This window comes from Serratia sp. BNK-10, from assembly GCF_047456065.1.
GTDB classification, from domain to species: Bacteria; Pseudomonadota; Gammaproteobacteria; order Enterobacterales; family Enterobacteriaceae; genus Serratia; species Serratia ureilytica.
In genome coordinates, this window is record NZ_CP179894.1 from 230,687 (window position 1) to 286,028 (window position 55,342).

58 protein-coding genes and 1 pseudogene (2 of these 59 cut by a window edge) are annotated in these 55,342 nt (G+C 54.6%); 30 read left to right on the forward strand and 29 right to left on the reverse strand.

Features of this window, described 5'->3' with window-relative positions; genetic code table 11:
* The 3 genes and pseudogenes from ACMGG9_RS01065 to ACMGG9_RS01075 all read left to right on the forward strand — a co-directional run.
* Positions 1 to 1,047: the final stretch of a type I restriction endonuclease subunit R gene (locus ACMGG9_RS01065; RefSeq protein ID WP_414161841.1), read on the forward strand. 1,869 nt of this gene lie to the left of the window's left edge; the window shows 1,047 of its 2,916 coding nt (coding positions 1,870-2,916); its start codon lies off the left edge, out of view; its stop codon occupies positions 1,045 to 1,047.
* A gap of 144 nt (positions 1,048 to 1,191) precedes the next feature.
* Positions 1,192 to 1,344: pseudogene (locus ACMGG9_RS01070) on the forward strand (YgjP-like metallopeptidase domain-containing protein); the annotation flags it as partial.
* Between the two features lie 165 nt (positions 1,345 to 1,509).
* A complete protein-coding gene (locus tag ACMGG9_RS01075) occupies positions 1,510 to 2,424 on the forward strand; it encodes a restriction endonuclease (protein WP_414161842.1) in 915 nt (304 codons plus the stop codon).
* A gap of 119 nt (positions 2,425 to 2,543) precedes the next feature.
* Here the strand turns inward: ACMGG9_RS01075 and ACMGG9_RS01080 are convergent, their stop codons facing one another.
* Together ACMGG9_RS01080 and ACMGG9_RS01085 are read right to left on the reverse strand one after the other, a co-directional pair.
* Positions 2,544 to 2,771, reverse strand: a complete 228-nt coding sequence (locus tag ACMGG9_RS01080; RefSeq protein ID WP_057068579.1) for a helix-turn-helix transcriptional regulator — start codon at positions 2,769 to 2,771, stop codon at positions 2,544 to 2,546.
* A gap of 155 nt (positions 2,772 to 2,926) precedes the next feature.
* Positions 2,927 to 3,496: an inovirus Gp2 family protein gene (locus ACMGG9_RS01085; RefSeq protein WP_323093964.1), complete on the reverse strand. Its 570-nt coding sequence runs from the start codon at positions 3,494 to 3,496 to the stop codon at positions 2,927 to 2,929.
* 494 nt (positions 3,497 to 3,990) lie between these two features.
* Here ACMGG9_RS01085 and ACMGG9_RS01090 point away from each other — a divergent pair, with 494 nt between their 5' ends.
* From ACMGG9_RS01090 to ACMGG9_RS01150, 13 genes are all read left to right on the forward strand, one after another.
* Positions 3,991 to 4,977 (forward strand): hypothetical protein, encoded by a 987-nt coding sequence (locus ACMGG9_RS01090; RefSeq protein WP_323093966.1) that lies wholly within the window; start codon positions 3,991 to 3,993, stop codon positions 4,975 to 4,977.
* 210 nt (positions 4,978 to 5,187) lie between these two features.
* Positions 5,188 to 5,916 (forward strand): DUF3944 domain-containing protein, encoded by a 729-nt coding sequence (locus tag ACMGG9_RS01095; RefSeq protein ID WP_323093967.1) that lies wholly within the window; start codon positions 5,188 to 5,190, stop codon positions 5,914 to 5,916.
* Positions 5,917 to 5,975: 59 nt separating this feature from the next.
* Positions 5,976 to 6,653 (forward strand): helix-turn-helix transcriptional regulator, encoded by a 678-nt coding sequence (locus tag ACMGG9_RS01100; RefSeq protein ID WP_414161843.1) that lies wholly within the window; start codon positions 5,976 to 5,978, stop codon positions 6,651 to 6,653.
* Positions 6,654 to 6,707: 54 nt separating this feature from the next.
* Positions 6,708 to 7,172, forward strand: a complete 465-nt coding sequence (locus tag ACMGG9_RS01105; protein ID WP_414161844.1) for a hypothetical protein — start codon at positions 6,708 to 6,710, stop codon at positions 7,170 to 7,172.
* Between the two features lie 86 nt (positions 7,173 to 7,258).
* Complete coding sequence (locus tag ACMGG9_RS01110) at positions 7,259 to 7,618, forward strand: hypothetical protein (RefSeq protein WP_057068555.1); 360 nt, start codon at positions 7,259 to 7,261, stop codon at positions 7,616 to 7,618.
* Between the two features lie 81 nt (positions 7,619 to 7,699).
* Complete coding sequence (locus ACMGG9_RS01115; RefSeq protein ID WP_100781458.1) at positions 7,700 to 7,912, forward strand: hypothetical protein; 213 nt, start codon at positions 7,700 to 7,702, stop codon at positions 7,910 to 7,912.
* A gap of 98 nt (positions 7,913 to 8,010) precedes the next feature.
* On the forward strand, positions 8,011 to 8,832 hold the full coding sequence (locus ACMGG9_RS01120) for a DUF932 domain-containing protein (RefSeq protein WP_165787423.1): 822 nt from the start codon (positions 8,011 to 8,013) through the stop codon (positions 8,830 to 8,832).
* Positions 8,833 to 8,902: 70 nt separating this feature from the next.
* Positions 8,903 to 9,373: a RadC family protein gene (gene radC / locus ACMGG9_RS01125; RefSeq protein ID WP_057068553.1), complete on the forward strand. Its 471-nt coding sequence runs from the start codon at positions 8,903 to 8,905 to the stop codon at positions 9,371 to 9,373.
* A 12-nt stretch (positions 9,374 to 9,385) separates the two neighbouring features.
* Complete coding sequence (locus ACMGG9_RS01130; protein ID WP_414161845.1) at positions 9,386 to 9,709, forward strand: type IV toxin-antitoxin system YeeU family antitoxin; 324 nt, start codon at positions 9,386 to 9,388, stop codon at positions 9,707 to 9,709.
* Between the two features lie 36 nt (positions 9,710 to 9,745).
* Positions 9,746 to 10,066 carry a TA system toxin CbtA family protein gene (locus ACMGG9_RS01135; RefSeq protein WP_100781461.1) on the forward strand — a complete coding sequence of 107 codons (321 nt, stop codon included), beginning with the start codon at positions 9,746 to 9,748 and terminating at the stop codon, positions 10,064 to 10,066.
* A 113-nt stretch (positions 10,067 to 10,179) separates the two neighbouring features.
* On the forward strand, positions 10,180 to 11,016 hold the full coding sequence (locus ACMGG9_RS01140; protein WP_348856138.1) for a DUF4942 domain-containing protein: 837 nt from the start codon (positions 10,180 to 10,182) through the stop codon (positions 11,014 to 11,016).
* Positions 11,017 to 11,430: 414 nt separating this feature from the next.
* Positions 11,431 to 11,952, forward strand: coding sequence for a type IV secretion protein Rhs (locus ACMGG9_RS01145; protein ID WP_414161846.1), 522 nt, complete (start codon positions 11,431 to 11,433; stop codon positions 11,950 to 11,952).
* On the forward strand, positions 11,949 to 12,329 hold the full coding sequence (locus ACMGG9_RS01150; RefSeq protein ID WP_414161847.1) for a putative T6SS immunity periplasmic lipoprotein: 381 nt from the start codon (positions 11,949 to 11,951) through the stop codon (positions 12,327 to 12,329). The genes ACMGG9_RS01145 and ACMGG9_RS01150 overlap by 4 nt, the downstream gene beginning before the upstream one ends.
* A 77-nt stretch (positions 12,330 to 12,406) precedes the next feature.
* Here the strand turns inward: ACMGG9_RS01150 and ACMGG9_RS01155 are convergent, their stop codons facing one another.
* The 7 genes from ACMGG9_RS01155 to ACMGG9_RS01185 all read right to left on the reverse strand — a co-directional run bounded on the left by ACMGG9_RS01155 (position 12,407) and on the right by ACMGG9_RS01185 (position 22,673).
* Positions 12,407 to 15,541: a type I restriction endonuclease subunit R gene (locus ACMGG9_RS01155; protein WP_414161848.1), complete on the reverse strand. Its 3,135-nt coding sequence runs from the start codon at positions 15,539 to 15,541 to the stop codon at positions 12,407 to 12,409.
* Positions 15,541 to 16,728 carry a DUF4268 domain-containing protein gene (locus ACMGG9_RS01160; protein WP_414161849.1) on the reverse strand — a complete coding sequence of 396 codons (1,188 nt, stop codon included), beginning with the start codon at positions 16,726 to 16,728 and terminating at the stop codon, positions 15,541 to 15,543. The genes ACMGG9_RS01155 and ACMGG9_RS01160 overlap by 1 nt, the downstream gene beginning before the upstream one ends.
* A complete protein-coding gene (locus ACMGG9_RS01165) occupies positions 16,721 to 18,124 on the reverse strand; it encodes a restriction endonuclease subunit S (RefSeq protein ID WP_414161850.1) in 1,404 nt (467 codons plus the stop codon). The genes ACMGG9_RS01160 and ACMGG9_RS01165 overlap by 8 nt, the downstream gene beginning before the upstream one ends.
* Positions 18,114 to 19,823 (reverse strand): type I restriction-modification system subunit M, encoded by a 1,710-nt coding sequence (locus ACMGG9_RS01170; protein WP_414161851.1) that lies wholly within the window; start codon positions 19,821 to 19,823, stop codon positions 18,114 to 18,116. Before ACMGG9_RS01170 ends, ACMGG9_RS01165 begins: the two co-directional genes overlap by 11 nt.
* 184 nt (positions 19,824 to 20,007) lie before the next feature.
* Complete coding sequence (locus ACMGG9_RS01175; RefSeq protein WP_049294769.1) at positions 20,008 to 20,925, reverse strand: restriction endonuclease; 918 nt, start codon at positions 20,923 to 20,925, stop codon at positions 20,008 to 20,010.
* Positions 20,926 to 21,016: 91 nt separating this feature from the next.
* The gene (locus ACMGG9_RS01180) at positions 21,017 to 22,135 is read right to left on the reverse strand and encodes an HNH endonuclease (RefSeq protein WP_414161852.1); all 1,119 of its coding nucleotides are present in this window, start codon (positions 22,133 to 22,135) and stop codon (positions 21,017 to 21,019) included.
* 229 nt (positions 22,136 to 22,364) lie between these two features.
* A complete protein-coding gene (locus tag ACMGG9_RS01185; protein WP_414161853.1) occupies positions 22,365 to 22,673 on the reverse strand; it encodes a hypothetical protein in 309 nt (102 codons plus the stop codon).
* A gap of 513 nt (positions 22,674 to 23,186) precedes the next feature.
* Here ACMGG9_RS01185 and ACMGG9_RS01190 point away from each other — a divergent pair.
* From ACMGG9_RS01190 to ACMGG9_RS01205, 4 genes are read left to right on the forward strand one after another with little or no spacing between them, the layout of a single operon-like run.
* Positions 23,187 to 23,330: a hypothetical protein gene (locus ACMGG9_RS01190; RefSeq protein ID WP_414161854.1), complete on the forward strand. Its 144-nt coding sequence runs from the start codon at positions 23,187 to 23,189 to the stop codon at positions 23,328 to 23,330.
* Positions 23,314 to 23,934 (forward strand): RNase A-like domain-containing protein, encoded by a 621-nt coding sequence (locus ACMGG9_RS01195; protein ID WP_414161855.1) that lies wholly within the window; start codon positions 23,314 to 23,316, stop codon positions 23,932 to 23,934. Before ACMGG9_RS01190 ends, ACMGG9_RS01195 begins: the two co-directional genes overlap by 17 nt.
* Before the next feature lie 4 nt (positions 23,935 to 23,938).
* On the forward strand, positions 23,939 to 24,226 hold the full coding sequence (locus ACMGG9_RS01200; RefSeq protein WP_197787438.1) for a contact-dependent growth inhibition system immunity protein: 288 nt from the start codon (positions 23,939 to 23,941) through the stop codon (positions 24,224 to 24,226).
* Positions 24,223 to 24,555 (forward strand): contact-dependent growth inhibition system immunity protein, encoded by a 333-nt coding sequence (locus ACMGG9_RS01205; RefSeq protein WP_060434059.1) that lies wholly within the window; start codon positions 24,223 to 24,225, stop codon positions 24,553 to 24,555. Before ACMGG9_RS01200 ends, ACMGG9_RS01205 begins: the two co-directional genes overlap by 4 nt.
* Before the next feature lie 24 nt (positions 24,556 to 24,579).
* Here ACMGG9_RS01205 and ACMGG9_RS01210 read toward each other — a convergent pair whose 3' ends face one another.
* Together ACMGG9_RS01210 and ascF are read right to left on the reverse strand one after the other, a co-directional pair.
* Complete coding sequence (locus ACMGG9_RS01210) at positions 24,580 to 26,010, reverse strand: 6-phospho-beta-glucosidase (RefSeq protein ID WP_414161856.1); 1,431 nt, start codon at positions 26,008 to 26,010, stop codon at positions 24,580 to 24,582.
* A gap of 16 nt (positions 26,011 to 26,026) precedes the next feature.
* On the reverse strand, positions 26,027 to 27,469 hold the full coding sequence (gene ascF, locus ACMGG9_RS01215) for a PTS cellobiose/arbutin/salicin transporter subunit IIBC (protein ID WP_414161857.1): 1,443 nt from the start codon (positions 27,467 to 27,469) through the stop codon (positions 26,027 to 26,029).
* A 284-nt stretch (positions 27,470 to 27,753) separates the two neighbouring features.
* Between ascF and ACMGG9_RS01220 the strand changes: the two genes are divergently transcribed.
* From ACMGG9_RS01220 to ACMGG9_RS01245, 6 genes are all read left to right on the forward strand, one after another.
* Positions 27,754 to 28,773: a LacI family DNA-binding transcriptional regulator gene (locus tag ACMGG9_RS01220; protein WP_139276893.1), complete on the forward strand. Its 1,020-nt coding sequence runs from the start codon at positions 27,754 to 27,756 to the stop codon at positions 28,771 to 28,773.
* A 642-nt stretch (positions 28,774 to 29,415) separates the two neighbouring features.
* A complete protein-coding gene (gene rffG, locus ACMGG9_RS01225; protein ID WP_042783600.1) occupies positions 29,416 to 30,480 on the forward strand; it encodes a dTDP-glucose 4,6-dehydratase in 1,065 nt (354 codons plus the stop codon).
* Between the two features lie 20 nt (positions 30,481 to 30,500).
* Complete coding sequence (gene rfbA, locus ACMGG9_RS01230; protein ID WP_033651411.1) at positions 30,501 to 31,370, forward strand: glucose-1-phosphate thymidylyltransferase RfbA; 870 nt, start codon at positions 30,501 to 30,503, stop codon at positions 31,368 to 31,370.
* Between the two features lie 75 nt (positions 31,371 to 31,445).
* Positions 31,446 to 32,495: a TDP-N-acetylfucosamine:lipid II N-acetylfucosaminyltransferase gene (locus ACMGG9_RS01235; RefSeq protein WP_414161858.1), complete on the forward strand. Its 1,050-nt coding sequence runs from the start codon at positions 31,446 to 31,448 to the stop codon at positions 32,493 to 32,495.
* 54 nt (positions 32,496 to 32,549) lie between these two features.
* Positions 32,550 to 33,680 carry a dTDP-4-amino-4,6-dideoxygalactose transaminase gene (rffA, locus tag ACMGG9_RS01240; protein WP_033651409.1) on the forward strand — a complete coding sequence of 377 codons (1,131 nt, stop codon included), beginning with the start codon at positions 32,550 to 32,552 and terminating at the stop codon, positions 33,678 to 33,680.
* Positions 33,677 to 35,074: a lipopolysaccharide biosynthesis protein gene (locus ACMGG9_RS01245; protein ID WP_072626652.1), complete on the forward strand. Its 1,398-nt coding sequence runs from the start codon at positions 33,677 to 33,679 to the stop codon at positions 35,072 to 35,074. Before rffA ends, ACMGG9_RS01245 begins: the two co-directional genes overlap by 4 nt.
* Before the next feature lie 87 nt (positions 35,075 to 35,161).
* Here ACMGG9_RS01245 and yjiA read toward each other — a convergent pair whose 3' ends face one another.
* From yjiA to ACMGG9_RS01260, 3 genes are all read right to left on the reverse strand, one after another.
* Positions 35,162 to 36,115, reverse strand: coding sequence for a GTPase (yjiA, locus tag ACMGG9_RS01250; RefSeq protein ID WP_414161859.1), 954 nt, complete (start codon positions 36,113 to 36,115; stop codon positions 35,162 to 35,164).
* Between the two features lie 21 nt (positions 36,116 to 36,136).
* Positions 36,137 to 36,340 (reverse strand): YbdD/YjiX family protein, encoded by a 204-nt coding sequence (locus ACMGG9_RS01255; protein WP_004953088.1) that lies wholly within the window; start codon positions 36,338 to 36,340, stop codon positions 36,137 to 36,139.
* 218 nt (positions 36,341 to 36,558) lie between these two features.
* Complete coding sequence (locus ACMGG9_RS01260; RefSeq protein ID WP_197780771.1) at positions 36,559 to 38,739, reverse strand: carbon starvation CstA family protein; 2,181 nt, start codon at positions 38,737 to 38,739, stop codon at positions 36,559 to 36,561.
* Positions 38,740 to 39,175: 436 nt separating this feature from the next.
* Here ACMGG9_RS01260 and sfnG point away from each other — a divergent pair, with 436 nt between their 5' ends.
* Positions 39,176 to 40,270 (forward strand): dimethylsulfone monooxygenase SfnG, encoded by a 1,095-nt coding sequence (gene sfnG, locus ACMGG9_RS01265; protein ID WP_025305137.1) that lies wholly within the window; start codon positions 39,176 to 39,178, stop codon positions 40,268 to 40,270.
* A 4-nt stretch (positions 40,271 to 40,274) separates the two neighbouring features.
* On the opposite strand, the gene ACMGG9_RS01270 is transcribed toward sfnG, so the two are convergent.
* The 9 genes from ACMGG9_RS01270 to ACMGG9_RS01310 all read right to left on the reverse strand — a co-directional run bounded on the left by ACMGG9_RS01270 (position 40,275) and on the right by ACMGG9_RS01310 (position 50,002).
* The gene (locus ACMGG9_RS01270) at positions 40,275 to 41,159 is read right to left on the reverse strand and encodes a LysR family transcriptional regulator (protein WP_033641720.1); all 885 of its coding nucleotides are present in this window, start codon (positions 41,157 to 41,159) and stop codon (positions 40,275 to 40,277) included.
* Positions 41,160 to 41,186: 27 nt separating this feature from the next.
* Positions 41,187 to 41,879 (reverse strand): MgtC/SapB family protein, encoded by a 693-nt coding sequence (locus tag ACMGG9_RS01275; RefSeq protein WP_019453282.1) that lies wholly within the window; start codon positions 41,877 to 41,879, stop codon positions 41,187 to 41,189.
* A 116-nt stretch (positions 41,880 to 41,995) separates the two neighbouring features.
* Positions 41,996 to 42,775, reverse strand: coding sequence for an ABC transporter ATP-binding protein (locus ACMGG9_RS01280; protein WP_414161860.1), 780 nt, complete (start codon positions 42,773 to 42,775; stop codon positions 41,996 to 41,998).
* Between the two features lie 585 nt (positions 42,776 to 43,360).
* Positions 43,361 to 44,443: a porin gene (locus ACMGG9_RS01285; protein WP_094142342.1), complete on the reverse strand. Its 1,083-nt coding sequence runs from the start codon at positions 44,441 to 44,443 to the stop codon at positions 43,361 to 43,363.
* A 31-nt stretch (positions 44,444 to 44,474) separates the two neighbouring features.
* Positions 44,475 to 45,266: an ABC transporter ATP-binding protein gene (locus ACMGG9_RS01290; protein WP_414161861.1), complete on the reverse strand. Its 792-nt coding sequence runs from the start codon at positions 45,264 to 45,266 to the stop codon at positions 44,475 to 44,477.
* Between the two features lie 15 nt (positions 45,267 to 45,281).
* Positions 45,282 to 47,003, reverse strand: a complete 1,722-nt coding sequence (locus tag ACMGG9_RS01295; protein ID WP_033641724.1) for an ABC transporter permease — start codon at positions 47,001 to 47,003, stop codon at positions 45,282 to 45,284.
* 482 nt (positions 47,004 to 47,485) lie between these two features.
* Complete coding sequence (locus tag ACMGG9_RS01300) at positions 47,486 to 48,175, reverse strand: trehalose-6-phosphate synthase (protein WP_414161862.1); 690 nt, start codon at positions 48,173 to 48,175, stop codon at positions 47,486 to 47,488.
* Between the two features lie 13 nt (positions 48,176 to 48,188).
* Positions 48,189 to 48,599, reverse strand: a complete 411-nt coding sequence (locus tag ACMGG9_RS01305; protein WP_042783609.1) for a GNAT family N-acetyltransferase — start codon at positions 48,597 to 48,599, stop codon at positions 48,189 to 48,191.
* Between the two features lie 32 nt (positions 48,600 to 48,631).
* Positions 48,632 to 50,002 (reverse strand): glutamine synthetase family protein, encoded by a 1,371-nt coding sequence (locus tag ACMGG9_RS01310; protein WP_033641727.1) that lies wholly within the window; start codon positions 50,000 to 50,002, stop codon positions 48,632 to 48,634.
* A gap of 236 nt (positions 50,003 to 50,238) precedes the next feature.
* Here ACMGG9_RS01310 and ACMGG9_RS01315 point away from each other — a divergent pair, with 236 nt between their 5' ends.
* Positions 50,239 to 50,556, forward strand: coding sequence for a hypothetical protein (locus ACMGG9_RS01315; RefSeq protein WP_033638833.1), 318 nt, complete (start codon positions 50,239 to 50,241; stop codon positions 50,554 to 50,556).
* On the opposite strand, the gene ACMGG9_RS01320 is transcribed toward ACMGG9_RS01315, so the two are convergent.
* From ACMGG9_RS01320 to ACMGG9_RS01345, 6 genes are all read right to left on the reverse strand, one after another.
* Positions 50,547 to 50,942 (reverse strand): hypothetical protein, encoded by a 396-nt coding sequence (locus ACMGG9_RS01320; RefSeq protein ID WP_072626663.1) that lies wholly within the window; start codon positions 50,940 to 50,942, stop codon positions 50,547 to 50,549. The genes ACMGG9_RS01315 and ACMGG9_RS01320 overlap by 10 nt on opposite strands.
* A gap of 13 nt (positions 50,943 to 50,955) precedes the next feature.
* A complete protein-coding gene (locus tag ACMGG9_RS01325) occupies positions 50,956 to 51,120 on the reverse strand; it encodes a hypothetical protein (protein WP_241517435.1) in 165 nt (54 codons plus the stop codon).
* A gap of 254 nt (positions 51,121 to 51,374) precedes the next feature.
* Positions 51,375 to 51,764, reverse strand: coding sequence for a hypothetical protein (locus ACMGG9_RS01330; RefSeq protein WP_072626664.1), 390 nt, complete (start codon positions 51,762 to 51,764; stop codon positions 51,375 to 51,377).
* Complete coding sequence (locus ACMGG9_RS01335) at positions 51,764 to 52,768, reverse strand: hypothetical protein (protein ID WP_072626665.1); 1,005 nt, start codon at positions 52,766 to 52,768, stop codon at positions 51,764 to 51,766. Before ACMGG9_RS01335 ends, ACMGG9_RS01330 begins: the two co-directional genes overlap by 1 nt.
* 111 nt (positions 52,769 to 52,879) lie before the next feature.
* The gene (locus ACMGG9_RS01340) at positions 52,880 to 53,341 is read right to left on the reverse strand and encodes a putative T6SS immunity periplasmic lipoprotein (protein ID WP_414161863.1); all 462 of its coding nucleotides are present in this window, start codon (positions 53,339 to 53,341) and stop codon (positions 52,880 to 52,882) included.
* A gap of 100 nt (positions 53,342 to 53,441) precedes the next feature.
* A complete protein-coding gene (locus ACMGG9_RS01345; protein ID WP_047572821.1) occupies positions 53,442 to 54,359 on the reverse strand; it encodes a LysR family transcriptional regulator in 918 nt (305 codons plus the stop codon).
* Between the two features lie 168 nt (positions 54,360 to 54,527).
* Here ACMGG9_RS01345 and ACMGG9_RS01350 point away from each other — a divergent pair, with 168 nt between their 5' ends.
* Positions 54,528 to 55,226: a CoA transferase subunit A gene (locus ACMGG9_RS01350; RefSeq protein WP_004933280.1), complete on the forward strand. Its 699-nt coding sequence runs from the start codon at positions 54,528 to 54,530 to the stop codon at positions 55,224 to 55,226.
* Positions 55,227 to 55,237: 11 nt separating this feature from the next.
* A protein-coding gene (locus tag ACMGG9_RS01355) for a CoA transferase subunit B (RefSeq protein ID WP_046688166.1) crosses the window boundary here: on the forward strand, positions 55,238 to 55,342 show its 5' portion. It continues 549 nt past the right edge of the window; the window shows 105 of its 654 coding nt (coding positions 1-105); the start codon lies at positions 55,238 to 55,240; the stop codon falls past the right edge of the window.

The following is a 55,342-nucleotide window of genomic DNA, read 5'->3' on the forward strand; positions in this document are numbered from 1 at the left end:
CAGCGCACCAAGGAGAAAGGCATCGATATTCTTCTGGTGGTGAATATGTTCCTCACCGGCTTCGACAGCCCGGCGCTGAACACGCTGTACGTTGATAAAAACCTGCGTTTTCACGGCCTGGTGCAGGCGTTTTCCCGTACCAACCGTATCCTCAACGAGAAGAAAAGCCACGGCAATATCGTCTGCTTCCGTAATCTGAAGAAATCCACCGACGATGCGATTGCCTTGTTCTCGAATAAAGATGCCTCTTCTAAGGTGCTGGTCAAACCTTTTGACGAGTACTTCGGGGATTATCAGGATGCCGTCGATCGCTTATTAATGCTGACTTCAACGGTAGAAAGCGTGGACGATTTACCGGACGAAGAAGCCCAACTGGCGTTTGTCACGGCATTCCGCGATGTGATGCGTTTAAAAAACATTCTCGAAAGCTTTGCCGATTTTGACGATGCGGCTAAACCGCTGTCGGACCAGACGCTGGCGGATTTTACCAGTAAGTACCTCGATATCCACGACAAGGTGAAAAAACACTCCAGCAAGGAGAAAGTCTCGATTCTTGAAGACGTAGATTTTGAAGTCTCGCTGATTCATCGCGACGAAATTAACGTCGGCTACATTTTGCGCCTGCTAGCGGGCATACAGGCGATGCCGCCAAAAGAGCAGCAGGAGCAGAAGAAAAAAATCATGGATATTGTCGATAGTGACGTCACACTGCGTAGCAAACGTGAGCTTATCGATAACTTTATTGAAAAAAGCCTGCTGCATGCCACGCATGACGAAGATATCACTCAGGTGTTTGAAGCCTATGTCGAACAGGAAAAAGGTAAGGCGCTGGTTGCTTTGTGCAGCGAAGAGCGACTCGATTTCATCAAACTGACCGGCTTACTGGATAACTACCTCTTTACCGACGTGATGCCCCGCGAGGATGAAGTGGCGGAAACGCTGACCTGGACGCCAAAGATTCTGGAACGCAAAAGCGTGCGAGCTCGGGTCTATGACCGTGTGCGCGATGTGATTGAAACGTTTATCAATGGGATGCGCGGATTTTAATATGCAAGGGCCAACTCACCTATGGCCCTTTAGTTCATGTTTTCTATATAAAAAATCATTGTGTTCATGGCTATGTTCGTCATTGATCTCGGATCAATGAGGGTCATGTTAACTTGATGGAGATCGGACAATTAATCACCGCGTGAGTGTATTGATAACGTGATCCTGCATGAGCTGTGTCATATTGCCGGGCATAACCATAGCGAGCGTTTTTACCGTCTGATGGGACAAGTTATGCCGGAATGGAAAGTTGTCAAAACGCGGTTAGATGAGATGGCTGGGGGTGATATTTTCTGATTTATGACGTGGAGATGAGACTTTATCTTGGTGAGCAAAATCAGTGAGATATATGTTCATACTCTCGCCAGTTGGAAGTACACTCAATTGCTAAGTAACGAACCAGACTTCAGCTGATTGGTTTAACGTAACCGATCTAATAGAACCATCATCAGGGATGTTTATATGGCAGTTCCTACCTACGATAAATTTATTGAACCAGTTCTCCGTTTTCTGGCAGGTAAACTTGAGGGCGTACCTGCTCGTGATGCACATGAAGCTGCGGCAGATGCTCTTAATCTTGATGATAATCAGCGAGCAGAAGTGATAGCCAGTGGTCAGTTGGTTTATAAAAACCGGGCAGGCTGGGCACATGACCGTCTGAAGCGAGCTGGATTATCGCAAAGTTTATCCAGAGGAAAATGGTGCTTAACACCAGAAGGGATTAAATGGGTACAGGCCCATACCCTGCCACTTACCGAAAAAGAAGTGAACCACTTGGCTTTTGATTTCATGAACGTGAAGTTAAAACAGCAGCCAGATGCTGTCGATCTTGATCCAAGACCAGCTGCACTGAACCAGGAAGAGCTGGCAAAAAGCAGTCCTGACGATCGTCTTGATCAAGCGTTAAAAGAGCTGCGGGATGCTGTTGCTGATGAGTTACTGGAAAACTTGTTGCAGGTATCTCCGGCGCGCTTTGAGGTTATCGTACTGGATGTACTTCATCGTCTGGGATATGGCGGACATCGGGATGATCTTCAGCGCGTAGGCGGTACTGGAGATGGTGGCATCGACGGCATTATTTCGCTCGATAAATTGGGGCTGGAAAAAGTTTACGTGCAGGCTAAGCGCTGGCAGAACACAGTTGGTCGCCCTGAACTTCAGGCGTTCTATGGTGCGCTGGCCGGACAAAAGGCCAAACGTGGGGTATTTATTACCACCTCCGGCTTTACCTCTCAGGCGCGAGATTTTGCCCATTCCGTTGAGGGAATGGTGCTGGTTGATGGCGAACGCTTAGTCCATTTGATGATTGAAAACGAGGTTGGCGTTTCCTCTCGTTTGGTTAAAGTGCCCAAACTGGACATGGATTATTTTGAGTAATGAGTGAATTCTAGCCGGAGGGACAGCTCCGGTGATTTGTCCGAAGTGTTTTCTCTCTAAGGGCTGGTTTTCGTGTTTCTGAGTTATCAGTGACATACATTTCGCTGTGTACTGTCTTTTCATCGCAGACAGTTCCCCCGTGAATCCTCAATACGTTGCTGCATCCAGCTCTCTACTTCGCTTTTAAACCAACGTGAACTACGTCCCAGTTTGATGGGTTTCGGAAATTCGCCATCCTGAATAAGTTTATAAAACCATTTGTCGGTCATGCCGGTATATGTAGTGATAAAAGTCATGTCTATAAGCGGGTCTTCAGCACTAAGAATGGGGTTATTGATAGTAGCCATGGAATCTCTCCCTCTGAAAATTAATGATGGGAGGAGTCCGGTATAGTTGAGTTCTATTGCACACCAGTACTCCTTCAGAGAATAGGGATTGCCAGTAAAAAAATACCTGAGCGCCTTATCGGCACCGATAGGCTGGGGCGAATCTTGAGGGGATATCAGCGCTGGCTGCATCCAAAATTACGCTCGCCATCACCAGTAACCTTGGTATGGTCCTTTGCAAGATATGAAGCCCGTAATAATGCCTCCTGTAGTTGCTCGTTATTCCCTCGGTCAATCCAGTACACCGGGCTTTCCGGAAAGTGTGCCAGCGTTGCATACTCCTGTGTACCCACCCGTAAGGCGCTACACCACGCCTGTTTGATTAATCCTGCCAGTGAAGCCGGATCGTTATAGTTGCCTGCGGAACACCAGACTTCGCGATTAAGCAACAACACCACGTGATAGTGCTTTTTACCGTTGCGTTCTCCATATTCCTTTGCCCAGATATAACGCAGGTCGGTCATGCGTTTTCGGTTGCCATCGCGGTGTTTACGAAGCAGATACGCTGCAATCTTTACTTTCAGAGAGTCTATAAATCGGGAGATGACAGCAGCATCTGTAGCTGCTGGTACATTGGGTAGGCGTAGATCAACTCTCAGCATTAATACTCGCGGATAAGCCTTAAGGGCGTTCAGTAAGGTGTCGGTAATACGTTGTTGCCAGAAAGAATTAGAGGTGTAATTCATTATGGAATCTCCAGTGGTTTGTTTTTCACATCAATGACTGGAGCTGTAAAAAAATACTCTTAAAAATAATTCTTCAGGTAATTAAAGCTGAGGTTTGATGTTTCAACCTATCTTGATTAAATCATTTCTGATTACAAAAGGGTTATGAAGGTAACCCATAGCTTTAAGCGTAACAGAGAGAAAGGATGTATCAGGTATATATTACCAATCCGACAGTTTGTGCTATGTAAAGTGTGTACATCCGGTGGCCATGCACCATCAATCTGCTCCTGGCTGGTCCTTCAGTCACTCTGGAGTTAACGTTGTATGGGGGAGTTGATTGACTATGCTATTAAAGTGCCATCAGTCCCAGTATTTAAAGGAGTTTCGTGATATGAATGGAACGTTTTTTCCTTGTTTTTTCCTCTATCAGGCATCATTTTTAACACGAAAAATCTTCATTAACACCTTGGCTTAAGTTACCCTAAAAGGAGGATTGAGAGAAGGAACTGGACATGAGTGATGAGCGTATAAAAAGGATGAGAATCAAATCTGCGCAGGAATTGTCAGGAGATGAACCAATGCTGATAAGGGAATATCTTTCAACCTTTCCATTGTCTATGCTCGGGCGCATATTAATATCGCTAAATATAACGATAGCAAACTCAAATTTCTCTCAGATAGCTAATAATGCCCCGGAATTAATAGGTTTTATTTGTTCTGATGTCGTTTCTGATAAAATAAAATCTCCTTTTGATAAGATAAATAAACTTGTAAAAGATGTAGAAAGTGACGCTTTCTCCGATGGTTGTATTGTATGGCTAAAAAATGATATCGAGGCATGCCACTATTTCTGGTGGAAACTGATGCAGCTCGAATGGAAAGGTGTGTTTAAACTGCTCAGAGCGGATAATATACATCTCTACAGTGATGTGGGGAGTAAGCAGCAAACTCAATGCGTTTCTGATACATTTTGTTTGCCCAGAGTCGTAGGCGGACATAAAGAACGCTATAAATCCATTTTTACCTTATTAAGTTTGTTGCCATTCAAAAATACTGAAATAAATCTTCTGATTTCACATTTATCCTGTAACTACAAGAGAGATAAAGAGATATGCAGGCATGAGGTCAATGTCACCTCTTTGATGAAAAGCAAAGAGTCGGTTTCTTTTTCAGTTTGTTACTTAAAGAAAAAAAATATGTTCCTGGCTGATTTAGAACCTCTCACGGAGAGTGATAGTAAATACGCATTAATCACACAGCTTTATATGCTTACAAGAGAAGATAATTTCAAAGAGTTAGTCACCTCGTTGACTAAAGCTTGGTCACAAAAGAAGGTACGTGAAAAAAGAAAAGAGACAGATAAAAAACGGACTGCCGAACTTCTCGGCTTGAGCAAAGAAAGCATCAGGATGCTTAAGGAATTATCAAAAAAACACAGTATGGGCCAATCAGAACTGATGGATCTGGCTATACAGTCTTTGTTCGAACAAATGCAATAATTCATCATAAAATCAGACATATATCATCATAATGGATGACGGTAGCTTTCGATCTCAGTGTGTATGTTTTAGTCGTAGTTGTCACGGGACTATGACACTAAGTGTCGCATTCAACTCCATCCGCGTAAAAACTCACCATTTCAGAAGACATATCCGTGCCACAGCCCCCCTTAAAGTGTGAACTCTCACCACACTGACTGAGGAAGATTAATGGCTGTCTACCGTAACGACCCCGATTTAAACCTGCTGGGCCAGTGCAGCAATGAAGAGCTGCAACTACTGGTTTCTATTCTGACCACTGACCCTCGTGACGGCGACATCCGCTGGACAGAGAGCCTGACCAGCACCCCGGAATACCGTCTGCTGGCACCGGAACACCGCCGCTACTGGCAACTGATAGCGGCTGAACTTCAGCGTTACGGGGCCAATACGCTGGTAAGTTTGATTAGGCTGGGGCAGGGCGTGACCTATCGAGAAATCCTTGGTGATGTTTGCGACAAACTTGATGTGAACTTCAACCTGAAAAGCACCACCGAGACCATTGAGTTGTGTCTGCTGATGAAGGTGCTGGAGAAAAGCCTGGACCAGATGACACCCGAAGAACTGGCTACCTTTTCCCGCAATATGCAACTCGACCTAACCAACCCCACCCCTCAGCTCATTTTGATGGCAGTACAGGCAGCCATACGTACCTCCTCGCTGGCTGCACTGGAGCTTGCCACCGTACTGTCTGCAAGCGTCATTACCTCACTAGGAGGCGTCGCCACTTGGGGCACGGTGGTGGTGGCATCCAGAGCACTGACCGTTATTGCCGGTCCCGTCGCCATTGCGCTCACTTCGGCGTGGATGATTTCCGACATTGCGGGTCCGGCTTACCGGGTCACCATACCGGCCTGCATCATCGTAGCCTGGCTCCGGCAGCAACGTCTTTCCCGCTAATCCATTTTTCACTGCCAGCAGATGACTGGTACCAATATTTTCTGCTGGGAGCACATAACATGTCTGAACAGGGACACCGCTATGATCGGTTGGCCAGCCGTCTCGCCATCCTGGTCAGTCGCCTCTTTATGGGCGAATCACTTGGCGTCAGACAATTGGCTCAGGAGTTTGGCGTTTCTGAGCGCACCGTTCAGCGCGACTTGCGTGAGCGTCTGCGTTATCTCGACATCGAATATTCCCGTGGAAGCTTCCGGCTCCTGGACGCCCGGGGTCCCTTTCGCACCAACAGCGACATTCTCCGCTTTGCCCGGATAACCAGCGTGGCGCATTACTTTCCTACTCTGGATCCCAGGCTGCTGTCGGTGTTGCTCGACAGTGGTCAGGATTCCCCCTGCATTATCTGGAATGCCCCGCCACGTCAGGCACCTGCGTTGTTTGGTGGTTTCCAAGCTATCGTTCAGGCCATCATTCGTAATCGCCGTGTTCACTTTCTGCATCAGGGTCATCAGCAGTCTGCAGTGGCCCCTTACCGGCTTATCTGTCTGGACGGGGAGTGGTACTTGGTGGCTGTATCGAAAGATCGCATTCAGGTGTTCACCCTTTCATCCATCACTGATGTGGTGATGACTCTCAGCGGTTTTGTGCGAAACAGCCATATCACTCGCATTTTTCAGGACCCGAGATTCATCCAGGCTCTGCCGCATTATCAGTATATCAGCGGGCTCATCAGAGAATGAGCCTGCATTCCCGTCCGTCAGGGCAATTTGCTTTACTCACAAAAGGATACATTCATGAACATTTCATCACTCAGCGCGTTGGTGCTGGTCTATGGCCTGGTTCCGGTCATGGCGCAGGCTTTCGGAAATAAGGACACTTGGTCCAGCGGTTGGGGCCAAGGCGTATCAGAGTTTGTTATCAAGGGGAAAGGTCAGTCGCAGTTATATCTGTCCTGTGCGGATTACGGCTCACAGCCAGCCACGGTCATATTTACGGACGCTAACGGGCATGAAGTCAGTATGGATGAGGATAAAAACCTCCAGGTCAGCATTGACGGTGGAGAGGCCATTGATATCAGTGAGTCTGGCAGTCGTCTCGGCAGCAATAACCTGGTGCTGGCCTGGACACAGTTGCGTAACGGCAAACAAGTCTCGGTATCCGGCGAAGGTGTTAAGCCAGCTACCTTCACACTAGCTGGGGCGGCGAAGGTGCTGCCAGAGTTTGGCACACACGGCTGTGTGGCAAAGGCCTCACTCTGATTTGTACCTGTTTTTACCTTCTGTTGCTGGTAATGAATGATGATATTCGTGTTCCGGCGATACGTTACTCTTAAAAGGAATACGCTGTGAAAATCAAACAATGGTTGATACCCGCACTGCTTTTATTGTCTGCTTCGGCGCTGGCCGAGCCAGCTTCTCCAATAAAAGTGGAGACCAGTGATTATGTTCATCCTGCCGGAACACGCTACGCCACTGTAGTGGTCACCTCGCTGGATGACAGTGTGAGAGTTGAAAACATTGACGTTAATCGGGGCAACTGCCGCATCGACAACAAAAAGTTTATGTCCTCCGTTAACAAGGAAACCATTCTGCCGATCACTCTGCACTACGGGCAGTCCGTCAAAGTGAATTTTTATAATGAGTGCGTGGCTTCGGAAGTGGTAGTCACCACCGACAGAGGGGCGTGGCGCTACACCTATAACTGAGTAGTCTCTCTGTTTCATCTCCCTCCATAAAAGACGTCACATCACCAACGGACTGCCGTCAGGCAGTCCGGAGCAAACCCTATGATTTTTCTGAAAATGCTGGTGACCGCTTTGGGTCACGTTCTGACCTGGTACGGCGGTCAGCAAGCCCGACAATTTATTGAAATCCGCTTTCGTCAGGCCGGTCGCGATGACGACAGCATAGATGCAGCCAGAGAAGCAGCCACGCTGCTGGTGACCGCGCTGATAACTGCCCTGATGGCGCAGATATTACGGATCCTGGACAACTTCTGAGCCGCCTTCTGCTGCAACGATCACTGAACCTGCATATCGCCCCTGCCTCCTTACGGAGCAGGGGCTTTTGTTTTTATGCCCCAAAACCTAAGGAAATTATCATGAAATTAGCCAGTCGCTTTGGTGCGGTCAACCTGGTTCGCCGCGACCGTCCTCTAACCCATGATGAACTGGCGCATTACGTTCCGAGTGTCTTTAGTGAAGAAAAGCATGAATCACGTAGTGACCGATACACCTACATCCCGACCATAACCCTTCTCGATAACCTGCAGCGAGAAGGCTTCCAGCCGTTCTTCGCCTGCCAGACTCGTGTGCGGGATCAGAGCAAGCGTGAACACACTAAACATATGCTGCGCCTGCGCCGCGAAGGCCAAATCACTGGCAAGCAAGTGCCGGAAATTATTCTGCTTAATAGCCATGACGGTTCCAGCTCATACCAGATGCTGCCGGGGCTATTTAGATCGGTTTGCCAAAATGGGCTGATTTGCGGTGAGAGTTTTGGTGAAGTGCGTGTTCCCCATAAGGGTAACGTGGTGGAGAAAGTCATTGAAGGGGCTTACGAGGTACTGGGGATATTTGATCGGGTGGAGGAGAAGCGCAATGCAATGCAGACGCTTTTGTTACCGCCGCCAGCACAACAGGCGATGGCGAAAGCAGCATTAACCTATCGCTTTGGTGAAGAGCATCAGCCGGTGACGGAATCCCAAATCCTATCCCCACGCCGCTGGCAGGATGAAAGTAATGACCTGTGGACCACTTATCAGCGCATTCAGGAAAACCTGATCAAAGGCGGTCTGTCTGGACGAACCACTAAAGGTAAACGAGCCCATACACGCGCTGTTAAAGGTATCGACGGTGATGTAAAGCTCAACCGTGCTCTGTGGGTGATGGCTGAGAATATGCTGCAGCTTGTTTCATGAACCTTTTTATTATCCCTTCCCCTAGGCCTTGCCAATAAACCGGCGAGGCTTTTTGTTTTAAGGAGCAAATATGTCTGTATTCAATTTATCCCCGGTATTTCCTGCAAACGAGCAACGCATCATTCGTCGGGCGTTACGACTGCTGGAGAAATATCAGCGTCAACCGAGTGAGCCATTTACTTCCACCAGCTTCACTAAAACCTGGCTGCAATTACAGATGGCTCATCAGGAGCGTGAAGTTTTTATCGTGATGTATCTCGACAATCAGCACTGCCTGCTGGGATGCGAAACACTGTTTACCGGCACACTCAGCCATACCGAAGTGCATCCCCGCGAAGTGGTTAAATTGGCTCTGAAACACAATGCCGCTGCGGTAATTCTGGCTCATAACCATCCGTCAGGTACGACAGAAATCAGTCAGCAGGATAAACACATCACTCAGCGGATAGTGAAAGCCTTGGCACTGGTAGAAGTGCGAGTGCTGGATCATTTGGTGGTTGGAAACGAGGTGGTCTCCTTTGCCGAGCAGGGTTTGCTTTAAACGGAGATATCCATGTCATTAAAACCATCCCATGAATGGGGGCTACAAAGCGATATCACCCCACGATTTGGCGCAAGATTAGTTCAGGAAGGCAACCGGCTGCGTTACCTGGCTGACAGGGCTGGATTGACGGGGAGTTTTAGCCCAATGCACCTGCAGCAATTAGATCTGGCTTTCCCGCTGTTTGTAGAACAACTGGAAGATATGCTGCGTGCTGGCGAACTAAATCCACATCAGCAACGTCAGGTAAACATTCAACTTGCGAGTTTAACCTGTATAGCTGATACCCGTGGTAGCTGCGGTTACGTTTACATTTCTATTTATCCCACCCTGTAACACCTTCTCTCTTCTTCTTTTTTCAGGATTCTACCCATGCACATTTCAACTGTACTGGCCAAGGTGCCGGTTTCGTCACATCTGTCGCCCGTGCAGGTCTGGCAGCAACTTTTAACGTATCTGCTGGATCACCATTACGGCCTGACGCTTAACGACACGCCATTCCATGACGAGGCGGTCATCCAAGAGCATATTGAAGCTGGTATTACACTTGCTGATGCAGTGAATTTCCTGGTGGAACGCTATGAACTGGTGCGCCTTGACCGCAAAGGATTTACATGGCAGGAGCAGACACCATTCCTAACCGCTACCGATATTCTCCGAGCCAGGCGAGCTACCGGATTAATAAATACCTGAATACTTCGAGCCTCATTCCTGATTTTTACCTCTGAACTTCCCACCTTTTGTATTCATCGCATAATGCGCCAGCCACTCCCGGCAGGCGTGTTTGCTTTAATGGACGATTAACGATGCAAACAGAACCCGATGTATTAACGGAGCACAATGAACTCATCCTTTCGACTAGTATCGAGCGCGTTGTCACAGGCCGAGATACCGCCCTGAAACAGATCGAACAGCTCATTCAGCAGCTTGATGCCATTTCAGGGTTAACCTCAGAAATTGGCGGTGGTACAGCGCAAGACTGGGCGATGAAGCCAGGGCACCGCTACGATAGTTGGCTGACTGAGAAGGCAGATAAAGCGATGCCTGCCGTCACCCGCAATATCGACAGTAGTATCTGGCGCGATTTGATGCTGAAGTCCGGCATGATGGCCTTAATGGATGCACAGGCTCGCGACCAGTGGCACAAGAACCTGGAGGAGGGCGATCTTCCTGCTATCAGTGAGGCGAACATTCTCAGTACTTTTGAACAGTTACATCTGAACAAAATGGAAGTATTTGAGCGCGGGATCATTAACGTCTTCAAAGGCCTGTCATGGGATTATAAAACCAATAGCCCCTGCAGCTTTGGTAAGAAGATAATCATTAACCATTTGGTAACTCATAACCGCTGGGGCTTTAGCCTTAACTGGGGTTGGCGGAGGGATCAGTTGGCTGACCTTGAGCGGATGCTGTTTTTACTTGATGGCAAACCAATACCTGACAGCCGTGGTGATATATCTTTTCGATTGATGGAACATATTCGGGATAACCCGGCTAAGAATGCTTACGAGGATGAATACTTCAGCATCCGCTACTTTCAGAAGGGAACAGCCCATCTGACATTCAAGCGTTTGGAGCTGATAGAAATGATGAATGACATTATTGCGAAACACTATCCTGGGGTATTAGCTAAGACCAACTGAAGTAGAGAGTTTCAGTTGGTCCCTGCTGACGAATTTGTCTAAAAATGGGATTACATGCATTTTTTAACTAATTGATTTTAAATGATTGCTAACTAAAATTGATTGAGTATACAAGTGAGTATATAGACTAAGGTTGGATATTTTTATATTTAATTAATTCAGTTGATTAGTTTGATTTGGCGAGTCCGGCCTTCGCACCATTAAGTACCGCGCGAACAAGAAGCCACCGAAAGGTGGTTTTTTTGTGCCTGGAATCTGCCCGCCACCACTACCTGCCTATTTTCACTCTGTATTGACGTATTTCCCATTTCAGTAAAAACCGGATCTTCCTGATGCTTTCCTAAGGCCTATCTGATTGACCTTAAAGGTTAAAATGACGTTTCATTGAACTCTTTCGGATCAAGGAGTTCCAGGATGGAGCCACAACAGGAAGGGATCACGCGGGCGTTAACACCGGGCGAAATCAATCTGGCGCGTTCGGTGTTTGGCAGCACCATTTTCTATCAGAGCGTGTTGGTTCACTGCGACAGCTATCTGCCGTTTGGGCTGCAGAATCAGTACACGGCGATGAGCCCGAATGGGGAGTTGTATTTTCGCAGGGCTTTATACCGACCTGATTTTACGGTGCATCATTTGGCACAGCACCTGTTTGTCCACGAGATGGCACATGTTTGGCAGCATCAAAGAGGCATGTGGGTGCGTACCCGTGGGCTTCTCAGTTGGGCGGTGAGCTATCAATATCGGCTCGATCGTTTGCTGTTGCGTGAGTATAGTATGGAACAGCAAGCATCGATAATTGCAGACTATTTCTATCTCAAGAAATTTGGCGTTAGCGATTTTATCGGTTTATACGGTAGGAATTACTCAGGGATAGTAGACAGAAGTACATTGTCAAAATTTCAACCCATAATCAGAAGCGCAGGGCTGCCACTATGAAAAAACTCCTCTTACTCTTTATTCCTCTTTTTATCTCTGGTTGCCCTATGGGGGATAAAGTCAATTTACGCCCGGCAAAAGCAACGACTGTCGGTAGCAAGATCTGCGTTTTTGTCGATAAGAATGACATGGAAAGAGAGGAGTCCATTCTCAGGGTAGCCATATGGAAGTATGGCAATGATAATTATGTCTATGAAAAATCATATGCAAACACGCCTGTTGCATTGGAACCTGGGAAGTGCGTGCCCGGCATCGGTGAGTATGATTTTATCCCTGGTGAAGGATACAGTGTTATTGTCAGTACGCCTTTGCATCCTTATGAGGCCGGGTTTATTGTGTGGAAGCGAGGTGAAGAGGTTATGTTGGAGCCGTATTAGGTTTTAATATGATAATATGAGTGGTTTATTTATGAATTTCATAAAGGGAAGTTTCATCTTCCCTTTATGAGTGAAATTTAAATCGTCCAACTATTCGAAACAACCTCGGCTTGTTTCAAAATAAGCTCAACGGCGCCTGCGGTTTTATCCGGAGGATATTTATATTTACGCAGTGTTTGTCTTACCAAAATACGCAGTCTGGCACGCACACTTTCTCGTACTTGCCAGTCTACCGTAGTGGACTGCCGCAGTTTCAAGGTAACTTCAATTGCCAGTTTTTTGAGCGTTTCGTCACCTAGTTCACGCACAGCACTTTCGTTTTCTGCTAATGCATCGTAGAACGCGATCTCATCCGGATTGAGACCTAGAGCATCGTCGCGTGCCATGGCTTCTTGGAACTCTTTAGCCATCTGTATAAGCTCTTCAATTACCTGTGCAGTTTCTATTGCGCGGTTATTGTACTTAAGCAATACGGCCCTAAGGCGATCTGAATACTTTTTCTCCTGTACTACGTTATTTTTTGTACGAGCATGAATGCCGTCGTTCAACAACTTCTCTAGCAATTCAACGGCCAGATTACGCTGAGGCATTTCACGCACTTCTTCTAAAAACTCTTCTGAAAGTAAGCCGATATTGGGTTTTCCCAACCCCGCCAGTGCAAACACATCATCCACCCCGGTCGCAATAATAGCGTTATCAAGGATTTTACCGAGCAGCGTGTTTTTCTCTGACTGGCTGAATTTCTTGTCGGTTGTCGTCAGCTTGATAATCGCCACTTTCACCGCTGACAGAAACGCTATCTCTTTTTGCAATGGTTTGGCTTCATCCAGCGTACTGCACAGTGACCAGGCTTTGTTCATTGCCAGTACGACATCAAAAAAGCGTTTTTTACCATCATCGAGGCCCAGTACGTAATCTGCAGCTTTGAGTAAAAACCGTTGGGGTACTTCTTCAAAACCAGTGTAATCAAACCCGGCAGCGGTTGGTGTTTTGGCAAACATGCCGTGAATCACATCCAGCTTTTCAAGCAGAATAGCGAAAGCTTCATGAGCATCGATAGTGGTCTGCCCCTTACCTTTTGAATCGGTATAGGTTTTCAAAGCTTGCTTCAGCTCGTTAGCAATCCCGATGTAATCGACCACCAACCCGCCAGGTTTGTCTTTAAAGACTCGGTTAACGCGTGCAATGGCCTGCATTAGGTTATGTCCGCGCATTGGCTTGTCGATATACATGGTATGGCAGCAGGGGGCATCAAACCCGGTAAGCCACATATCGCGCACAATCACCAGTTTTAGCGGATCGTTGAGATCTTTAAAGCGCGCTTCAAGGCGTTTTTTGGTCTGCTTATTGTAGATGTGCGGCTGCAGGAATTTATTATCGGAGGCTGAGCCGGTCATGATGATTTTGATTTCACCCTTCTCAACATCATCGCTGTGCCATTCCGGACGTAAGGTGACCAATGAATTATACAGTTTCACGCAGATTTCACGGCTCATGGCAACAATCATCGCTTTGCCATTCATTGTGGCATTACGGGCCTCAAGATGCTGAACCAGATCGGCAGCCACCTGATTGATACGCGGTTCAGAACCTACAAGTTTTTCCAGGCGGCTCCAGTCGCCTTTAGTTTTCTCTTTCTGATCGGTCTCTTCGTCTTCGACCAGTTCATCAACTTGCTCAGAGAGCGTTTCCAGCTCTTCGTGGTTAAGGTCGAGTTTTGCCAGACGAGATTCATAGTAGATAGGCACGGTTGCGCCATCTTCCACGGCATCCTGAATATCGTAGATTGAGACGTAATCACCAAATACCGCGCGAGTATCTTTATCTTCGGAAGATACAGGTGTTCCGGTAAAGCCCATAAACGATGCATTGGGTAACGCGTCGCGCATATGTTTGGCGTAACCATACTTATAAGCGCCTGTTTCGCGATCCAGCGTGGCGTTAAGGCCATATTGACTGCGGTGGGCCTCATCGGAAATGACGACGATATTGCTGCGTAGATTGAGCGCAGGGTGAGTTTGTTCGCCGTCCAGCGGGGCAAATTTTTGTACGGTGGTAAAAATAATTCCGCCTGATTCACGGGCATTGAGCATCTCGCGGAGCTGGTCGCGGTCGTTCGCCTGCAACGGTTCCTGCTTAAGCAAATCTTGCGCCTGGCAGAACGTGGCATAAAGTTGTCCGTCGAGATCGTTACGGTCGGTCACTACCACGATGGTCGGGTTGTTCATTTCTGCCTGTTGCAGCAGCTTCCCGGCATAGCAGCACATTGAAATACTCTTCCCAGAACCTTGAGTATGCCAAACTACGCCCGCTTTTTTACTGCCTGGCGTGATGTTGCTGCGTAGCGGCAAGTGTTTACCGGTAGAGGCCACAATTGTCGCTGCCACCGCTTCTCGCACGGCATGGAATTGATGATAAGCGGCAATCTTTTTAATCAGTCGTTTGCCGTCGTTTTCAAACAGGATGAAGTAGCGAATATAGTCGAGCAGCAATTCACGGTTAAAGAATCCTTTAACTACCGTTTCAAGTTGCCACTCAAACAGCGGCTTGTCGTCTTCGTTAGACAGCGTTTTCCACGGAAGAAAACGCTCTTCGTTCGCGGTAAGGGAACCAATGCGGGCGTTATAGCCGTCACTGACTACCAGTGCTTCGTTGCAGATAAACAAATCGCTGAGTTCGTTTTTATAGGTCTGTAGCTGATTAAATGCAGCCCAGATATCGGCATTGGCATCGATTGGGCTTTTCAGTTCAATCACTGCCACCGGCAACCCGTTGATATAGCAGATGACATCCGGACGACGCACCTGCTTCGTTCCCTGGATGGCTACCTGATTTACCACCGTAAAACGGTTATGGTTCGGGTGGTAAAAATCCATCAACAGTGCTTTATCGTGGATAACGTTATCGTCCTGCTTGTACTGTACCGGCACGCCGTCGAGCAGCAGGTGATGGAAGGCTTTGTTACTGACGATTAGGTCTGGGCTTTGTGCATGGGCGATACGCAATATCACCTCATCCAGAATGGCAACCGGGAGATGCGGATTAATTTTTTGCAGCTGTTCCAGCAATAACGGGCGCAAAAACACATCGTGGAACGAAGCACGCAGCGGATTATCACCGTCGGGCGCGATATCCGGGCCATGTAACACCTCCCAACCCAGTTCAGCAAACCACTGCAGGCTTTGCTGTTCTAAATCGTCTTCACTCAGCATCAGGCTTCCTCTGTCTCGGTTTCTTCCATTTCTTCCGGCGCGTTTGAAATCTCTTTGAGCGCCATATTCAGTGGGGCAATAAAAGGAGCGAGCGCTTTTTCAAACTCCGTCAGGTTTACTAACAGCCAATCGATCATCTCGGGCCAGTTAGCTTCATCAAGGCTGATGGCCGGGCTGGCATAGGAAATTCGACAGGATTTCTTACCTGGCAGAGGCTCCCACTTAAGCGCATGACCAAACGCGTTTTCAATTGCCTCTTTGCGCTCATGCAGCCAGTTAAAAGCAAAGGTATTACTTTCAGCGGAGGCTTTGGCAATCCACAGCTCAACCCGAATCTCTTTTTTACTGAAAATCAGGTTATACGACACGGCGCTAATGCCAGAACCTGCACTAAGCCAGTGGTCAGTGGACGGGCTGATATTGTTATACAACGTGCAAGAGCTAGTTTTTAGACGCTCTAGTGCCTTGGTCCAAAAAGATTTACGGGTCATCAGAGTTGTTTTAACACCACTACTGGTGGACAGCTCTTCAGCTTCTTTCTGGGCCATGCCGATCATGAAGGATTCCGCTTCCGGCGTAGGGATAACCTGCCGAATATCAACGAATATATCGTCGTTGAATTTATAGGGTTTAACCTTAAAACACTGAACCCGCAGGCCAAATTGCATCAGCCATAGTGCTGTATTGGTGACTTCCTTACGGAAGCTGGCGGCTACCATCATCACCCGCTGAGTACGGCTCTGATTGATTTGTATTTCATCCAGGCTTTCGCATTCCAGAAACTCTGCCATGACTTCCGCCGCTGGACGGGTTTCTTCCTGTTCGTATTTGTCGAGATAACGCTGGAAGATATCGAGAATTTGCTCTTTACGCAGATTGGCGCAGTAACCGGCGTACTTCAGTGCCTGCCAGACAACATCACGCCCGGAATCATCGAGTTTGTTTTCTATAATCACTAGATTGTGCTGTTTATCAATTGCTAGCAGGTCGAGGCGCTCTTTGGTATCGTCAAACCCGGCGAACTCTTTCTGGATAATCAGCAGTTCGTCGTCATTATCACGGGTCAGCGCCTGTGGGTTTTTTGCCAGCCATTCCTGCAGATCACCGCGCTCAGTAAAACCGAGACTGCTAAATGAGACTTCCTGTAAGGAGTCCAGGCTTTTGTTGTTTCTGTCGACTTTATACATTTTCTGCCTCCCTTGCCCCTTGCTCAGTGTCCGGCAGGGTAATTTCGCCTGAGAGGAGTTTGGGGAGAAGGGTGTCGCGGAGTTGAGCTAGCGACTTATTCTCAGTGTTTCGAACCCGATTACCATTAAGGATCAAATCACTAGAAGTGCCGAATTTTTGGAGTACTTCATCGGGAGGAACAATCCAAACATGCTGTTCAAGCACCGATGCATCAGCACGTTGTCTCCCACTAGTTCCTTGCATACTTTGTATTGCAATAGTTCTGAAAGAATCTAATCTTGCAAAAAAATAGCTGATCGATAATGGCAGAATTTTCTTAGATCTCATGACTATGAATTCTGTAGATCCCCACCCAACGATTTCATCAGTTGGTAAGAAATCTACGTATGCAGTTTTTCCATTTTCAAGACAGGGAGTAATGCGAGCGAGTAGCGTATCGCCATTTTTGAATTTGCTTCCGCTGCTAAACTCTCTATCAATTATATCTTGAGCCGAATGCCCAGTAATAGGCACATTCTTCATATCAAGATATGACGCAACATTTCCTTTTTTCAGAACACGTTTAGGATTGAATTCGATAATATCACCGAGTTTACCGATGCTCCACCCTTCCGGAATCTCCCCCAACTCACTATCCTGCATCGCAGACGGAAACAAATCTGCCGTAGCTTTTAACTCAGCATATTGCTCAGGATGTTCACGCTCAAAAACCACCAGCGCATCAGCATCTTTCCCGGAAATCGCCGTCATGGCCGCCAGCGTCGCGTCTTCCTGAGAACCACCCGCTTCCAGCGCTGCGATTTTTGCTTTTACAGGTTCAAAATCGACAAACCAGCTTTTGAACAGGGCTTGCGCCATTTGCTCGAGGGTTTGGTTGATTTTTTTATTTATCTGAGATTTCAATGCTAAAGAAGTCATTGTTTTTGCAATCCAAGACTCAGCTACTCCCAATCGAGGAATTTTCAAATCCTTGAGTACAGGAATTCGCACATTGCTTACTGTTGTTCCCGTACCTTCATTCCAAGAAATTTGATGTTGCACATAGGGAGATTGTAAGGCCCAAAATAAATAGTAAGGATCAACTTTACTATTAGCTCTTAATAATACTTGGCGCTGGCCAAGGCAACACTCAATACCTTCAGGAATTAAGCAAACCTCGCCCATTGGGGCTTCGCGAGTAAAAACGATATCATTCGCCTTAGGTTTTGCCCGCTTAATTCTGTTCTTGTAGCCATCTTCATCTGTAAAACTCGGTGTTGAGAGATCTAATACACCATTACGAATATTTTGATTTCGAAGAACAATAAAACCCTCATCCGTCCATTTTGGCGTGGAGTGGGGGCAATCAATAACTAATTCGCAAAGCTCCTCGAGACGCTGTTCTTCAAAACTCATAACCCAGCCCCCACAGGTTCGTCTTAATCTGTGCTTCCAGTTTAGCACTCTCTTCCATCTGAGTTTTAAGCTGCGCCGTCAGTCGCGCCATCTTCTCTGCAAATTGCTCATCATCTTCTGCCTGCTCAGCAGCGCCAACATAACGCCCTGGGGTTAGCACAAAGTCGTTTTTCTGAATATTCTCCAGCGTGGCTGAGAAGCAGAATCCGGCTTCGTCCTGGTAATCTTTATCTTCCTGCCAGCCGTGGAAGGTGTCGGCAATTTTGGCGATATCCTCGCGGGTGAAATCACGCAGTACGCGGTCTTTCATAAAGCCAATTTGTCGGGCGTCGATAAACAGCACTTCGCCCTTACGGTGCGCTTTACCGTTGCCGCCGGATTTATCCTTGGTCAGGAACCAGATACAAGCCGGGATTTGGGTGTTAGTAAACAGCTGCCCCGGCAGTGCTACCATGCACTCCACCAAATCCGCTTCGATCAGGTTGCGACGGATTTCGCCTTCGTTATTGGTGTTGGAACTCATCGAACCGTTGGCCAACAGCAGCGCCATTGAGCCTTTTGGCGCCAGATGATGGATCATGTGCTGCATCCACGCAAAGTTAGCGTTACCCTGCGGTGGTGTGCCGTATTTCCAGCGCACGTCATTTTCCAGCTTCGCGTTCCACCACTCTTTCATGTTGAACGGCGGGTTAGCCATCACGAAGTCGGCTCGCAGATCCGGGTGCTGATCGTCCAGAAGGGTATCGGCGTTTTTGCTGCCGAAGTTAAAGTCGATGCCTCGGATCGCCATGTTCATCGCTGCCAGTTTCCAGGTAGTCGGGTTCGACTCCTGGCCGTAGACGGAGATATTGCGTTTCTGTTCAGCAGCGTTGTAATTTTTCTCACCCGCGTGTTCTTCAATAAAACGATCGCTAGAGACGAAGAACCCACCGGAACCCATTGCCGGGTCATACACGCGCCCGTTATATGGCTGCAGCATTTCGACAATCAGCGTAACGATACTTTTTGGTGTGTAGTACTGGCCGCCTTGTTTGCCTTCCGCCAGTGCAAACTGGCCGAGGAAATATTCGTAAACGTGTCCAAGAATATCTTTGCTTTTTAAGCTTAGCTTCTCGCCGTTATATTCTGGTTTGCTGAAGTTTGCGTCGGAGAAGGTGTTGATGAGGCCAGTCAAAACCTCATTGCCCAGCTGGAATTGGCTGATGCGGTTCAAAATACCTTTCAGTTTTGGGTTGGTTTTTTCAATTTCATCCAGCGCATTGTCGATAAGCCAAGAGACCGATCGCAGTTTAATTTCTTGGCCTGTGGTCTTATCGACCCACAATACCGTCCCGGTCGGCAGCATGGCTTTGTTTTTCAGCGTTTCCCAGCGTGCGGCTTTGGGTACCCAGAAGACGTTTTTCTCGGAGTAGTAATCTTCGACCTCTAGTTCTTCCTGGATCGCTTGAGCGTACTCTTCATCAGAATCGTAATCGTCGCGTGACATGGCATAGATGTTGTCCGGGTTGCCAACATCGCGGAACAAAGTGATCAGCTCCTGCTGGCGAGCCTCGAAGGCATCGGAAACATATTTTAGAAAGATCAGCCCCAGGACTACATGCTTGTAGTTGGCGGCATCCATATTGGCACGCAGCTTATCGGCGGCCTTCCAAAATTTGTTATCCAGCTCGTTTAAGAAAAGCTGCTCGTTGTTATTCATGAAAATCCTCAAGAAACGCTAAATCTGAACTAGTCATTTGGAATGTGTATCGCAAAATGATACCCGCAAGCAGAGCAATCTTAAACGACATAAGCCAACTAAAGGGACAAAATACGGCATGGCCACACATCGGCCAGGAGATATGTGCTCGACCTCTAAGAAATTACCGATTTTGCAAGGGGGATCACTGGTCGAAGTAGTCGCTATCGAGTTTAGGAACCTTCAGCAACGTTGAACTAACACCCACCTCATTATCCATCATCAGATGTACCAATCGGTTACCGTCGATAAGTACCATGCCTTCCACCGATTGCGCATAGGCAACGGCATGCTTAGTAAAGCCAGAGGTCGTGATGAATACCCCTCGTTTGGCCTTTTGCCCCACCAGTGCACCGTAGAAGGCATGCAGCTCAGGACGGCCTACGGTGTTTTGCCAGCGTTTGGCTTGCACATACACTTTTTCTAAGCCGAGCTTGTCTAAAGAAATTACGCCATCAATCCCCGCATCACCGCTGCCTCCGACACGCTTTAAATCATCGCGATGGCCGCCGTAGCCTAAACGGTGCAGCACATCCAGTACGATGACCTCGAAGCGGCCTGGAGATACTTGGCTAAGGTTCTCCAGCAGTTCTGTTGCTACCGCATCGCGGATCTCTTTGATTGATTGTTCCAGGCGATCGTCTGGGCTATTCGTTAACATCGCTTCGGTGAGAAGGGGTTCTGTAACCGGGTCCAAATCCACTGCATCACTATTTTGTTGAAGTTTGACGTTGGTATAAGCCAAAGCGAGGTGTTCGACTTCTGCTGCAGTAAGCGGGTTTGGATGCTGCTTTAACCAGTCGATACCTTTGGCGGTTAAGCACCATTTGCCTCTGGATAAGCTGTGTGAGAGCCCAGCACGTTTCAAACGATCGTGAGCCCAGCCGGTACGGTTCTTGTAAACCAATTGGCCGCTGGCGATGGTCTCTGCCCGTTGTTCTTCGTTTAGGTTGAGTATGTCTGCTGCTGCATCTTGCACATCCCGAGCAAGTGCGCCTTCGGGCTTGGTTGCCAAAAAGCGAAGCACTGGCTCGATGAATTGGTCGTAGGTAGGTACTGACATGCTGAGGTTCCCTGTTTTTCCTTATTATTCCTATGATACTGCACAAACTCGGTTTTGAAGTTGACAGGTAGCACGCTGTTGCAGGCAACTTTTAACCGCTAGTGGCCTCTTTCAACTCCAACTTCACCATCAGCTGTTTATTCACCTCTTTCCCATCTACCCCGCTATGAATCCGGCGATGGCAAGTCGGGCAGATGGCGCCTACCCACTGCGGGTGATCGGGGCCTTCGTCGGCTAAGCGTTTGGTGTGATGGGGTTCGAGGTAGGGCTCGCCGTTCCTTTTCTTGAATGGTGCCGGCTGATCGCAGGCTTCGCAGATGCCATTGGCGCGCTTGAGCACGTATTTTTTTACGTCTTCGCTGCGTTTGAACCAGGATTTTTTGCTGTCGCTCTGTTGGCGCTGGCCTGATATCTCTGAAGACTTTATAGCCTTTGCGCGCAACTGTTCTAAACTCTCCTCCTTCTGGCCTACTTCAGATGAGATAATCTCATGAGCAGAATCTTGAGCAGAAGATACACGGAATAGATTGAAAATTATCCCTTGCCTCATTTTTTCTTGGGTATCTTTACATTCAGCGTAGTTCCATGAATCACACTCAAATAGCCCAGCAAATTTCACGCCCGTACGTTTTTTGTTATATTCAAATAAAAGTATATCCTTACCATTCTCTTTATGGTCGCGGATATCTTTATTGCCTTTGGTAAACTGCATGTTACCTTTCTGGCCTTCTCCCGTGTAGGAGAAGTGGTCGTTGTTAGACCATCCATCTTTGTACCCATGAGTTTCGCCAGTCTCGCCGGTGAAAATGAAGATCACGGGGAATTCTTTAGGTGTCGATATTCCGCCCTGTTCTTGCCCTCCATAGAGGTCGTGGAGGTATTTACGTTTATAAACTTCGTCTTTTTCCAGTATCTCAAAAGGATGCGGTGTTTCGACGATCTCAAAACCGAGACCTTTGAGAAATTGGATGGCTTTTTCCGTTCCGCTATCGGCGTTGATTCCCTTAAACGGATAACCATTCTGCTCACTGTATGCTCTAGCGGCAATGCCTCGGATGTCGTACTTCTCGTCATTATAAAGAAGGGTGTATTTTTTAAATCGTTTTATTTCATATTGTTTTAAGAATTCATCTCGGCCAATTTTTTTATATTCTTCGATGGCTTTTAAAACGGATTCTTTTGAAGATAACGCCTCTATTGCAGTTGCCAAAACCACGTCCTCACATTACCGAGCAGACTCTGAGCAATGCGCTTGCTGACGTGAGCAGCATGCATCAATACCCAGCAGTTAACTCATCGATTTACCGAATGCGTTAACTATGCCAGGTAGGGGAGGAAATGCCTACCTTGATGAATGCTTTTGTTGTGATATGTCAGTCAGATCTATTGGAAATCGTGGGTGGGAAGGGCGATGAGCATCGCCCTGATTGTCATTTACGTTAGCCGCAGGCTTCCATCTCCCGCAACGCCCGCCCATAAAGGTTACACAGCGCAGGAACCAGATGCGCTGTAGCGTTGAGATAGTGATTCAGCTGTTCCCAGCCTTCAGTGTCCAGCTGTGGGTGCTTTTGCAGTAAATGGCCGAACAGCATCAGCCCGTGGCACAGACCTTCCGCCTGTTCGGCAGAGAGGGCGGCCAGGTCTAAGAGTTCTGAGGGATTGAAAGCGCTGAGATCGAGGTGGTTAAACAGTTGACGGTAAAGGGTAAGGGTGCTTGCAACGGATTCTGTAGTGGGAACCTTTGTCATAGGTGCATCTCCGTATGTCATTAGTTAATGACTATCACCAGAGACGCTAAACTCGGGTGGTAGCCCAGACGGGGTTAGCGTCACCGGGACATACGAACCGGCGCTTCTTGCGAAGCCCCCGCCTGAGCCACCATTATTTGGAGTGAACTAAAGCTGCTGCATTATTACATAATACAGCGGTAGTATGTCAGATTCGGAACGCTAACTCCGGCTGCGGATTTTGCCGCAGCGGAAAAACTATAACGTTATCAGTAAAAGGAAAAAATAACCTGTATAGAATTACAGTTTATTTGCTTTTAGGATTGGAATGCAGCTCGCAGTTATTTATGGTGGCCTTTTTTATTTGTAATGTTGCCTAATGTAGCGAATATAATTCATGTCATTCCATTCCCTAAATGAATGTTATGCACAGTAATCCTCTATTCACGCTGCGAAGCGTAAACCGTTCCAGTATTTATCCTTTCTAGAGCTTATGTTAATCATACGGCTTTGCTAATTCACGGATGAACGAACATGGCGAATGAAGATGAGTTGCGCATTGCCCTGTCGCCGGTGCAGCTTGCGGCGGTGCTGTCTGATGAAAGCGTCACTAAAGGTGAAACGCTCAGTAACCGCCTGCTTGGCGGTTTGGGGCTTGCCGGTGGTGGGAACGCATAGCCTGGACAGCATCAAGGCCGCTTCCAATCAGATGATTACCGGGCAGCCAACGACGACTGACACTTATCAGTCTGCCGTTTTATTGGCGCAAACACTGGGTGCCGATCGGGAAACGGCCTATAACGTTGGTTTAACGGTCGATATTGCCGTGCCTTTTGTCTTTGCTGGAGCGGTTGGCGCTGCCAGAGTCGCATCCGTGCGTATGGGGCGGGTTAAGCTGGTTGAGCATGAGTCCGTAAGCGGTAAATATCCGGGCGGGCACACATTGGCTCGGCATATAAATATAGCTCCGGAAGCGCTTATTGCCAGGCTAGCCAGGCGCCCGAAACTGATCGCGGCAAGTACCTTCAGATCGGTAAAAGAGGCCGAAAAGTATGTTTCTGTTACGGTAAAGGCGAACCGCGCAGATATTATGAATTGGGTAAAGTACGCGTCTCCCGGCAGCCGTTTGAGTGTGTATCACAATTTCACAGAATCAGTGGGTTATGGGGTATTACGCGGCAGTACTGACGTCTATCAATGTCACCGGGTTGGCGTTGTGATTGAGTTTACCCGCTATAATGGGAAACCTTACTTTATCCTTAGCGCTTTCCCTGCGAGATAAGCCGATGAAAACCAGCGAACTTGATAATCTGATCGTCGTTTATTTTGGCCAAGATTATGACCTGATAAATGCAGAGGGCGATATTACTGCGCTGATCGCAGAGTACATTCGTCTGGCGACTCATCAGCAGCGCGAGGCGTTGATCGAGGAGATAGATGCGTTATTGGCGCAGGATAATGTGGAGTCATTATTCAGCCAACGTTTCGGCTTTACCTTCAGCCCGGAGCTATGGGGAACCACCGTTCCCGCATTCCTGCAACAGGCCAGAAGCGCTGCGGTGAAAGCGCTTTGAGCACCATCATGATTCGCAATCACTTTAGCGAGCTCAGTAGCTTATTCAGTATTTACTTCGGTCAGGATTATGATCTGTTTACTGATGCCGAAACGGCCGAGGGTGTGATTGATGGCTTCCTGGAGCAAAACGGCACTCAAGTCATCCGCGATATCCTCGAGGAAACTAAAGAGTTTCAGGCTACTTATGCAGGGCGTATAAACGAAGGCATGGCGGAGCATTTTTCAGATGAATTTATGCCGGAGAGCTGGGGTACTACCGCGGTAGCGTTCTTTGCCATGTTGCAACGAAAAGCAGAGCAAAAGCTGGGGCAGCTTAAACGAATTTAAGCCCCCCAACCCCACCGCCCAAACCTACCCCAAATCCCCCCCATTGCTGGCGATCACTTTCTTATACCACCAGAACGATTTCTTGCGGGTGCGGGCGAGGGTGCCGTTGCCCTGGTCGTCGCGGTCGACGTAGACAAAGCCGTAGCGCTTGCTCATTTCGCCGGTCGAGGCGGCCACCAGGTCGATGCAGCCCCAGGTGGTGTAACCCAGCACCGGCACGCCGTCGGCGATGGCGTCGGCCATGGCGCGGATGTGTTCGCGCAGGTAGCTGATGCGGTAGTCGTCCTCAATCTCGCCTGCTGCATTGAACTCGTCGTGCGCGCCCAGGCCGTTTTCCACCAGGAACAGCGGTTTTTGGTAGCGATCGTACATCATGTTCATGGTGATGCGCAGCCCCAGCGGATCGATGCCCCAGCCCCAGTCGCTGCGCGGCAGGTGCGGGTTCGCCAGCGATTTCACCACGTTGGCGGCGCTGCTGTTGTTGTCGTTCATGTCGGCGGAGGCGCAGCGCGAGGCGTAGTAGCTGAAGGAGACGAAGTCGACGGTGTGCTTCAGGATGTCGGCGTCTTCCGGCGCCATGGCGATGCTCACGCCTTTCTCGCGGAAGACGCGGGCGGCGTAGGAGGGGTAAGCGCCGCGCGCCTGCACGTCGATAAAGAACAGGTTCTCGCGGTCTTTCTCCAGCGCGGCCCACACGTCTTCCGGCTTGCTGGACCACGGGTAGAAGTTGCCGCCGGCCAGCATGCAGCCCACCTGGTTGGCGGGGTTCACTTCATGGGCGATGCGCGTCGCCAGCGCGCTGGCCACCAGTTCGTGGTGCGCGGCCTGGTATTTCACCTGTTCAGGGTTTTCGTCCGCTTCAAACACCAGCCCCGCGCCGGAGAACGGGCTGTGCAGCAGGATGTTGATCTCGTTGAAAGTCAGCCAGTATTTCACCAGCCCGTCGAAGGCTTCGAAGCAGGTGCGGGCGTAGCGGGTGAAGAACTCCACCATCCTGCGGCTGCGCCAGGAGCCGTATTCGGTCACCAGGTGCATCGGCACGTCGAAATGGCACAGGGTCACCAGCGGCTCGATGCCGTATTGGCGGCACTCTTCGAACAGGCTGCGGTAGAAGGCGATGCCTTCGGCGTTGGGCGTCAGCTCGTCGCCGTTGGGGTAAATCCGGCTCCAGGCGATGGAGGTGCGGAACACGGTAAAGCCCATCTCCGCCATCAGCGCGATGTCGTCACGGTAGCGGTGGTAGAAATCGATGGCGTTGTGGCTGGGGTAAAACTCGTCGTCGCGCAGGCTAAAGCGCTTCTCCAGCCCGAGTTTGACCGCCATGCGGTTGGCGCCGTGCGGGATCATATCGACGGTGGTCAGCCCTTTGCCGCCCTCGCGATAGCCGCCTTCCGCCTGGTTGGCGGCCAAAGCGCCGCCCCATAAAAATCCTTTAGGGAATGTTGAGTCAGACATGCAATCCTCTGGTGTCTCAATGCGTTGCGCTGGCGGCGTTCGCCGCCGGTGCGGTTTGGCCGGGCGCGGCGGCGTTTTCCGGCAGATCCTCGAAGCCCAGTATTAGCGTGAGCGCGAACGACAGCACCACCGAGAGCGCCATCACCGCTACCACCCACACGATGCTCATCGGGTTGGCCGGATCGAAGAACTGCACGCTGGTGAACAGCCCGGGCGAGGCCATCGAATGGCTAGCCAACCCGCCGATGCCGGCGACCGCGCCGCAGACGAAGCCGCTGATCAGGCTGGCGATCAGCGGCCGTTTTAGGCGCACCGCCACGCCGTACAGCGCCGGTTCGGAAATCCCTGCCACGATGGCGGAGGCGGCGGCGGCCAGCGCGGTCTGGCGCAGCTCGCGGTTCTTGGTTTTCAGCGCCACCGCCAGCGAAGCGCCGCCCAGCGACAGGTTGGCGCCGATCTCCGAAGGCATCACCATGCCCTCTTTGCCGGTCTCGGCGATGGTCTGGATGATGGTCGGGGTGAACACCCGATGCATGCCGGTGATCACCAGCAGCGGCCAAATCGCTCCCATGATGGCCACGGAAAGCCAGCCCAGGTAGCCGTGCACGGTGTAGACCAGCGCCGAAATGCCGCTGCCGATCCAGATGCCGAGCGGGCCGATAAGCAGAATGGCGATCGGCGCGGCGATCAGCACGATCAGCATCGGCTTGAGGAAGTTCTTGGTCACCGCCGGGGTGATGCGATCCACCCCGCGTTCGATGTGCGACAGGATCCAGGTCATCACCAGCGCCGGGATCACCGTGTAGGTGTATTTCACCGCCGTCACCGGGATGAAGGCGAATTCCACCGCCTGGCCCTGCGCCGCCTTGGCCATCAGATCGATAAAGTTGGGATGCACCAGCACCCCGGCAATGGCGATCGCCAGCGACATGTTGGTCTTGAACTTCAGCGCCGCCGAGGCGGCGACCATCACCGGCAGGAAGAAGAACGCGCCGTCGCCGATCACGTTGAGGATGACGAGGGTCGAGGAGCCTTTCTCGAATACCCCGGCCATATCCAGGATCATCGCCAGCAGCTTCACCATCGAGCCGCCGATGATGGCGGGGATCAGGGGCGACATGGTGCCCACCAGCGCGTCGAGAATGCCGGCGCCGATGCCCTTCAGGGTGAGCTTGCGTTTCTCCGGGGCAGCGGGGGCCGCCGCGCCCGGCATGCCGAGCGCCAGCACCGCCTGATAGGCCTTGGCCACCTCGTTGCCGATGATCACCTGGCACTGCTCGCCGCTGTGCACCACGCCCAGCACGCCGTCGATGGCCTTCAGCGCCGGCGTGTCGATCCGCGCTTTGTCTTTCACCACGAATCTCAGGCGGGTCATGCAGTGGGTCACGGCCTCGATATTGCCCGTGCCGCCCAGGGCGGCCACGATGGCGTGCGAGATCTCTGCGTAGTTCTTCGGCATGGCGTGTCGTCTCTCAGATAGCAATTCGGATAGCCCAAAGGCGAATATTTACTGCCTGGGCGATCCGTCGTTCCATCCGTATGAAACGCCCATAAGAAACCGGTTTCACAAAATCATGTATTGGTGTTTTGTAGTTGGCAAGAACTATGATTTTTGGCGTTTCGTTTTCGTGATCTGGATCGTCAGAGATAAGTGCGCACCGACGCGCAGGGGCGCGAAAGCGTTCCAAACGCCGGGCGTCTTGGGTAGACTGCGCTGAACCCATGGATTTTGGCGGCGCACAGATGGCAACGATACTCGAGGTGGCGAAAAAGGCCGGCGTTTCAAAGGCGACGGTGTCGCGCGTTTTGTCCGGCAGCGGCTATGTCAGCGAGGAGAAACGCGCATTGGTGGATAAAGCCATCGCGGAAACCGGCTATCGGCCCAACCTGCTGGCGCGCAGCCTGGCGACCAACACCACCCAAACCCTCGGCCTGGTGGTCACCAACACCCTCTACAGCGGCAACTATTTCAGCGAACTGATGGCGCAGTCGGCGCGCATCATGGAGGCGAACGGCCGTCAACTGATCCTGGCGGACGGCAAGCACACCGCCGAAGAGGAGCGGGCCGCCATTCAGTTTTTGCTGGATCTGCGCTGCGACGGGGTGATCATCTATCCGCGTTTTCTGTCGATCGCGGAAATGGACGAGATCGTCTCCCAACACCGCCAGCCGATTCTGGTGATCAACCGGCGGCTGCGGCTGAACGACAGCTACTGCATCTTCAGCGATCAGCACGCCGCCGGCGCGGCGGCGGTGGCGCACCTGATCGCGCGCGGCCATCGCGACATCGCCTTTATCACCGGTTCGCTCGATTCCCCCACCGGGCTGGAGCGGCTTTCCGGCTACAAATCCGCGCTGGCGCAGCAGGGCATTGCGGTTAACGAGGCGTTGATCGTCGAAGGAAAATGGAACGCGCAAAGCGGCGTGGCGGCGGTCGATGCGCTGCTGGCCGGCGGGCAGCCGTTCAGCGCCATCGTCGCCGGCAACGACGAAATGGCCATCGGCGCGATGAAGCGGCTGGCGGAGCGCGGCGTGGCGGTGCCGGAGGCGGTATCGGTCATCGGCTTCGACGACATCCCGCTGGCGCCCTATACCGTGCCGTCGCTGTCGAGCATGAAGATGCCGGTCACCGAGATGATCCAGGAGACTATCAACCGCCTGTTGTCGATGCTGGACGGCGGCGAGCTGAGCAAGCGCCCCAGCTTCCCGGCCAGCCTGATCGAGCGCGAGTCGGTGGCGGCGGGGCCGTACGAGCGAAGTTGAACTCGGCAATGCGTCCATGTGGTTTGTGAAGGCGTAGGTTGGCCGTACAAGCCGTTATCACCCGGCGCAGCGCCGTCACCCCATAGCCATGACTTTTCGCGACGGCGCGTCAGTCGCTCCCCTTACCACCCTGAGTAATAATCTGAAAGAGCGCCCCAAGGCTGCTCTTTCGGGCCGCTATACGTTATGTTATCCCCCGAAAGTTTGGCCGTTCCCACCCGCTTTTAGCGATTGAAAGCATCACGCTGTCTTCTGCGACGGCATGGCTTCCTGCGTTGCGTCGGTGAACGGTTTCAGTGGCAAACCTTGCGGCCCTGCGGATGAACGGCCTGAGCGTGTCGCCGTCCGGCGGCAATACCCGAGCGACCACCAGAGATTGGCGTCTGTGAGCCAAGGGCGGTAGCGTAGCCGTCCGGCGTTTCCGGCGGCGATACCCGAACACGACGGTTGCGTGCCGACCTAAAACCAACAGAGCTGCGATGCAGCTCTGTTGGTTTTAGGGGCTTGCTCGCGGCGGGATTGGGGGAATGCTGTGATTCGATGGTCGGCAGGGTGTTTACCCACGACAAGGCCTTTAGCCGTTTTATGCGCATGTAAAACAATGTGGCGATGAAATGACCACGGCGTATTTTAGAGGATTCTATGAAAATTATCGTTACCGGCGGCGCCGGGTTTATTGGCTCGGCCGTTGCCCGCCATATTATCAATGATACCGCTGATCACATTTTGGTGCTGGATAGCCTGACCTATGCCGGCAACCTCGAATCCCTGGCGCCGATCGCCGATAGCGATCGTTACACCTTCGAGCAGGTCGATATCTGCGACCGTCAGGCGTTGGATCGCGTGTTCGCCGCCTTCCAACCCGATGCGGTGATGCACCTGGCCGCCGAAAGCCACGTCGATCGTTCTATTGACGGCCCGGCCGCCTTTATCGAAACCAACATCGTCGGCACCTACACCTTACTGGAGGCTGCTCGCCAGTATTGGCACGCCCTGGACGCCGAGCGCAAGCAGGCGTTCCGCTTCCATCACATCTCCACCGACGAGGTGTATGGCGATCTGCACGGCACCGACGATCTGTTTACCGAAACCACGCCGTATGCGCCAAGCAGCCCGTATTCCGCCTCCAAAGCCGCCAGCGATCACCTGGTGCGCGCCTGGTTGCGCACCTACGGTTTACCGACCGTCGTCACCAACTGTTCGAACAACTACGGTCCTTACCATTTCCCGGAAAAGCTGATCCCGTTGACGATCCTGAACGCGTTGGAAGGCAAGCCGCTGCCGGTATACGGCAACGGCGCCCAGGTGCGCGACTGGCTGTACGTCGAGGACCACGCGCGGGCGCTGTATAAGGTGGTCACTGAAGGCGCGGTGGGCGAAACCTATAACATCGGCGGCCATAACGAGCGCAAAAATATCGAAGTGGTGCAAACCATTTGCGCGCTGTTGGATGAGCTGGTGCCGAACAAACCGGGCGACATCGCGCATTATGCGGATCTCATCACCTTTGTCACCGACCGCCCTGGGCACGATATGCGCTATGCGATCGACGCCGCCAAAATCGATGCGGAGTTGGGGTGGAAGCCGCAGGAGACCTTTGAAAGCGGCATTCGCAAAACCGTGGAATGGTATCTGGCGAATGAGACCTGGTGGCGCCGGGTGAAAGACGGCTCCTATGCCGGCGAGCGTCTGGGTTTGACCCGTTAATCGATTTTTAAGGAAGAAGTATGAAAGGCATTGTTTTAGCGGGCGGTTCCGGCACGCGTCTCTACCCCATCACGCGCGGCGTTTCCAAGCAGCTGTTGCCGATTTACGATAAGCCGATGGTCTATTATCCGATCTCCGTGCTGATGCTGGCGGGGATCCGGGATATCCTGATCATCTCCACCCCGGAAGATATGCCCTCCTTCAAGCGCTTGCTGGGCGACGGCAGCCGTTTCGGCATCAATCTGAGTTATGAAATCCAGCCGAGCCCGGACGGCCTGGCGCAGGCCTTCCTCATTGGCGAAGCGTTCATCGGCGGCGACAGCTGCGCGCTGGTGCTCGGCGACAACATTCACTTCGGCCAGGGCTTCGGCAACAAGCTGGAGTCGGTGGTGAAGCGCAGCGAAGGGGCGACCGTCTTCGGCTATCAGGTGATGGATCCTGAACGTTTCGGCGTGGTGGAGTTCGACGATAACTTCCGCGCGTTGTCGCTGGAAGAAAAACCGGCCGTGCCGAAATCCAACTGGGCGGTCACCGGGCTTTATTTCTATGACCATCACGTGGTCGAGATGGCCAAGCAGGTGAAGCCGTCGGCGCGCGGCGAGCTGGAAATCACCACTCTCAACCAGATGTATCTGGAGCGCGGCACGCTGAACGTCGAGCTGCTGGGGCGCGGTTTCGCCTGGCTGGATACCGGCACGCACGACAGTCTGATCGAAGCCTCTCAGTTTATACATACCATTGAGAAGCGTCAGGGCTTCAAGGTCGCTTGTCTGGAAGAGATCGCCTACCGAAAAGGCTGGTTGACGCGCGAGCAGCTGGCCGCCGAAGCCAAGCTGCTCGGCAAAACGCTGTATGGCCAGTATCTGTCGCAGCTGATCGCGGAAAAATAACCCCGGCCCGGCCCGTCGTGCTCCGAACATCCGGCGCGCGGCGGGGCGCTGGACGAACCTGCATATAGAGCGGATATGAGCACTGTACATATTTGTCCTCTGGATAAATTCATCCCTTCATTCATTGAATTTGTGAATGAGAAATTCGATCCCGATGAGCACACCTTTTGGGTTTACGGCGATAAGGCGCGTTTCGCTTTGCCGCAGGCGGATAACGTTCATTATCTCGGGGCAGATCTGTTCGGCAACGTCAAGCCGACCCTGAAGTTGATGAAGGCCATTCAACGCCACGACCGGGTGATTCTGCACAGCTTCCACGGCATCAAGATGGCGCTGCTGCTGCTGTTGACCCCCTGGGTATTAAAGAAATGCTATTGGTTCATGTGGGGCGGCGATCTCTACCAATACCAAATCGGCAAGCGCAACTTCAAATGGCGCCTGACGGAGCTGCTCCGCCGCCCGGCCATCAAGCGTATGGGCAACTTTGTCACTTACATCAAGGGCGATTACGAGCTGGCTAAAAAGTGGTACGGCTGCGCCGGCCGGTGGCATGAGTGCCTGCTGTATACCAGTAACGTATACAAGAAAAACGTCATCGGCGAACGTGCGGCGGACGCGGACGATAAAACCACCATTTTGCTGGGTAATTCCGCCGATCCGACCAATAATCATTTTGCCGCGTTCGACGTTTTGGAAACCTACAAAAACGAGAATATCGAACTGGTCGTGCCGCTCTCCTACGGCAATAAACGCTATGCGGCAGAAGTGGTGGCCGAAGGCACGCGGCGCTTTGGCGAGAAGTTTGTCCCCTTGACCGACTTTATGCCTTTCCAGCACTACCTGGCGCTGCTGGAGAAAGTGGATATCGCGGTGTTCAATCACCATCGCCAGCAGGCGATGGGCAACACCATTTCCCTGCTGGGGCTGAAAAAAACGGTGTTCTTGAATCCGGGCACCACGCAGTGGGATTTCTTTCAGGAAAAGGGTATCCAGGTATTGGATCTTCAAACGTTTTCGCTACGCAGCTTGAGCGCGGCGGAAAAGGATGACAACGAGCAAAAAATCGAAGCCTATTTCTCCGCTGAGAACCTGACCGCGCAGTTAAAGGCCGTCTTTACTTCCTGATGCCGCACGGCGCACCGCCTCGGCATGCATTCAGAATCGACAACAAGGGATAACATGATACCGTTCAACAAACCACCGGTAACCGGCAACGAAATTCAATATATCAATGCGGCGTTGGAGAATGGGAAACTGTCGGGCGATGGCCCGTTCGGCAAACAGTGCCAGCAATGGTTTGAAAACAAGCTGGGGTGCAAACACGCGCTGTTGACCCCGTCTTGCACCGCCGCGCTGGAGATCGCCGCGCTGCTGGTCGATATCCAGCCGGGCGACGAAGTTATCATGCCAAGCTACACCTTCGTCAGCACCGCCAACGCCTTCGTGTTGCGCGGCGCAAAAATCAAATTCGTCGATATCCATCCTGAAACCATGAATATGGATGCAGCGCTGGTGGCTGCGGCGATCACCGATAAAACCAAAGCCATCGTGCCCGTGCATTATGCCGGCGTCTCCTGCGATATGGATGCGATCATGCGCCTGGCCGACCAACATAACCTGCTGGTGGTTGAAGACGCCGCGCAGGGCGTCATGAGCAAATACAAAGGCGATTTCGTCGGCGTTAAAGGCCATCTGGCGGCTTTCAGCTTCCATGAAACCAAAAACTACACCAGCGGCGGTGAAGGCGGCGCGTTGGTGATCAATGACGAACGCTTTATCAAACGCGCCGAAATTCTGCGTGAGAAGGGCACCGATCGCAGCCAGTTCCTGCGCGGCCAGGTAGACAAGTATACCTGGGTCGATTTCGGCAGCAGCTTCCTGCCGGGCGAACTGCAGTCGGCTTGCCTGTGGGGGCAGTTGGAACTGGCCGATGAGATCAACGATAACCGCCTGGCGACCTGGCACAAGTACTATGCGAGTTTTGCGCCGCTGGCGGAGAAAGGGCTGCTGACGTTGCCGACTATCCCTGCGGACTGCGAGCATAATGCGCATATGTTCTATGTGAAGCTGAAGGATATCGAGCAAAGAACGCAGTTCATCGCTCACCTGAAGGCCTGTGGCGTCATGGCGGTGTTCCATTATATTCCGCTGCACTCGGCGCCGGCGGGCAAGGTCTTCGGCACCTTCATCGGCGAAGACAACTACACCACCCGCGAAAGCGAGAGACTGGTTCGCTTGCCGCTGTACTACAAAATGAGCGATGCCGATCTGAATAAAGTCATTGAAAGCGTAGTGAGGTTCTTTGAGTGAACGCCCGCAAGATCCTGGCGTTCGCTATCGGGCCGATCGGTAATGCCGCGCTGGGATTGTTGACCCTACCGGTGATCACCTGGCTGTTTTCGGCGGACGACGTAGGCCGAATCAGCATGCTGAACGTGGCCGTGTCTTTCTGCGTGCTGTTTTTCAGTTTGGGGCTCGATCAGGCTTACGTTCGGGAATACCACGGCGAATCCGATCGCGGGCAGCTGTTGAAGAACGTTGCTTTCCCCGGCTTGCTGATGATCGTCATCATCAGCGCCGTGTTCCTGCTGTTCCCCGGCAGTTTGTCCGCGTTGCTGTTCGAACAGAAAGACACGGCGATAAGCTGGCTTGTCATGCTGATTCTGTTGGCTTCGTTCATCAACCGTTTCCTGTCCCTGATACTCAGGATGCAGGAGAAGGGGATGGCGTTTTCGCTCAGCCAACTGATGCCCAAGCTGATGACGCTGATCGTTATCGGCCTGTGCTATGTCCTGTTCACCCAGCATACGCTGATGCAGCTGGTGGTGGCGAACGCCGTCGGTTTTATCGCGGTGTCGCTGATGCTGATGTGGTCTTCCCGGGCGGATTGGATCGCCGCGCTGCGCAGTTCGCTGGACGCCGGCAAACTGAAAGCGATGCTCAAGTTCGGCTATCCGCTGATTTTGGGCGGGCTGGCGTTTTGGGGGCTAACCACCATCGATCGGATGTTCGTGCGAGCCTATTCCGGCTTTGAACAATTGGCTATCTTCTCGGTGGCGGTCAGCTTCGCCGGCGTGGCGAGCATTCTGCAAAGCGTATTTTCTACCGTTTGGGCGCCGATGGTCTACAAGCTGGCGGAATCCAACGAGGGCGGCGAGCAGCAGATGATCAACAAGGTCACGCAGTGCATGCTGATTGCCGTGGTTTGCCTGTTCAGTCTGGGGGGGCTATTTTCCTGGCTGGTTGACTTTGTCTTGCCCGCTAACTACGTGAATGTGAAATACATTCTGGTTGCGAGCCTGGGTTTCCCTTTGCTGTTCACGCTGTCGGAAACGACGGCGGTCGGCATCGGCCTGAGCAGAAAGACCGGTTACACCATGCTGGCTTCCTTGATCGCGTTGATTATCAACGTGGCGGCCAACGCACTGCTGGTGCCTCGTTTCGGCGCCGGTGGCGCGGCGGTCAGCACCTGCCTGGCCTTCTGGGCATTCTTGATCCTGAGAACGGAGTTCTCGATTATCAGTTGGAAGACCATGCCGCGTTTTGAAATGTATTTCTTCACTTTCCTGTGTCTGGCGGGGGCGTCGGCTTCCGCGCTGGCGGGCGAGAAAATGAAATACGAGCTGTTTGTCTATTGGGGCGTCCTGCTGGCCGTTGTGCTGGTGAGGAACCTGCGGTTCCTTAAATCGTTCGCCAAAAGATAACGTTTTCGGTCAGGCAACCCGTTGCGGGTTGCCGCCGTTTTGACTTCCCCCATCCAGCGCTATCCGATGGCGCTCACTTCTCCTGGCTCAACGCAGCCGCTGCCGAATCTCCTCCTCCGGCAAATCCACACCGATAAACACCAGCGTGCTCTTGCGCTCTTCCTCAGGCAGCCATTCCCGATCCCAGTCGGCGTTATACAGCCGCTGCACGCCCTGGAACAGCAGGCGGCGCGGCTCGTCTTCGATAGACAGAATGCCTTTGTAGCGCAGCAGGTTGTCGGCGTATTCCAGCAGCAGGCCTTCCATCACGTCGGAGATTTGCATCAGCGGCAGCGGGCGCTCCAGCGTCACGACAATTGAGCGGATGTCGCTCTGTGGCTGCGGGATGCGGCGGAACAGCGGGGCGGGCGGCGTCAGGTTGAGCTTGTCGTTCAGCGTGAAGCCTTCGATGTCGAACAGCACGCTCAGATCGATATCGCCGTGCGTGACCTTGTAGACCGGCGCGCGGGCGTTCATCCGCTGCAGCCGCTGGATCAGCGCCTCCCAGTCCGGCGCCACGTCGGTTTTGGTCAACAGGATGCGGTCGGCGTAGCCCACCTGCGCCTGGGCGATGCTGAACTGGCTCAGCTGCTGCTCGGCATGCGCCGCGTCCACCAGGGTGATGATGCCGTCCAGCAGGAAGCGCTCGCACAGGATTTCGTGCGAGAAAAAGGTCTGGGTAATCGGGCCGGGATCGGCCATGCCGGTGCATTCGATGATCAGCCGATCGAACGCCAGCTGGCCGCTGTCGACGCCGTCCAGCAGATCCAGCAGCGCGTCCGCCAGTTCGTTGGACTTGCTGCAGCAGATGCAGCCGTTGCTCAGAGTGGTGATGCGGCTGGCGCGATCGCCGATCAGCGCGTCGTCGATCGGCACTTCGCCGAACTCATTCTCGATGACCGCGATTTTATAGCCGTGTTCGGCGTTCAGGATGTGGCGCAGCAGGGTGGTTTTGCCGGCGCCCAAAAAGCCGGTCAGGATGGTGACTGCGATGGGTTTCATACGGGTCCTTGTGACTGCGGGTTAACAGCAGCGCATGCCGCCTTTGCCGTCGCCGCCGTAGCGCGCTTGCTGGCGCTCGCGGAAAAATTCTTTATAGGTCATCACCGGCTTGTCCGGGTGGTTGTCTTTCATGTGCTGGACGTAGGTATCGTAGTCAGGCACGCCCACCAACATGCGCGCCGCCTGCCCGAGGTACTTCCCCGCCTGGCCGAGATTTCCGAACATAAGCCTTCTCCAACTCTACCCTGCATCACTACAGCGCTTGCTTTAGCCTGATATTAGGGGAAGCCGGGGGATGGGGTTCCCGCAGGGATGCCCCACCTCCGGGTCGCCCCGGGTATCTCGATTGCATCGCGCCGCACGCCTGGCACCTTGCGATGCACAGGCCGTGCGGCTTTGGGTACTGCTTAACGTTTATTATGCAGGGTATCCGTTAAATCACATCAATGCTGGGTCGAAACTTTGACCTCCCCCTCAGTTACGCCGTCGGCGGGCGCGGCCTGCGGCACCGGTACGTAAGGCGTTTCCTGGTCGGTGCGTTTCGGGTTCTTGTGCGCCGCCATCGCGGTTTTTGCCCCGTAGAAGATGATGCTGTACACCACCAGCAGGAACAGAATGCTCAGCCCGGCGTTGGTGTAGTTGTTCACCACGATGTGGTTCATGTTGGCGATCTGCTGGGCGCTCAGCTCGGCGCCGCCTTCGGCGATCTTGCGTTTGTACTCGCCGGCCAGGAAGAAGAAGCCTTCCAGCTGCGGGTTGTCGCTGAACAGCTTCAGCCCCAGCGCGTAGGTGGTGCAGATCAGCAGCCACACCGCCGGCAGCACGGTCACCCAGATGTATTGGGTGCGCTTCATCTTAATCAGCACCACGGTGCCCAGCACCAGCGCCACGGCGGCCAGCATCTGGTTGGAGATGCCGAACAGCGGCCACAGGCTCTTCACGCCGCCGAGCGGATCCACCACGCCCTGATACAGCAGGTAGCCCCACAGCCCGACGCAGCCGGCGGTGCCGACGATGCCGGCCACCAGCGAGTCGGTTTTCTTCAGGAATGGCACGAAGTTGCCCAGAAGATCCTGCAGCATAAAGCGGCCGGAGCGGGTGCCGGCGTCCAGCGCGGTCAGGATGAACAGCGCCTCGAACAGAATGCCGAAGTGGTACCAGAAGCCCATGTTGGCGCCCGGAATGATCTGGTGGAACACGTGGGCGATGCCCACCGCCAGCGTTGGCGCGCCGCCGGCGCGGTTCAGCACCGAAGGTTCGCCGATGTCGGTGGCGGTCTGCAGGATCTGTTCCGGGCTGATGACGAAGCCCCAGGAGCTGACCGCCGCCGCCGCGTGCACGGTCACGTCCTTCAGCGAAGCCATGATCATCGGCGCGTCTTCAGTGCCCAGGCGGTGCAGGTCCGGCATGGTGATGCCCAGCGCCGCCGGCGGGGTGTTCATGGCGAAGTACAGGCCCGGCTCGATGATGGAAGCCGCCACCAGCGCCATGATGGCGACGAAGGACTCCATCAGCATCGCGCCGTAGCCGATAAAGCGCGCGTCGGTCTCATTGGCCAGCAGCTTCGGCGTGGTGCCGGAGGCGATCAGCGCGTGGAAGCCGGAGACCGCGCCGCAGGCGATGGTGATGAACAGGAACGGGAACAGCGTGCCTTTCCACACCGGGCCGGTGCCGTCGACGAACTGGGTCACCGCCGGCATTTTCAGCTCGGGATTGAGGATCACGATGCCGATCGCCAGCCCGACGATCACGCCGATTTTCAGGAAGGTGGCCAGGTAGTCGCGCGGCGCCAGGATCAGCCACACCGGCAGCAGGGCGGAGACGAACGCGTAGCCGATCAGCGTGAAGGTGATGGTGGTGTCTTTAAAGGTCAGCGCCGGGCCCCAGTACGGGTCGTGCGCCACCACGCCGCCGAACCAGATGGCGGCCACCAGCAGCACGATGCCGATGATTGACACTTCACCCACGCGGCCGGGGCGCAGGTAGCGCATGTAGATGCCCATAAACAGCGCGATCGGCACCGTGGAGCAGACGGTGAACACGCCCCACGGGCTTTCCGCCAGCGCTTTCACCACGATCAGCGCCAGCACCGCCAGGATGATGATCATGATCAGGAAGCAGCCGAACAGCGCGATGGTGCCCGGTATCGGCCCCATCTCTTTTTTGATGATCTCACCGAGCGAGGCGCCGTTGCGGCGCGAGGAGATGAACAGCACCATAAAGTCCTGCACCGCCCCCGCCAGCACTACGCCGCCCAGCAGCCACAGCGTGCCGGGCAGGTAGCCGACCTGCGCGGCCAGCACCGGCCCCACCAGCGGCCCGGCGCCGGCGATGGCGGCGAAGTGGTGGCCGAACAGCACGTTCTTGTTGGTCGGCACGTAGTTGAGGCCGTCGTTGTTGACCACCGCCGGGGTGGCGCGGCCGGCGTCCAGCTTCATCACCCTGGTGGCGATGTACAGGCTGTAGTAGCGGTAGGCCACCAGATACACCGCCACCGAAGCGACGACGATCCACAGCGCGCTGATGTGTTCGCCGCGGCGCAGCGCCACCACGCCGAGGCAGGCTGCGCCGAGTATCCCCAGCAGCATCCACGGAATGTGCTTTAAAATCCCCTCTCGTTTCATGAGGTATCCTTAATTCCAGTCTGCAAAATATGAATGAACTCATCCGCTTGTAAGAGATGTCAGAGTGGCGCGGTGAGCCGTAGCGTCTTTCCCGAGGTAAGGCGGGTTTAGGAACAGCTCATCATCGCCGGGGGTTAGGGGGGAAGACAGGCGTATTTCGGTCAGCGGTCAGATCCGCCGGGTGAACGGTTGGATTGGCGGGGTGAGCGGTTTGTTGCATAACCAACAGCCGCCCGTCAGCCGCTGTTGCCAATGCAGCACCCGCCCGCACCCGTCGGCTTTAAACGCCCGGTTTTTCAGCCAGATGCCTTAACGTGGCGATTGGCACGCATCCTGCTATCGGTTTTATAACCAAAACAAGGTTTTCAATATTTGGAAATCAATAATGGTTATATGCGTGCCGCATAACGGCGCCGACGGTCAGAGGGAGAGAAGCATGTCAGCAGCAAACCACTCGCAGCAGCCGATTCAGTTCGCCTACTGGGTGCCGAACGTTTCCGGCGGCCTGGTGATCAGCAATATCCCGCAGCGCACCGGTTGGGACATCGGTTATAACCGCAAGCTGGCGCAGATCGCCGAGCGCGCCGGTTTCGACTACGCGCTTACCCAGATCCGCTTCACCGCCGGTTACGGCGCGGAGAACCAGCACGAGTCGGTGTCGTTCTCACAGGCCCTGCTGGACGCCACCGAAAAGCTGAAAGTGATCGCCGCACTGCTGCCGGGGCCGTGGAACCCCACGCTGGCGGCCAAACAGATCGCCACCATCAGCCATCTTTCCAACGCGCGCATCGCGGTGAACATTGTCAGCGGCTGGTTCCGCGGCGAGTTCAAGGCCATCGGCGAGCCGTGGCTGGATCATGAGGAGCGCTACCTGCGCTCGGAAGAGTTTATCCGCTGCCTGCGCGGCATCTGGACTGAGCCCAGTTTCACCTTCGCCGGCGATTTCTACCGTTTCCGCGACTACTCGCTGAAGCCGAAGCCGCTGGCGCCGTTGCCGGAAATTTTCCAAGGCGGCAGCTCACGCGCGGCGCGCGACATGGCGGCGCGGGTCTCGGACTGGTATTTCACCAACGGCAACAGCGTGGAGGGCATTCGCCGGCAGGTGGAGGACATCCAGAGCAAGGCGCAGGCCAATCACCATCGGGTGAAGGTGGGGGTGAACGGTTTTGTCATCGCCCGCGAGAGCGAACAGGCGGCGCAGGCGGTGCTGCAGGAGATCATCGATCACGCCAACCCGGAGGCGGTGCAGGGCTTCGGGCACGAGGTGAAGAACGCCGGGGCGGCCTCGCCCGAGGGCGAGGGCAACTGGGCCAAGTCCACCTTCGAAGATTTGGTGCAGTATAACGACGGCTTTAAAACCAACCTGATCGGCACGCCGCAGCAGATCGCCGAGCGCATCATCGCGTTGAAAGACGCCGGGGTGGATCTGCTGTTGCTGGCGTTTCTGCACTTCCAGGAAGAGGTGGAGTACTTCGGCCGTGAAGTGATCCCGCTGGTGCGCGAACTGGAGCGCCAGCGGGCGGCGGCCTGAGCGTTCAACCCGTTTGCAGGGTTTGCAGCAGGTGGATAAAGGCGGCGCTGAGCGGCGGCGTGGCCGGCTCATGGCGGGTAAAGACATAAAAGCGCGCGCTGATGTCGATCCCCTGCGTCGGGATTTTCTGCAGGTGCAGCTGCGGGGCGTAGTGCGCGACGACCCGATCGCTCAGCAGCGCGATATAGCCCTGCTGCCTGACCAGGCACCAGGTCGCCAGAAAGGAGTCGGTCTCGACGATCTGGCCGTGCGGCGTGTAACGCTCGGCGATCTCGCGGATGGCGGCGTGCCCCACCGAGCAGGAGCGCGGCACCACCCATTTGGCTTCGGCCGGCGGCTGCCCGGCGGCGGTCAGGTCGCCCCCTTGATAGAGCGAGAAGCGCTCGCTCTTCAGCGCCTGCATGGCCAGATCGGCGCCGCCCGCCGCGCCGTTCAGGCTGCTGACCGCCAAATCCAGCTCGCAGTTTCTCAGCCGGGCGAGCAGGCCTTCCGGGCCGTCTTCCACCACCGTCACCCGGGTATGCGGGTAGCGGCGGTTGAAGCCTTCGAGCACCTGGGGCAGGTAGCACAGCAGCGGATCGACGCTCATCCCCACCCGCAGGCGCTTCTCGCCGCCGGCGCTCATGCCGCGCAGCTCGTCAAACGCGCTGAGCAACTGATTGGTGGCGGCGTCTATCCGCCGGTAAAACAGCTCGCCGACCGCCGTCAGGCGCACGCCGCGGTTGCTGCGCTCCAGCAACCGCGCGCCGATGGACATTTCCAGCTCTTTGAGCACCCGGCTGAGCGTCGGTTGCGAGACGGCCAGTTTTTTCGCGGCATCGTGCAAACTTCCGCAGTGAACGATGTCTTTGAACATCGTCAGATGAGCCAGTTTTGGCATGGTTTTCATGGTGGATCTCCCTGGAAGTGAACGGCATTAGCCGGAGCCGGCAATGCGGCTGTAATAGGCCTGTTTCATCATGCTGTCGTTCAGCAGTTTATTGATGGTCTGGTCGAGCACCGGCGTGGTGACGGAGGCCGGCATCAGCGTGGCGGTGATCTCCACGTCGTCGTCGCCAAAGGGTTCGATATCCAGATGCGAGATAAAGCAGTTTTCTCCTTGCAGCACCTGTTTGAATTTGGCCAGCGCTTCACGCTGCTCATGCTCGAAGGCAATGACGCAAATCTGGTAGGTGGATTCACCGTTAACGTCATTGAAGGGCTGTTTGTTGACCATATTGACCAGCGGGCGCAGCAGGGTGTTGGCGGCGAGCACGAACAGCGTGGCGGCCAGCGCATCGCCGTACAGGCCGCAGCCGGCGCAGGCGCCGACCGCCGCGGAGCCCCAGAGCGTGGCGGCGGTGTTCAGGCCGCGGATGTTCATCCCTTCTTTCATGATGGCCCCGGCGCCGAGAAAGCCGACGCCGGAGACCACGTAGGAGATGACGCGCACCGCGCCGCCGCTGCCGTCGATGGTCATGGCCAGGTGGACGAAGATCGCCGCGCTGGTGGCCACCAGCGTATTGGTGCGCAGCCCGGCAGTGCGCTGGCGGAATTGTCTTTCATAGCCGATGGCGGCGCCCAGGACGGACGCGGTCAGCAGCGTCAGCAGTGTATGAATGAAATGCATGATAATAACTCGATGTATTATCCGCTTATCATGAGCCACCCGTGGCGGGGTGACTCTTGATAAACAGGTAGTTAAGTTGGCGGGATCCGTCCCGCCAGGCCAGGCCAGGGCGGCGCTCAGTGCGCGGCGGCGATCTGCCGGCTGAGCGTCTCGCTGATTTTGTCCGTCAGCGGCTGCATCCCCTCGCGGGTGCGCGTCTCGCGGCGCTGCGCGATGTGATAGCAGCCGTCGAGGGTGCCGGCGCCCAGCAGGAGGATGCGATCAGACATCATCACCGCTTCCTCTACGCTGTGGGTCACCAGCACGATGGAGCGGGTTTTGATCTGGCGCGTGCTCCAGATGCGCAGCAGATCGCTGCGCAGGTGTTCGCCGGTATAGACGTCCAGCGCGGAAAAGGGCTCGTCCAGCAACAGCAGCATCGGTTCTACCACCAGCGCGCGCGCAAAGCCGACCCGTTGGCGCATGCCGCCGGAAAGCTCGCGCGGGTAGGCGTCGCGGTAGGGTGCGAGCCCGACCAGATCGAGCATTTTCAGCGTCTGGGTTTCGACCACCTGCGGCGGCAGATCCTGCGCCTGCAGCCCGAAGGCGATATTTTGGTAGACGTTCAGCCACGGGAAAATGGCGAAGGTCTGGAACACCATGTTGATCTGCGGATTCGGCCCCGAGACTTTTTTATCCCCCAGCATCACGGTGCCCAGATCCGGTGCGATCAGGCCGGAAAGTATGCGCAGCAGGGTGGATTTGCCCGAGCCGGACTGCCCCAAAATGCTGACGACCTCGTTATCGTAGAGGCGCAGGTTGATTTCATTCAGCACCAGGCGTTTTTCTTTACCGGTAGGCTGAACGCTTTTGCTGACGTTATTAACCGTCAGCAGCGTGGTTTTTTTTACCATCATGATGTTTCTCCACTCAATTAAAAATATGAGCATGGAAAAATGGCCGATAGTTATCACCGCGCAGGGGTAAAATAAATGCGAGCGCAAATAAGCCTGAGCGTTATCGGACTGTTAATAAGCGTATGCTGGAAGGATTAGCCTGTCAGGCGCGCCGGAGCGGCGTGCGCGGAGGCCATGCGCTGAAGGGGTAAAGCGAAGGGATGTGGTAACTGACGCATATCCTGACACTTTCAGGATGCAATGGGATGACTATTGCTCCTGTGACCTCAGCGATTCCAACAATAAAATAAACAACCAACTGTCGCCGTCCATATCATTTCCCCGTTATTTTTCGTGTGGCCATAATACGCGTGATATTGCCTGTGATTCAATGTGGTTAGGCGGAATTATCGCGGCAAAATGTAATTTAATATGAATGCGGGAAAGTTTTTCTTTATTTATTAAACGGGGCGTCAACGAAAATCATGAGAGTGAATATAGGCGCTATTTTATGGAAATATAAACCTGAATTAAACGAGAGAATAACAGGGCGGGCGCAAGACAAATAATGAACCGGCCGCAGCGCGTGCTGCGGCCGGTATCGGGTCAGAACTGATACATGATGCCGGTTTCGACAATGTCGTCGGCGCCGGCGCCGACGGCGTTCTGCCGTTGCAGCAGGTTGAGCTTGTACTCCACGTAGGTCGACATATTGGCGTTGAAGCTGTAGTTCAGCGCCAGATCCAGGTATTTGACCAGATCGGCGTCGCCGATGCCGGGCAGGTTACGGCCGCGCGTTTGCAGGTAGGCCACCGAGGGCGTGACGCCGGAATCGAAGTGATACTGCGCGACCGCCTCGACGGCGTCCGCGCGGGGGGCGAAGCCGGCGTAGCGATCGCCGTCGACATAGGTCATGTTTTCGGTGCGCGCATAGCTGGCCGCCAGGTAGAGGTTGTCCAGATCGTATTTCAGCCCCAGCGTCCAGGCCCGGGCGCGATCGCCGTCAGCCAGGCCGAAGCGCTGCTGCGCCAGGGTGCGCGCAGAGTTGGCGTAGGCGGCGCCAAAGTTTAGCCCCGCGCCGGTGTCGTAGGTGGCGGAAAAGGCGTAGCCATCGCCGTTTTGCGTCTGAATATCCTTCGCCCGCAGAGCGTCGTCCCCCCGATTCTTCCCCTGATATTGCAGGCCGAGATCCAGACCGTCCAACAGCCCGCCCAGGCTGCGGTTGTGGTAGGTCAGCAGGCCGTTGGCGCGGCCGGTCATGAAGTTGTCGGCCGCTTCGTAGCTGTCGTTGCCGAATTCGGGCAGCACGTCCGTCCAGCCGGCCACGTCATACAGCAGGCCGTAGTTGCGGCCGTAGTCCAGGCTGCCCCAGCGGCCGAACGTCAGCCCGGCGAAGCCCAGCCGGGTATAGCTATTGCCCGGCCCGGCGCTTTCCGGCTGATCGAGCCCCGCCTGATATTCCCATTGGCCATACCCTGTCAGCCCGTCGGCGATCTGCGTCTCGCCTTTGAAACCGAAACGGGTGTAGGAGCGATCGCCGTTATTGTCGGCATCGCTGCTGAAGTAATGCACTCCGTTCAGTTGGCCGTACAGATCCAGTTTATTGCCGTCTTTGTTGACGATTTCTGCCCCGGCGGCGGCCGCCGGCATCAGGATGACCAGCGCCATCAGTAAGCTTTTATGTTTCATTTCACTACCCTGAGTTAACGAAAATGCGGCCTTATCCGGCCGGTTGCGCCCGCGCGATTTTTTTGTACAGGCAGCTGCGGATCCGATCGGTGAAGTGCCGCAGGCTGTCCCGGTTGCGCGCCGCGCGGGGAATATTGATGCTGAATTCGTCATCGATCCGTTTGCTGGTCGCGTCCAGGATCAGTACCCGATCGGACATCAGCACCGCCTCTTCGACGTCGTGCGTCACCATCACCATGGCGCGCGTGCGCAGCCGGTTGTCTCCCCACAGCGCCAGCAGATCGCTGCGCAGTTTTTGCGCGGTAAAGATATCGAGGGCGGAGAAGGGCTCGTCCAGCAGCAAGACATCGGGCTCTACCGCCAACGCCCGGGCGAAGCCCACGCGCTGGCGCATGCCGCCCGACAGCTCGCGCGGCCAGGCGTGCTCATAGCCGCTCAGCCCCACCAGGCGCAGCAGCGCCTCCAGCCGCTCGGCGATCGTCTGCGGCGGCAGCTTTTGCGCCAGCAGGCCGAAGGCGATGTTGTCGTACACCGTCAGCCAGGGGTAGAGCGCGTAGGATTGAAACACCATGCCGGCGTTGGCGCTCGGGCCGCAGACCGGTTTGCCCGCCAGGGTGAGCGTGCCGCTGTCCGGCGGGATCAGCCCGGCCAGCATGCGCAGCAGCGTGGACTTGCCCGAACCGGATTGCCCCAGAATGGTGACGAACTCGCCGGCGTGCACGGTCAGCGACACGTCGCGCAGCACGGGGGTGGGGCGCTTGTTTTCGCCGATAAACGTCTTGTTCAATCGACGGGCGCTGATAATCACGTCTTGAGTCAGCATGTTGTTCCCCCTTGATCAGTCATATTTGAATTTGGTTTCCGCGATGCGATACAGCGGTTGCCAGACGAAGATGATGCACAGCGCCACCAGCGCGCACATCGCGGCGCAGCCCAGTGCGGACTCCGGGTTCTTGCCGGCGTCGGTGACGACGGAAATGAACGCGCCCAGCCCGGTGGCGCTGAGGGTGGTGCTGCCCCACTGGATCACTTCGGCGGCGATGGCGCTGTTCCAGGCGCCGCCGGCGGCGGAGATGATGCCGGTCACGATGTAGGGGAAGATCGCCGGCAGCATGTAGTAGCGCCACCAGCGGAAACGGCGCAGGCCGAAGGTTTCGCTGACCTCGGTGATCTGCGTCGGAATGGCGGAAACGCCGGCGATCACGTTGAACAACACGTACCACTGGGTGCCCAGCATGATCATCGGAATGGCCCACCAGCCGAGATCCTGATGATAAATGGCGATGAAGGCGGCGATCAGCGGGTAGAAAATGTTGGGCGGAATGGCCGCCAGGATCTGGATGATCGGCTGGAAGATCTTCACCAGGCGCGGATTCAGGCCGATCCACACCCCCAGCGGCGTGAAGATCGCCACGCTGAGCAGCATGGCCGCGGCCACGCGCGCGGTGGTGAGCAGCATCCACTCCGGCAGCATGGCGAAGTACTGTTTGGGGAAGTATTCCCACAGCCGGTAACCGAACCAGACGCAGGCCAGCACCACGCCGAGATACCACAGGCTGCGCCACAGCCAATTGCCTTTGGCGGCGAGGCGAAACAGGCGGTGCAGGCCGAGGGCGTACCACAGCCGCGGCAGCTTGAACAGCCACAGATCAGCCAGCGCGCGCAGCGTGCGGCCGAGCGCCGCGCCGACGTGCGAAAAGGCCAGACTGTTGTAGAACCACGGATTGCCGAGCGCCCGATTGGCGGTAACGTCTTCGTATTTGAAGCGGGCGGTGTAACGCACCAGCGGGCGGAAAACCAGCTGATCGAGCAGCACGATGTTGGCGGCCAGCGCGACGATCGCATACAGGATCGCCGGCACGTTCTGCTGCGCCAGCGCTTCGGCGATATAGGAGCCGACGCCGGGCAGTTCGACCGAGCGATCGCCGACCGGAATGGCTTCGGAGGCCACCAGGGCGAACCAGGCGGCGGATTGCGACACCATGGCGTTCCACAGCAGGCCCGGCACCGAATAGATGAATTCCAGCCGCCAGAAGCGTTGCCACGGGTTGTAATTGAAGCTGCGGGCGGCTTCGTCCAGCTCCTTGGGCACGATGCGCAGCGTCTGATACAGCGTCAGCATCATGTTCCAGGCCTGGCCGGTAAACACCGCGAAGATGGCGGTGCACTCCAGCCCCATCACGCTGTGTGGGTAGAGGTTGAGAAAGTACACGGTCGTGAAGGTCAGGAACCCCACCAGCGGCACCGACTCCATAAAGTTGACGAAGGGCAGGATCACCCGGCGCAGCGGCGCATAGCGCGCGGCCAGCACGGCGAACACCACAGAAAACAGCAGCGACCAGGCCATGCCGAGGAGAAAACGCATGCTGGTTCTGAGCGAATAATAAAGCAGGTTCCAGGCATCGAGACTAATGGCAGAGACGTTTTGTTCATTGAAGTCGCCGTGCATGTCGCCCCACGCGCGAATAAAAAAGGCAATGAAGAAAACGCCGATGGCGATAACGATAAAGTCATTTAAATAAGACTTTCTGAAAACAGATGTACCCCGGTTATTTTGCATAACGCAATACCTTATTTTTCCCATAAGAAATCCGTCGGCGCTCGGGTAATAGGCCCGGCGACATCAGATAAATACCGCCACAGCGGTTGAGACAAACGTTATTTTCGCAGCGAGGCGATGGGCGGGCAGGCAGAGCGGGAAAGGCCGTCAGAAGGGGAGCGGTTGCCGCATTCCGTGTCTTTCAGAATGCAACGTGGATGGCATTACTGAAAGGTGCCCAATAGCATTAGCGTAAAACTAAAACTTTCATCGCCCATAGGGCCCTCCTCGGTTTAAATATGGCACGGAGAGGGTAATGTGTTTTGCTAATAAAAAGCAATTGGCGGCGCGCGGTTTTTACGGTTGATATGTAACAGGATGAATATTCATTTTTTAATCGCTATATTCAGAAAATAAAATAACCTATTTTGATGGCGGTAAATGCGGTGAAAATAAATCGCGGCGAAATAAAACGGCGCGCCTGAATACCGCGCGCCGTAACATTAATAAACCTGCCTGCCGTTGATGCCGGCGGGGAAAATGACGGTGGCGAAAATATGCCCGTTGGCCTGGATCTGGTCGTCGGGCAGCATCTCCAGCGGAAACTCGGCCGCCAGGCAGTTGAGAAAGGCGTTGCGATCGTCGGTGGTGGTAAAGCCGATCAGATCGTAGAACAGCAGCGAAGCGAGCAGCTGGCGATGTTCCGGGATGCGCCGCAGTAGCGCCGCCGACGGGAACGGCAGATGGAAAAAGAACGCGCAGTCGTTCAGTAGCCCCTGTTCCTTCAGCGCCTGGGCGCAGGGCAGCAGTTGGTAATCGTCGATGCAGACGATGTCGCCCGGGCACAGGTGTTCGCAGGCGATATCGGCGAAACGGCGATTCAGCTGCCGGTAGGCGCGGTAGTTTTCCGGCGTGAAGTGCGCCTTCTCCGGCTGGTTGTGGAACACCGGCCACAGGCCGTCGTGGTAGTAGCCCTGATAGTGGCGGCGGAACTCTTCGATCGACAGCGGGAAGGTCACCTGATCGTAACCGGCGTCTTGACGGCAGTGGATCGGGCGCTGCGCGAAATTCTGCACGTCGCCGTTCCAGCCGAGCCACAGCCCCGGTTCTGCGTCGGCCGCCAGCGTCCGGCCGGCGCAGGCCAGATCCTTGCCGTCGCACTGCTTGTTGGAAATCAGCACCAAACGAGACATGGGGGTCTCCTTATCAGTGAAGGGCGCGCGGGGCGTGTGCCGCGCAGTCGGCGCGCCAGGGCGCTTGCAGCGCGGGCAGCGTGACGCGCAGGCCGCGCAATGCCGGATGCGCCAGGCAGCAGCGCGTCAGCCAGCTTCCCAGCCCGACGCCGCGGTATTCGGCGCTGACGAACAGTTCGCTCACCGAGGCGAAGGTGGCGTAATCGGTCACCATGCGGGCGAAGCCGAGCTGGTGGCGTTTGCGATACAGGCCGAAGCACAGGCCGTGGCGCGCCAGGCGCTCCGCCGCCGCTCGATCCGGCAGGCTGAGAAAACGCTGGATCGCGTCGATATCCAACAACTGCCGATCGGTGCTGATATGAAAAACGCCTTTGCGCCAGCAGAGCAGCGGCTGTGCGGGCGCCCGTTGCGGTTGCATATTCATGATTATCCTTAAGTTAACGAATCAGTGGGCGGTTACAGCATCCAGCCGAGTTCGGCGGCGGTGACCTGTTCCTCGAAGCGGCGCAGTTCGGCGCTTTTGCAGGTGTGCCACAGGGTGCAGAACGCCGGGCCGAGCAGTTCGCGCAGCGGATCGCTGTGGCGGAACAGCGCCAGCGCCTCCTGCTGGCCGAGCGGCAAGGGCGCGGCGTTGTCGCTCTCGCAGCCGTTGGCGGCGGGCGGCAGCGGCAGCGGGTGTTCCAGCCCGTGCAGCAGGCCGCCGAGCATCACCGCCAGCGCCAGATAGGGGTTGGCGTCGGCGCCGGCCAGGCGGTATTCGATGCGCTGGTTGGCGCTGTCGGCGCAGGGCAGGCGCAGCGCCACCGTGCGATTGTTGTGGCCCCAGGAGGCGCGCAGCGGCACGTGCATGCCGGGGCGGAAGCGGCGAAACGCGTTGATGTTGGGCGCCAGGATCGCCATCGACGCCGGCATCAGCGCCAGCATGCCCGCCATCGCCTGCTGCATGTTGTCGCTCAGTTCGCCCGGCGCGCCGGTCAGCAGGTTCTCGCCGTGCTCGTTCTGCAGGCTGATGTGAAAATGCAGCCCGCTGCCGGCGGCATGGGCGCAGGGCTTGGCCATAAAGCAGGCGTGCTGGTGATGTTGCTCGGCAATCTGCCGCGTCAGGCGCTTCAGCGCCATGATCTGGTCGCAGGCTTCCAGCACGCGCCGGCTGTGATGCAGGTTCAGCTCGTACTGGCCGGAAGCGGCTTCGGCCACCACGCCGGTCAGCGGCAGGCTTTGCAGCCGCGCGTGCCGTTCGATGTCGCTCAGCAGCGCATGGTGGCGCTCGGGCGCATCCACCGCGAAGCTCTGCGTCGGGCAGGCTTCCGCCTCGGCGGGGCGCTGCGGATCCTGCAGGTAGAACTCCAGTTCGGCCGCCACCACCGGGAAGCAGTTGCGCTCGTGCAGGCGCTTCAGCACCCGTTGCAGCACCACACGCGGCTCCAGCTCGCAGGCGTCGCCGTCGGCGTTTTGCATCGTCAGCAGCAGCTGGGCGTGGCGTTCGGGATCGCGCGCGCAGGGGCGCAGCGTGCCGGGCACCGGCAGGCACAGCCGATCCGGCTCGCCCGCCCGTTGCCCCAGCCCGCTTTCTTCAATCACCCGGCCGTGCAGATCCAGGGCGTAGATCGACAGCGGGAAGTAGCAGCCTTTTTCCAGGCCAAAGGCTTCGGCGATCGGCAGGCGCTTGCCGCGCAGCTGGCCGTTCAGATCGTGCAGATAAATATCCAGCTGTTCGGTATCCGGATAGCGCTGCAGGTAGTGTTCCAGCTCTTTGCGGAAGGTGCGCGTCGGCGATGCGGGCAGCTCCGCCAGCAGAGGATTGAACCCGATAATATTAGAATGCATGGCGCGCTCCAGAACGAAGACCGGTCACGGCCAAAGGCAGGGATAAACGCATGAGACAACTCTCTTGTGAGGCCATAGCGGCGATGTGAAAAGGGTATCTGCGGCGGCAAAAACTGTCTGTAAAAACGCCGTAACGTTAACGGGGCGCGGAATAAAAATGCCGTAAAGAGCGCGGCGGGTTGGCCGGGGCGGCACGGTCTATACTGGCGAGACGGGCCGTAGAAGGAGAGATAACGATGAAGAGAATAGGGCTGCTTATCGCCGCGCTGGCCGCGTTCCACGCCACCGCGTCTTCCCCACAGGCGTGGGCCGAGAGCGAACGGGCGATGCGCGCCGCCTGCCTGAAAGCCAGCGGGCTAAAAAACGCCAGGGTGGAAGGGGAGATTATTCACTACGGTGATGACGTCGGCTATTCGGCGCTGTTTATCGGCGGGCGCTACCCGCAGCCGTTTATGAAAAACCAGCCGGGCAGGGAGCTGTGCTTATATCAGCGCGCCACACAGAAGGCGGCGGTGCAGGCGGTGGAGGGGAGCAACGCGTCTGCTCAACCTTGATGTTTGATGAGATAAATAAAAATATAACCCACGGTGATAATAATGGCCTCTATGAGCAAGAGTATAAAATCCATCGCCAGCCACTTTTGTAGCTCAGGAGAGGCGGTTTTTTGCACGAAATCGTAGGTTTTCGCATCGAGCCAAACCTGATCCCTAATCTTGATTTTTTTCCTCTTCAGGATCCAAAGAAACCACTGTGCCTTCAATGAGGTACCTAGCATACCGAGGCCGTCGGCAAAGGCGACGTAGGGCGGAATAAAATGTCCGCTGCCGGCGTAACGCTGATAGAACGCGTCAAACTCTTTTTTATGGCGCCGGTAGCCAATGAACTGAATGAAGGCGCTTAAAACCAGCAGCGTTAAGCATAATATGACAAGGGTTTTCATTGAGTAGCCTGAATCACGATATTCTCGCTATCATCATAAAGATCAATGCCATGATGAAGAGCACGCCTTCCAGCGCCAAAAGCGTGCCGTTGTTTTTCATCCAGGTCTGCAAGCGTTCAGATGATGAAAGACGAACAAATTCATAGGTCTTGGCGGGAAGATATTGGTTTTTCTTCACCTTGATTTTCTTGCCGCAAAGGATCCATCTGAACCATTAGACTTTGATGGAAGTACCTAAAGAGCCAAGGCCATCGGCAATTGCGACGTGAGCAGGGACAAAGTGGCCCTGTTGGGTATAGCGTTGATAAAAACATCAAACTCGCGTTTATAGCGACGAGAGTAAATATATTGAGCAAGCCAACAAACTAAGAGCAGCACGGCTGCAATAAGTGATGCTGTTTTCATAAGCCCCCGGCTAAGGTTCAAGGGGCGTTATGCCTTACTCAAAAAAGCAAAGATACACATCAACGCCAAACACCCCATTTTCAGCACGCTTAAGATGAAGTCTTTTCGAATCCAGCTCTTCAGATGTTGAGATGTGTTTTCATTCACGAATTCGTAGGTTTTAGGGCTCAGAAAAGCGTTTTTCCCTATCTTTATTTTTCTGCCATTCAATACCCAACGGAACCATTGTGCTTTGATAGACACACCGAGCAAACCAAGGTTATCCGCGAAGATGACGAATGGAGGCAAGGGATGGGCGCTTTGCACATAACGTTGATAGAATTCAGAAAATTCGTCTTTATAGCGCCGATAGTAAAGGTATTGCACCAGGGCGCTAATCAATGTCAGAGTGAAGAACAGGACGATAGCGATTTTCATTATTCACCAAAAATGAAACCAGTAATGCTGTCGGCGGCTGCACCGCCACCCCAACTGCCAGCTGCGCCACCCAGAGCAGCGCCTGCTATACCACAAGCTAAAATACCGGTACCAAACGTGGAGGCGCCTAAGACGATACTACAAGCCGTCATTGCTAACATCGCACCGCCTTCACCCCCCCAAATCCCCGCCGCAGTACTTGCCGCAAAATGACTGTATCCCTTCACCGCGATCTTGGCGCACTCCTGTTCGCGACCGGTGGTGCAGGCGTTGTAGACGTCGTTGGTGGTATTCAGCCCACTCAATCCGATGCCGATCCAGCCGCCGGCTTTCATAAACTTGGCCGCCCGGCTGGCGCTGTCGACGTAGTTCGAATAACCCTTGATGGCGCCGACGCCGGCGGTGCTCCATTCATGCACCAGCGATTTACTGGAGAGCCCCAGCGCGTGTTTGATTTGCGCATACTCTTTCATATTGAGTTGAGCACGAGTAAGGCGATTCAGTAACGGTTTTAATGTACCGAACAGCCGCGCTCGTTCCACCTGAAACTGGGTGCCAATCAACGCGCCACTCGTGCGGAACTGATTTTGGTAGGTTTTTTCAATCTCGACCAGGATATTTTTGATCTGGCTGAAGTAGCGTTCTCCGGCATCCGAAGCCAGCCCGACGACCGTTTCCCCATAGCTGGTGAAGGCGGCGATAGCGGCGTAATTGCGGTGCAAGAAGGTGGAGAAATCGCTGTCACCGGCTTTCACCGCTTTGCTGGTGCGGCTCTTGGCCTGCATCAGGGCGGCGATCTGCGTAGATTGGTTATGATTGCGCGGATCGGCGACGATCAGCATTTGCCCCGGTTGAACCAGCGGCGTATCGGCATTGAGCTGCATAAAAAAGCGTGCCGCTTCCGATGGCTTGCCACCGAACAGATAGTTGGCGTGGAAGGCGAGCGGGCCGGTTTGTTGGGCGATGCAATAGCCCGGTGCGATGCTGCTGGACTTCTGTTCCATGTCGAAAAGCCTCCTTATTTTTAGGAAACTTAACATTTTCTACAGGGTGGTAACAGGTTCTGGCTCACGCTCTCGATCGGAGAATCATCTGAAAATGCAATGATGGGTAGCTTAATGATTGCTATGTAATTGTGCCTTTCCATTACGCTCGATGCTTAAAGTAAAGGTTCTCATGTATTTACGCCTTTTCGTGTCGTTATTCATCGAGACGCCGAGCAAGACCGAGTATTCTCCCGCAGCCCAGTTTACCTGCGGATAAGTGGCGCATTGTCCCGGTTTCAGGTCGGGCAACGGAGTGACTTCTGGTGAGGCCCAGACGATATGCCATTGCTGTTGTTCCTGTCGTGAGACGATCACCCCCCGGTTTTGCAGGCTGTCACCGCTGCGAACGCTGTTGATAGGCACGGCAAAGCAAGGTTGGTTGTCTTTGAGCGAGACATCCAACGGATGGTACCAGGGCTGAGTGGATTGGCAGCCGTTCAGTAGCAGTGCGCACAGTAAAGAGAGATAAAGTTTTGTCATAGCAAGGTGTTCCGGTTCTTTGGATTGTTCAGGAAAGCTCGCAATACCCATTCATAACGTTTTAATGCCGCTGTAGTTGGTGGCTACGTGGAAGCGATGGGCGGCACGCTGCGCCTGGACATTGAACTGCCGGACGGCAAGCACGTCGGGTTTACGGTTTAAGCGCAGGCTGCCCGCCACTCCCCGCCATCTCCCGTTCGATCACCGTCGCCAGCGCCTGCGCGGCGGAAGAGAGTTGGTGCTGCGCCAGGCGGATCAGGCCCACGCGCCGTTCGATAATCGGGCCGATCAGCGGCACGCAGACCGCCCCCAGCTCATCCATCTGTTGCTCGCACAGCGCCGGCACCGCGCTGGCGCCGAGGCCGTTGGCCACCATGCGCCCGACCGTCACCAGCTGGTGGCTCTCAAACGCCACCTCCAGCGTTCGCCCGCTGCGGGCCAGTTCCTGCTCCAGCAGCAGCCGCACCGCCGATGGCCGCTGGAGGGTGATGAAATCCAGCGTCAGCAGCTCCTTCCAGCTCACCTGCGCCTTGCGCGCCAGCGCCGAATCCTTCGGCACCACCGCCAGAAAGCGATCGCGGCACAGCGGGGTGAAGTGCAGGGTGTCGCTCGGCTCCGGCTCGAAGGCGATGCCCATCTCCACCCGGCCTTCGCGGATCATTTCAAACACCTGTTCGTTGATGACGTCGTGCACCGCCACGTTGATGCCGGCATAGCGATCGCGAAACGCCTTGAGGATCGGCGGCAGCGGGTTGCCGGCGAACGACGGCATGGCGGCGATCGCCACCTTGCCCATCTGCAGGGTGAAGCGCTGACGCATCGCCTCTTCCGCGTTATCCCAATCCGCCAGCAGCTGGCGCGCCATCGGGAAGAAGGTTTCTCCTTCCGGCGTCAGCGTCACCCGGCGGGTGGTGCGCAGCAACAGCGGCCCGCCCAGCGCGTCTTCCAGCCCACGGATCGCCAGGCTGAGCGCCGGCTGAGAAATATTCAGCCGCTCGCTGGCCTGGGCGAAATTCAGAGTGTGAGCTACCGCTAAAAACGCGCGTAACTGTTTGATGCTCATTTTCATTTTGGTTGGCGTTAACTCTTTGTTAATTTTCGGTTAACGGTTGATTAATAAAAATTCTAAATGAATGCGGCATAAAAACAAAATTAACAAATCATTTTTGTGATCTGAAGATGCCCTCACGCAAGCCAGGGCATTTCGCCCTGCGCCGCAACATGCAGGGGCAACGATATGGCAGGGCTCGACAAACGCGTCGGCAGCTACCAGGAAGCGCTGGCAGGCCTGACGGACAACATGACGGTGCTGGCGGGCGGCTTTGGCCTGTGCGGCATCCCGGAGAATCTGATCGAAGAGATCCGCCGGCGTGGCGTGCGCGGGTTGACGGTGGTTTCCAACAACTGCGGCGTCGACGGGTTCGGCCTCGGGCGGCTGCTGGAAACCCATCAGATCCGCAAGGTGGTGGGATCTTACGTCGGCGAAAACGCGCTGTTCGAACAGCAGGCGCTCAGCGGCGAGCTGGAGGTGGATCTCACGCCGCAGGGCACGCTGGCGGAGAAGATCCGCGCCGGCGGCGCCGGCATCCCGGCATTCTTCACTGCCACCGGTTACGGCACGCCGATCGCCGAAGGCAAAGAGGTGCGCGAGTTCAACGGCCGCCCCTACATCATGGAAACCGCCATCACCGGCGATTTCGCCATCGTGAAAGGCTGGAAGGCCGATCACTTCGGCAACGTCATCTACCGCCACACCGCGCAGAACTTCAATCCGCTGATGGCGACCGCCGGGCGCATCACGGTGGTGGAAGTGGAAGAGATCGTCGCGCCGGGCGAGCTGGATCCGGCGGCGATCCACACCCCCGGCATCTATGTCGATCGGCTGATCCAGGGCACATTCGAAAAGCGTATCGAACAACGCACCCTGCGGGCATAAGGAGAATTCGCATGCTTACCCGTGAACAAATGGCGCAGCGCGTGGCGCAAGAGCTGAGGGACGGTTACTACGTCAATCTGGGCATCGGCATCCCGACGTTGGTGGCCAACTACGTG

What these genes read in the sequence shown, in the direction of transcription:
- ACMGG9_RS01075 (WP_414161842.1), top strand. Translation starts at nt 1,510, where the DNA reads ATGGCAGTTCCTACCTACGATAAATTTATTGAACCAGTTCTCCGTTTT.
- ACMGG9_RS01080 (WP_057068579.1), bottom strand. Translation starts at nt 2,771, where the DNA reads ATGGCTACTATCAATAACCCCATTCTTAGTGCTGAAGACCCGCTTATA.
- ACMGG9_RS01085 (WP_323093964.1), bottom strand. Translation starts at nt 3,496, where the DNA reads ATGAATTACACCTCTAATTCTTTCTGGCAACAACGTATTACCGACACC.
- ACMGG9_RS01090 (WP_323093966.1), top strand. Translation starts at nt 3,991, where the DNA reads ATGAGTGATGAGCGTATAAAAAGGATGAGAATCAAATCTGCGCAGGAA.
- ACMGG9_RS01095 (WP_323093967.1), top strand. Translation starts at nt 5,188, where the DNA reads ATGGCTGTCTACCGTAACGACCCCGATTTAAACCTGCTGGGCCAGTGC.
- ACMGG9_RS01100 (WP_414161843.1), top strand. Translation starts at nt 5,976, where the DNA reads ATGTCTGAACAGGGACACCGCTATGATCGGTTGGCCAGCCGTCTCGCC.
- ACMGG9_RS01105 (WP_414161844.1), top strand. Translation starts at nt 6,708, where the DNA reads ATGAACATTTCATCACTCAGCGCGTTGGTGCTGGTCTATGGCCTGGTT.
- ACMGG9_RS01115 (WP_100781458.1), top strand. Translation starts at nt 7,700, where the DNA reads ATGATTTTTCTGAAAATGCTGGTGACCGCTTTGGGTCACGTTCTGACC.
- radC (WP_057068553.1), top strand. Translation starts at nt 8,903, where the DNA reads ATGTCTGTATTCAATTTATCCCCGGTATTTCCTGCAAACGAGCAACGC.
- ACMGG9_RS01130 (WP_414161845.1), top strand. Translation starts at nt 9,386, where the DNA reads ATGTCATTAAAACCATCCCATGAATGGGGGCTACAAAGCGATATCACC.
- ACMGG9_RS01135 (WP_100781461.1), top strand. Translation starts at nt 9,746, where the DNA reads ATGCACATTTCAACTGTACTGGCCAAGGTGCCGGTTTCGTCACATCTG.
- ACMGG9_RS01140 (WP_348856138.1), top strand. Translation starts at nt 10,180, where the DNA reads ATGCAAACAGAACCCGATGTATTAACGGAGCACAATGAACTCATCCTT.
- ACMGG9_RS01145 (WP_414161846.1), top strand. Translation starts at nt 11,431, where the DNA reads ATGGAGCCACAACAGGAAGGGATCACGCGGGCGTTAACACCGGGCGAA.
- ACMGG9_RS01150 (WP_414161847.1), top strand. Translation starts at nt 11,949, where the DNA reads ATGAAAAAACTCCTCTTACTCTTTATTCCTCTTTTTATCTCTGGTTGC.
- ACMGG9_RS01155 (WP_414161848.1), bottom strand. Translation starts at nt 15,541, where the DNA reads ATGCTGAGTGAAGACGATTTAGAACAGCAAAGCCTGCAGTGGTTTGCT.
- ACMGG9_RS01160 (WP_414161849.1), bottom strand. Translation starts at nt 16,728, where the DNA reads ATGTATAAAGTCGACAGAAACAACAAAAGCCTGGACTCCTTACAGGAA.
- ACMGG9_RS01165 (WP_414161850.1), bottom strand. Translation starts at nt 18,124, where the DNA reads ATGAGTTTTGAAGAACAGCGTCTCGAGGAGCTTTGCGAATTAGTTATT.
- ACMGG9_RS01170 (WP_414161851.1), bottom strand. Translation starts at nt 19,823, where the DNA reads ATGAATAACAACGAGCAGCTTTTCTTAAACGAGCTGGATAACAAATTT.
- ACMGG9_RS01175 (WP_049294769.1), bottom strand. Translation starts at nt 20,925, where the DNA reads ATGTCAGTACCTACCTACGACCAATTCATCGAGCCAGTGCTTCGCTTT.
- ACMGG9_RS01185 (WP_414161853.1), bottom strand. Translation starts at nt 22,673, where the DNA reads ATGACAAAGGTTCCCACTACAGAATCCGTTGCAAGCACCCTTACCCTT.
- ACMGG9_RS01190 (WP_414161854.1), top strand. Translation starts at nt 23,187, where the DNA reads ATGGCGAATGAAGATGAGTTGCGCATTGCCCTGTCGCCGGTGCAGCTT.
- ACMGG9_RS01200 (WP_197787438.1), top strand. Translation starts at nt 23,939, where the DNA reads ATGAAAACCAGCGAACTTGATAATCTGATCGTCGTTTATTTTGGCCAA.
- ACMGG9_RS01210 (WP_414161856.1), bottom strand. Translation starts at nt 26,010, where the DNA reads ATGTCTGACTCAACATTCCCTAAAGGATTTTTATGGGGCGGCGCTTTG.
- ascF (WP_414161857.1), bottom strand. Translation starts at nt 27,469, where the DNA reads ATGCCGAAGAACTACGCAGAGATCTCGCACGCCATCGTGGCCGCCCTG.
- ACMGG9_RS01220 (WP_139276893.1), top strand. Translation starts at nt 27,754, where the DNA reads ATGGCAACGATACTCGAGGTGGCGAAAAAGGCCGGCGTTTCAAAGGCG.
- rffG (WP_042783600.1), top strand. Translation starts at nt 29,416, where the DNA reads ATGAAAATTATCGTTACCGGCGGCGCCGGGTTTATTGGCTCGGCCGTT.
- rfbA (WP_033651411.1), top strand. Translation starts at nt 30,501, where the DNA reads ATGAAAGGCATTGTTTTAGCGGGCGGTTCCGGCACGCGTCTCTACCCC.
- ACMGG9_RS01235 (WP_414161858.1), top strand. Translation starts at nt 31,446, where the DNA reads ATGAGCACTGTACATATTTGTCCTCTGGATAAATTCATCCCTTCATTC.
- rffA (WP_033651409.1), top strand. Translation starts at nt 32,550, where the DNA reads ATGATACCGTTCAACAAACCACCGGTAACCGGCAACGAAATTCAATAT.
- yjiA (WP_414161859.1), bottom strand. Translation starts at nt 36,115, where the DNA reads ATGAAACCCATCGCAGTCACCATCCTGACCGGCTTTTTGGGCGCCGGC.
- ACMGG9_RS01255 (WP_004953088.1), bottom strand. Translation starts at nt 36,340, where the DNA reads ATGTTCGGAAATCTCGGCCAGGCGGGGAAGTACCTCGGGCAGGCGGCG.
- ACMGG9_RS01260 (WP_197780771.1), bottom strand. Translation starts at nt 38,739, where the DNA reads ATGAAACGAGAGGGGATTTTAAAGCACATTCCGTGGATGCTGCTGGGG.
- sfnG (WP_025305137.1), top strand. Translation starts at nt 39,176, where the DNA reads ATGTCAGCAGCAAACCACTCGCAGCAGCCGATTCAGTTCGCCTACTGG.
- ACMGG9_RS01270 (WP_033641720.1), bottom strand. Translation starts at nt 41,159, where the DNA reads ATGAAAACCATGCCAAAACTGGCTCATCTGACGATGTTCAAAGACATC.
- ACMGG9_RS01275 (WP_019453282.1), bottom strand. Translation starts at nt 41,879, where the DNA reads ATGCATTTCATTCATACACTGCTGACGCTGCTGACCGCGTCCGTCCTG.
- ACMGG9_RS01280 (WP_414161860.1), bottom strand. Translation starts at nt 42,775, where the DNA reads ATGATGGTAAAAAAAACCACGCTGCTGACGGTTAATAACGTCAGCAAA.
- ACMGG9_RS01285 (WP_094142342.1), bottom strand. Translation starts at nt 44,443, where the DNA reads ATGAAACATAAAAGCTTACTGATGGCGCTGGTCATCCTGATGCCGGCG.
- ACMGG9_RS01290 (WP_414161861.1), bottom strand. Translation starts at nt 45,266, where the DNA reads ATGCTGACTCAAGACGTGATTATCAGCGCCCGTCGATTGAACAAGACG.
- ACMGG9_RS01295 (WP_033641724.1), bottom strand. Translation starts at nt 47,003, where the DNA reads ATGCAAAATAACCGGGGTACATCTGTTTTCAGAAAGTCTTATTTAAAT.
- ACMGG9_RS01300 (WP_414161862.1), bottom strand. Translation starts at nt 48,175, where the DNA reads ATGTCTCGTTTGGTGCTGATTTCCAACAAGCAGTGCGACGGCAAGGAT.
- ACMGG9_RS01305 (WP_042783609.1), bottom strand. Translation starts at nt 48,599, where the DNA reads ATGAATATGCAACCGCAACGGGCGCCCGCACAGCCGCTGCTCTGCTGG.
- ACMGG9_RS01310 (WP_033641727.1), bottom strand. Translation starts at nt 50,002, where the DNA reads ATGCATTCTAATATTATCGGGTTCAATCCTCTGCTGGCGGAGCTGCCC.
- ACMGG9_RS01315 (WP_033638833.1), top strand. Translation starts at nt 50,239, where the DNA reads ATGAAGAGAATAGGGCTGCTTATCGCCGCGCTGGCCGCGTTCCACGCC.
- ACMGG9_RS01320 (WP_072626663.1), bottom strand. Translation starts at nt 50,942, where the DNA reads ATGAAAACCCTTGTCATATTATGCTTAACGCTGCTGGTTTTAAGCGCC.
- ACMGG9_RS01330 (WP_072626664.1), bottom strand. Translation starts at nt 51,764, where the DNA reads ATGAAAATCGCTATCGTCCTGTTCTTCACTCTGACATTGATTAGCGCC.
- ACMGG9_RS01335 (WP_072626665.1), bottom strand. Translation starts at nt 52,768, where the DNA reads ATGGAACAGAAGTCCAGCAGCATCGCACCGGGCTATTGCATCGCCCAA.
- ACMGG9_RS01340 (WP_414161863.1), bottom strand. Translation starts at nt 53,341, where the DNA reads ATGGGTATTGCGAGCTTTCCTGAACAATCCAAAGAACCGGAACACCTT.
- ACMGG9_RS01345 (WP_047572821.1), bottom strand. Translation starts at nt 54,359, where the DNA reads ATGAAAATGAGCATCAAACAGTTACGCGCGTTTTTAGCGGTAGCTCAC.
- ACMGG9_RS01350 (WP_004933280.1), top strand. Translation starts at nt 54,528, where the DNA reads ATGGCAGGGCTCGACAAACGCGTCGGCAGCTACCAGGAAGCGCTGGCA.